The following is a 45,486-nucleotide window of genomic DNA, read 5'->3' as shown; positions in this document are numbered from 1 at the left end:
CAGATGGGGATCCCGGCCGCCGAGTGGAAGAAGGGCGGCTACCGGATCACCACGACGATCAACAAGAAGGCACAGGAGGCGGCCGAGGCCGCGGCACGCCGGGCGAGCAAGACCTCGCCGATGTCGAAGCTGCCCGCCCACTACCAGGCGGCGCTCGTGGCGGTCAACCCGAAGAACGGCCGCGTGATGGCCTACTACGGCGGCGACAACGGCACGGGCACGGACTTCGCCGGCATGAACGGTGACGGCACCGGGCCGCACGCGCCCGGCTCGACCTTCAAGATCTACACTCTGGCCGCGGCGATGCGAGCAGAGATCCAGATCGAGTCGTACTGGGACCTGACCAAGGACGACGACGGCGGCCGTAAGATCAACAACGCGGGTCGTACCAACATCCCCTGCGGCAAGTCCTGCACGCTGGAGCATTCGACGATCCAGTCGTACAACGTGCCGTTCTACTGGATCTCCAAGGAACTCGGCCCGGACAAGGTCGTGCAGGCGGCCCGCGACGCCGGTATCCAGACCATGAAGGACACCGAAACCGGCGAGGTGCACGACATCGCCAAGGCCGACCCGAAGTCCGTCGCGCCGAAGTACTTCGACAACGAGGTCGGCTTCGGCCAGTACCCGGTGACGGTGCTCGACCACGCGAACGGCGTGGCGACCCTTGCCAACCGCGGCCTCTACATCAAGGCGCACTTCATCGCGAAGGTCGAGCAGCGCAACCCGGCGACCGGCAAGTTCGACCGGGTGCCGGGCACCGGCGAGAAGGTCAAGTCGGTGCGGAAGTTCGACGAGGCCCAGATCGATAACATCAACTCGGTGCTGAAGCAGATCCCCGGCAACATCGGCAAGGGGCTCGTCGGTGGCCGGGAGGCGATCGGTAAGACCGGTACCTGGGAGCTCGGCCCGAGCGGCAACAAGGGCGACAGCGGTGACGCCTGGATGGTCGGCGCGACCCAGCAGATGGCCGCCGCGGTCTGGGTCGGCACCAAGGGTGCCCGCAAGGCCATCGAGGAGAGGAACGGTAACGCGATGGGCGGTGGCGGCACGCCTGCGGCCATCTGGGAACTGTTCATGGAGAAGGTGCACAAGGACCTGAACTACGACAGGGAGTCGTTCGCCGCGCGCAAGGACATCGGTGACCCCAACAGCCCGTACCCGAACGGCGTCAAGCCGCAGGAGCGGCCCACCGACCCGTGCGAGCTGCTCCCGCAGAGCGTCTGTCGTGGCGACGGCAACGACGATGATGACGACGACGACGATGACAACAACGGTCCGGCCATACCCACCCCGGGGTTCACCCTGCGTCCACGAGATTGACGTACGCTGATCGAATTGATAGCTTTCAATTCATGCAGCGGTCCCGTGTCCTCATGCCGGTCGCCCTCGGCGCGACGTTGGTCACGCTAGCCGCGTCGGCGACGACGCTTCTGGCCCCGCCGGTGAACGCCCAGTCATTGGCGTCGCTCGCGGCGGCGCCCGCCTTCCCCGGCGCGGTCGGCTTCGGCGCGGCCGTGACCGGAGGGCGGGGTGGCGCCGTCTACCACGTGACGAACCTGAACGACTCGGGCCCGGGCTCTTTCCGCGACGCGGTCAGCCAAGGGCCACGGATCGTGGTGTTCGATGTCGGCGGGTACATCAACCTGGCCTCGCCGCTGAGCATCAAGAGCAACATCACGGTCGCCGGTCAGACCGCCCCCGGCGACGGCGTCGCCACCCGCGGATACCAGGTCTCGCTCTCGAACGCGAACAACGTGATCGTCCGGTACATGCGCTTCCGGCACGGGCTGACGCCGAACCAGAACCGCGACGGAATCACCATCAACCAGGGCAGCAACCAGATCTTCGACCACGTCTCCGTCTCCTGGGGACGAGACGAGAACTTCTCCATCAACAGCAGCACCAACATCACGGTGCAGAACTCGATCATCTCCGAGGGTCTCGACCCGCACTCGTGCGGCGGCCTGATCCAGAGCGACGGCGTGACCCTGTTCCGCAACCTGTACGCGCACAACAAGACCCGCAACCCGAAGGTCAAGGGGCGCAACCAGTTCGTCAACAACGTGGTCTACAACTGGGGCTCCGACGCCTACATCGAGGGCGACTCGGCCGGACGCAGCGACGCCAACGTCGTCGGCAACTACTTCGTCAAAGGCCCGTCGACCGGCACCGCCGGCCCGTTCACGCGGGGCAACCTCAACTTCCACATCTACGCGTCCGGCAACTACTACGACGCCGACAAGGACGGCACGCTCGACGGCCGGCCGACGACAACGGCCGACCTGGGCAACGTCGTGGTCGAGCCGGCGCCGTTCCCGTTCCCGGCGATCACCGCCGTCTCGGCGGCGGCCGCGCACCAGGCGGTGGTCGACAAGGCCGGGGCGTCCCTGCGACGCGACTCAGTCGACCGCCGGCTCGTCGCCGACCTGACCCGCCAGACGGGTGCGATCATCACTGATCCGGCGGCCGTGGGCGGCTTCGGTGCGCTCGCGGGCGGTGCGGCACCAGCCGACGGCGACCGTGACGGCATGCCGGACGCGTGGGAGCGGGCCAACGGGCTGAACCCGGCGAGCGCCGCCGACGGCGACGACTACGGTGCCGACGGCTACACGAACGTCGAGCGGTACCTCAACAGCCTGGTGCCCTGACCCCCCGCCTACCCACAGTGACCTTGCGCGGCCGTGCTATCCGATCAAGGCCGGGACCTGACCGTGCACCGCTTAGCGGGGTGAGCCGACTGGGCGGATGGTGAGGGTGTTTACGTCCACGCCGGGCGGCTGGGTGATGGCCCAGACGATGGCCGCGGCGACCTGATCGGCGGGTAGGTATCCGCCGGGTCGTTCCATGAGCCCGCCGGCGGCGTCGAAAAAGCCGGTCTCGGTCGCGCCGGGGCTGACGAGGGTGACGCCGACGCCGTCGCCGGTGACCTGGAGCCGGGTGTTCTCGGCGAGGCCGGTGAGGGCCCATTTGGTCGCGCCGTAGAAGTTGCCCGGGGTGTGGATGTGTCCGGCGACGCTGCCGACGAGCACGATCCGGCCGCGGGTGGCGGTGAGCGCCGGCAGTGCCGCCTTGATCAGCAGTGCCGGGCCGAGGACGTTGGTCAGGACCATGTCCTTGAGGCGCTCCGGGTCCGCGTCGGCGAGGCTGTCGTGTACGGCGAAGCCGGCGTTCGCGACCGCGGTGTCCAGACGTCCGAACCGGGAGACCGTCGCCTCGACATGCCCGCGCACCGCGTCCCAGTCGGCGGCGTGGCCGGTGAGGGTGAGCAGGCCGTCCGGGGCGCCGAGGTCGGCGGCCAGCCGCTTCAGGTGCTCGCGGCCGCGTCCGGTCACCGCCACCCGGTGGCCTCGGTCCAGTAGCTGGCGGGCGACGGCGGCGCCGATGCCGCGGGAGCCGCCGGTGATCAGTGTGACGGGTGATTCGGCCATGTCCGGCAAGGTAGACCTTCGAGTTCGCTCGAAGTCAAATGGCCTGTCCCGACGAAGGATGTATCAAGGTCGGTCGCGGAGTGCTCAACGCATTTAGGGCACCAGACACCACCCGAGGAGCACGACATGACCACCACCTATCCCGTACCGCGCGGAGCGTTCTGGCAGCATGTGATCATTACGCGGGCGGCTCTGGCCCGAGACGACCTGAATGCGGCTCGCGAGTGTGGTCAGATCGACGGGGAGGCCGCCGAACGGATCGAGGAGCGGCTGCGCACGGCCGAGGACGCGGCGACGCCGCACGGCTGGCGGCTGCGGTCGTGGCTGACCGGCAGCGCCGTCAACCGGGCCTTCACCAACCTGCACGCGGGTCAGGTGCTGCTGGCCAGGTACGCGCGGGACGACGTCCTCGATGTGCGGCTGCTGTCGGCGATGACCCGGCTGCGCGCGACAATGCCGCCGACCGCGATGCGGCGGCAGGCCTTGGAGGAGCAGTACGGCCGGGCGAAGACGGCGGACGCGGACGCGGCCCAGGAGCAGGGCCGGGTGCGGCGCTGGATCCTCGAGAAGGCCATGGAGTGGAGCTTCGCGGCCACTGACGCCCAGTACGCGCGGCTCCGCAGCTTCCGCAACACGCTGGTAGCGGTCTCGGCGGCGGTGCTCGTGATCGTCGTCGGGCTGGCGGGCATGGGGTTCGGCTGGCCGGAGTCGATGACCCTGTGCTTCGCGGGGGCCGAGGGGCAGGTGTGCCCGACCGGCGCCACGGCGACCCGGCGCGACGCGTTGATCATCGCGGTGCTCGGCGCCACCGGCGGTGCCATGGCAGCCGTGCTCGCGGTGCGCGGGATCCAGGGCACCTCGACGCCGTACGGTGTGCCGCTGGCCCTGGCGATGCTGAAGCTGCCGTTCGGCGCGCTGTCGGCGCTGGTCGGGCTGATCCTCATTCACGGCCAGTTCGTTCCCGGCCTCACCGACCTGGACACGTCCGGCCAGATCCTCGCCTACGCCGTCATCCTCGGGGTGGCTCAGCACGCGCTGACCGCCATGATCGACCGCCGCGGCCAGGAACTGCTGAACCGGATACCGTCCAAGCGGGGGCAGGAGTTCGTCGACGCGCGGGAGGAGCCGCTCCCGCCGGCCGCCCTGCCGGGCAAGGTCAGCTGATTGGGCGGTCGCCGCCGGCACCTGCTGACTTACGCCACCGCGCTGGCCCGGCTGGCGGCGCGGGCCTGGGCCGCCTCGCGGCGGGCGGTGAAGCGCGACGCGTTCTGGTCGAGCTCGGACATGAATCCGGCGAGCTCCTCGCGGGCCGCCTCGCCGTCGCCGGAGAACTCGTCCCGCTCCAATGCTCGCACCTGACGCAGGATCGGCATGATCACCTCGTCGTGGTGGATACGCAGGTCGTAGATCCCGGCGAACGCGATCTGCACGGACTTGCGCCCGAAGTTCTCGATCCCGCGGCCGGGCATCTGGAAGGTCTTCGCCACCTCGCACACCGCGCGCATCGCCGTGTTGGGCGACAGGTCGAACGCCGCGTTCAACACGTTGCGGTAGAACAGCATGTGCAGGTTCTCGTCGGCGGCGACCTTCGCCAGCAACTGGTCGCAGATCGGGTCGCCGCTGATCCGGCCGGTGTTGCGGTGCGCCACGCGGGTCGCCAGCTCCTGGAACGACACGTACGCGATGGACTCGATGACGCCCTCGTAGGCGTTGTCGTAGCCGAGCGCCATGTGCGTCATGCGAGCCCGTTCGAGGGCGACCGGGTCGACCGCGCGAGTGGTCAGCAGATAGTCGCGGATCGCGATGCCGTGCCGGCCCTCCTCGGCGGTCCACCGGTGCACCCACGTGCCCCACGCGCCGTCGCGACCGAACAGGGTGGCGATCTCGCGGTGGTAGCTGGGCAGGTTGTCCTCGGTGAGCAGGTTGACGATCAGGGACGTGCGAGCCACGTCGGACAGCTTGGACTGACCGGGCTCCCACGCCTGGCCACCGAGCACGCCGTCGAAGTCGGTGCCCTGGCTCCACGGCACGTATTCGTGTGGGAACCATTCCTTGGCCGTGGCGAGGTGGCGGTTGACGTTGACCTCGACGACGGGCTCGAGCTCCCGCAGCAGCGCGTGCGTATCGGTGATCTCAGTGGGCACGGGTCCTCCCGGAAGTGCATCTACCTACGGTTCCGTAGGTTACGCTACCGTAGCTAGTCACCGCCAGCCGCGAGCGTCGGACCAGGCGCGGAACCGCCCAGATGGGCAGGCAACCACCAGCTGTCGTCCGGGCCGTCCGGCTTGTCCGGGTACTCGCGCTGCGCCCGGTCGACCAGCTCGGTGATCCGCGCTCGCAGTTCGGCGTTGATCTGCACGTGGTCGTCGCGGCGGCCCGGCCGCAACGCCTCGCCCACGAGGATCGTCACCGGCACGTGGCGCTTGGTCAGCGTGCGCTTGCGCCCCTTCGTCCACAGGCGCTGCGTGCCCCACACCGCCATCGGCACCAGCGGCACGCCCGCCGCGGCCGCCATCCGGACCGCCCCGTTCTTGAACTCCTTGGGCACGAACGACGTGCTGATCGTCGCCTCCGGGAACACGCCGACCACCTCGCCGGCCTTGAGCGCGGCCAGGGCCGCCTTGTACGACGCCAGGCCGGCGTCCCGGTCCACCGGGATGTGGTGCATCCCACGCATGAGCGGACCGCCGACCTTGTTCGCGAAGACCTCCTGCTTCGCCATGAAACGGACCAACCGCTTCGCTGGCTGGGCGGCGAACCCGCAGAAGATGAAGTCCAGGTAGCTGACGTGGTTGCTCGCCAGCACGGCACCCCCGGTCGACGGGATGTGCTCGCCACCTTCCAACGTGATCCGAAGGTCGAGCGCACGGAACGCCGCCTTCATGAAGGAGATGACCGGCGGATATACGAGGTCGCGCATGACCGAAACCGTAGCGTGTCCGCCCGCTGGCTTTACTCGAGACCTTCGCCGATCCGGTCCTGGCCGACCCGCTCGAGTCCTTCTACCGGGCGGACCCCGAGACCGCGTCCCTCCTGCGCGGATCCGTGCGCCTCTAGGTCCACCTCTTTGGTCGATGGGCATCGTTCGGTGCCTACGTGAAGAATCCTCGGCTATGGATTCGGTCTTGACCCAGGTGCTCCTGCCCGTCGCCCTCGGGATCGTCATGCTCGGGCTAGGGCTCGGCCTGGACGTGGCCGACTTCAAGCGGGTCGTGCAGTTTCCCAAGGCCGTGCTGATCGCGCTGACCTGCCAGGTGCTGCTGCTCCCGGCGGTGTGCTTCGCCCTGGTGCTGGCCTTGGACCTGCCGCCCGCGCTCGCGGTCGGCATGATGCTGCTGGCCGCCTCGCCCGGCGGCACCATGGCCAACGTCTACAGCCACCTCTTCGGCGGCAATGTGGCGCTCAACGTCTCCCTGACCGCCGTCAACTCGGTGCTCGCGGTCTTCACGCTGCCCATCGTGGTCAACCTCTCCCTGGAACACTTCCTGGGTGGAACGGGCCAGATCGGCCTGCAGTTCGACAAGGTGCTCCAGGTCTTCGCGATCGTGCTGGTGCCGGTCGCCTTGGGCATGCTGGTCCGGTATCGCTGGCGCGAGTTCGCCGAGCGCATGCACCGCCCGGTGCGGATCCTGTCCGTCGTGGTGCTGGTGTTGGTGATCGCGGGCGCGATCACCAACGAGAGGGAGAACATCGGCGAGTACTTCAAGGCGGCGGGAGCGGCGGTCCTGATCTTCAACCTGATCAGCCTCGCGGTCGGGTACCTCGCGCCACGGCTGGCCAGGGTCGGCCGCGCGGAGTCGGTGTCGGCGGCCATGGAGGTCGGCATCCACAATGGAACGTTGGCCATCGTCATCGCGACGACGCTGCTGGACAGCACGGAGATCGCCGTGCCGGCGGCCGTTTACAGCCTCGTCATGCTCTTCACGGCCGCCGGGTTCGGCTACGTCATCCGCCCCCGGACGGCGGCTACGCGGGCGGCACCGGACCCCGCTCACGGCCCGGCCGGGCGGCGTTAGAGGCGGTCGAGGGCCAGGGAGCGAACCGTATCTGATGTGATCTACAGGTGAGTCTTGATGGGGTGCGGGTCGTGGTCACCGGGGCGGGGCGCGACACGGGACGCGTACTGGCGACGGCCTTCGCCGAACTCGGCGCGCACGTGTTCGTGGCCGCCCGCCAGGCCACCGCGGCCGAACGCACGGTGGACCTGATCAGGCGGCGCGGGCACGGCGGCGCAGAGGCGTTCGACTGCGACCTGGCCAGTCCCGACTCGGTGCGGGCGTTCGCGGCGGCGCTCGCCGAGCGCACGGACCGCCTCGATGTCCTGGTCAACAACGGTGCGAGGTACCTGCACGGCGAGGACCTCGGCGACGTCGGGGACGACGACATCGTCGACGCGATCGCCGGTGCCGCGACCGGGACGGTGCTGCTGACCAAGCACCTGCTGCCGCTGCTGCGCGCCTCGGCGCGGCCCGACATCGTCAACCTGATCTCCAGCTGCGGGGAGGTGGGTCACCGCCGCTCCGGCGCGCACCCAGCGTTCTACGCCGCCAAGCACGCCCAGGCGGGGTTCGCCGAGATCCTGTCCCATCGGGTGCGTGCCGAGGGGATCCGGGTGATCTCGCTGTTTCCGCCGGACTTCGTGCAGGACGGGCCTCGCGAGTCGTCCGGCGAACTCACCGCGCGGGCCGTCGTCGACTGCGTGCTGTTCGCGGTGGGCCAGCCGAGGGACTGCTTCATCCGCGAGTTCCGCTTCGAACAGGTCGCCGCCGTCGGGCAGGATTGATCACATGGAGCTCGACGGCCGGAGCGTGACAGCGGAGGAGCTTGCCGCCCTGGCACTCTACAACTACGGCCACTTCACCACGATGCGCGTCGACGGCGGGCGGGTGCGTGGCCTGTCGCTGCACCTGCGCCGGCTGGTCAGTGACTGCCGCACCGTCTTCGACGCCGAGCTCGACCCGGTCACGGTCCGCCGGCTGGTCCGGCGCGCCTGCGGCGAACGCTCCACCATGGTCCGGGTGACGGTCTTCGCGCCGGACCTGGATCTGGCTCGTCCCGCGCGACCCGCCGAGCCACACCTGCTCGTCACCACCCGACCGGTACAGGATCACGAGCTGCCGCCGCTGCGGCTGCGGACCGCGCGCCACGAGCGGGACGAGCCCGGGGTGAAGCACGTCGGGCTGTTCGCGGCCGTCCGGCAGCGGCGGATCGCGCAGCGGAGCGGGTTCGACGACGTCCTGTTCGTCGACCGGCACGGCAACGTCTCCGAGGGCGCTACCTGGAACGTCGGCTTCTTCGACGGCGAACGGCTGGTGTGGCCCGCGGCCCAGCACCTGCCCGGGGTGACCATGGCGCTGCTGCGGTCGCTCGGTCGGGCCGAGTCGACGCGGGAGGTCGACCTCGCGTCGGCGGCGTCGATGCCGGCGGCGTTCGTGACCAACGCCGCGATCGGCGTCCGGCCGGTCGGCCAGATCGACCAGACCACCTACCTGGGAGAGGCGGAGATCGTCCAGGATCTGCGCGCGGCGTACCTGGCGATCCCGGGAGAGGAGTTATGAAAAGCGTCCGCCGTCACTGATCCGCGGCGGTCCGAGCGCTCATGGCCGCACTGCGCGCCGAGGCCATCGCGTCCTGATCGGGCCGCTCAGTCGAGCCACCAGGTCATCGCGTCGTGCCCCAACGGGGTGGACATCGCGATCGGCAACGCCACGGCGCTCACCGCCGCCACGAGCAGGGCCAGCCACGCGGTTCGCAGGCCGGCGGCGCGGGCCACGCGGCGCCCGGTGACCAGCAGCGGCACCGACACGGACAGCAGAGCGGGGCTCGCCAGGAACCCGAACAGGTACAGCAGCGCGAGCGTCGCGTACAGCCACATGAACGGGTTCATCGGGTGGTATCCGAACGGGATGAGGTCCATGGGACCGTTGGCGTCGAGCAGCCGCTGCCCGTGCGCCAGGAAGAGCGCGACGACGAGGCCCCAGGCGGCAGCGAACGCCAGGTGGACGCTGGTCAGCGACCAGAGCCCGTACCGCCAGAGGCGCTCGCGGGTCCCCGGTGACGGCGGGCCGGAGCGCGCCGGCAGCGCGAGGACCACGCTGGCCAGCGCCAGGCCGGCGACCGCGATCCCGGCCAGCGGCCCGGCCTCCGCGAACGCCGCCGCGGCGAACAGCGAGTCGTTGGGCGCCCAGCCGTCCTCGAGGCCCACCACCAGGCCTTCGTAGGCCCCGGCGAGGAGCGAGACGCCGACGCCGAGCAGGCCCGGCGCGGCGAACAGCACCGCGACCAGGCGCCCGCGCAGGCCGTGCAGCCAGAACCGGCGCAGCGTCCACACGGCCAGCAGCCAGCCGGCGGCGAGTCCGGCGCACCCCGCGCCGCCCACCAGAGGCGTCATCCAGCGGTCCGCCTGGCTGTACACCCAGACGGTGACAGGATCCACAGTGGAGAGTGCAAAGTATCCGCGGACGTGGACGACCTGGCCGCCATCGCTGGCCCAGAACTCGGCGACGTGGTGGCCGTGCTGCAGCGTGCGGACCTGCCAGCCGGCCGCCGCCATGCGGGCGTGCGCCTGCTCGACGACGGCCGTCACGGGCCGGTCGGCGGGGGCGACGTAGTTGTACTCGAGCCGCGCCGAGCCCTGCCGCAGCGCCCGCGGCCCGGTCTCCACCCCGTAGTTCAGTGCCAGCGGGTCGTCGTACCGGCCGGGTGGGCCGGACGCGGGCAGCGGCATCGCGGTGTCGGCGGCGGCCTGCGCCGCCACAGGCTGGGGTGCCGGTGCCGCCACCGGCCAGGCGAGTTGGCCGGCGATGGCCGCCGCGGCGAGGCCGGCGAAGGCGGCCACGGCGACCGCGTACACCAGGTGGGCCGGGTACGCCGGGCCGCGCGGGACCGCGAACCGGCGGCGCCCGCCGCGAAGGAGCAGGTCGAGCGCGTCCCGCGGGTCGGGCCGGCGCTGGCCCGGCCTGGCCGCGTCGAGCAGTGTGGTCAGCATCTCGGCGCCGCGCTCGCGCCGGTACCAGCGGGGGTAGGCGAGCAGCAGCCACCGGTACCAGCGGCGTAGACCGTCCATCGTGGTCACCCGACACCGCCGGCGGCCGGGCGCAAGCGGCCGGCCTTGCGCAGCCGGGCGGCGGCCAGGCTGGCGTTGGCGCGCAACCGCTCCACCTCCGCGTGCAGCTCCGCCGCGCCGTGGTCGGTGAGCCGGTAGTACCGGCGCAGCCGCCCGTCGACGGCCTCCTCCCGGTCGACGACGACCAGGCCGTCGTCGGTGAGCCGGTCGAGCGCCGCGTACAGCGTGCCGGCGCGCAACGTCAGCCGCCCGGCGGACAGCTCGCCCACGGCCTGCATGACGCCGTATCCGTGCAGCGGCCGTTCGGCCAACGCAGTGAGTATGAAGAAGGTCGGTTCCTGTACAGCCACCGCGTCAACGTACCGGCGATCTGTATATGCCGTCAATCGGTACGCTATGCGAGCCGCGCCGCGCCGTGCCATTGCTCGACCGGGGTCAGCGGCACTGGCGCTGGGCGCTCCGCGGTCGTGGTCAGCTCGACGCGGCGGCCCTCCGTCGCCGAGCGCAGGAGGGCGGTCATCGTCTCCAGTACGTGCAGGGCCACCTCGCCGTTGGCGCGCGGCGCCCGCTGCCCATCGGCGGCGACCTGGTCGAGCAGGCCAAGCCCCCGGCCGCCGCCGGCGTAGCCCGCGGACGGCTGGAGAGTGCGCCACTCGGTGTCACCTAGCGCGAACAGCCGGACCGCGCCGTCGAACTGGTTCGGGTCCGGCACGGAGAGGGTGCCGGTCTCACCGTGCACCTCGATCGGCGCCGCCGTCGTGGCGACACCGTCGAAACTGGTCGTGATGGTCGACAGGGCGCCGCTCACGTGTTCGAGCACGCCCGACACGTGGCTGTCGACCTCGACGGGAATGGTGGCGCCGACGCGCGGGCCCGAGCCGATGACCCGCTCGCGGCGCAGCCGGCTGGACGCGCCGGTCACCGCGCGGACCGGGCCCAGTAGCTGAACGAGCGCGGTGACGTAGTAAGGGCCCATGTCGAGCAGCGGGCCGCCGCCAGCGGTGTAGTAGAAGTCGGGGTTGGGGTGCCAGCGCTCGTGTCCCGGCGTGACCATGACGGCAGTCGCGCTCTGCGGCCGCCCGATCAGGCCGGTGTCGATCGCCGCGCGCGCCGTCTGCGTACCCGTGCCCAGGACCGTGTCCGGAGCGCAACCGATGACGACGCCGGCCGTGGCCGCGCGGTCGATGACCGCGCGGGCGTCCGGGAAGGTGACCGCGAGCGGCTTCTCGGCGTACACGTTCTTGCCGTGTTCGATCGCGGCGTGCGCGATCGCGGCGTGGGCGGCCGGGATCGTCAGGTTGACCACGGTCTGGACGTCGGGGCTGTCGAGCAGCCGCTCGACGCTCAGCGCGTCGGCACCGGGCAGCTCGGCGGCGACCGCCGCCGAGCGCGAGGAGTCGAGGTCGGCGACCGCGGCGACGCGCACCGAGGGATGGCCGGCGAGCGTGTCGAGGTACGCCCGCGAGATGAAGCCGAGACCTACGATGCCGATGCCGTGCGGGTCGCCCACAGAATGCCCCTTTCGATGACGGTGCGGACGTTGGGGTTCTCCAGCACGTCGAGACTGTGTCCGGCTGTCGTCACGACGATCCGCCCGGCGCCCCACCGCCGGGTCCAGATCAACGGCGAGGTGACCGGCCGGTGCCACGGGTGCCACGGCTGGGTCGGGTGGGTGGTAGTGGCGAGCACGTCGATGAGGTCGTCGTGCAGCACCCAGTACTGCTCGGTGCGCAGCGCGAAGTCGTCGATGCCGGCGGTGATCGGGTGGGTGCGGCCCAGGTCGGTGATGGTGACCGTGTACGGCAGGAAGTTGTCCTGTTCGCCGCCTTCGCGCTCGCACGGCTCCTTGCCCGGGTGGGTCGCGAACTGGCCGCCGACCAGGTGCAGGTAATCCGAGGACGCGCGAAACGAGTCGCAGATGCCGCCGTGCCAGCCGGTGAACCCGGTGCCGGCCTCGATCGCGGCGCGCAGGCCCGCCAGCTGGCCGCCGGTGATCTGCGACATCGTGACGCACTGGACGACGAGGTCGGTCGCGGCGAGCGCCTCCGCGTCGGCGTACACCTCGGTCGACTCCTCGACCCGCACGCTGTATCCACTGCGTTCGAGGAAGGGGATGAACAGCTCGGTGGCCCTGACCGGCTGGTGCCCCTCCCATCCGCCTCGCACCACCAGAGCCGTCCGTGTCTTCTCCACCACCCGAATTTACCGTGCGGGACCCCATCATGATCACGGCGCGTTCGTGGCTGGGAAACCATCATCCTAGGACGCCTTAGGGGGAGTGCTGCCGATCTCGTCGATGGCGTAGCCCGGGCCGCCTGCCCTTGACATCTCGTTTGGACCCGAACAGTATTGCCGTCACCGACGCCGGCGTCGGCCCGAGCGGGTGATGCCGGCTCCCGCATCGCGTCCTCGAGGAGTGGCGATGGCCCAGAACGGTTACGGGCGGCGGCGACTGTTGCAGGGCGTGGCGGCGGCCACGGGAGTGGCGGCGGGCCCGACGACATGTGCGCGCACTGCTGAAACCTCCGACGGACAAAGGGGAGTATCGACATGGGTAAGGAATGGGATCGCCGACAGGTGCTGCGCGCGGCGGCCGTGGCCGCCGCCGGAACGGCGGGCATCGGCGCCTTGCCGCCCGCGGCGTCCGCGCACGGCCGCGACGCCGACCTGGTCATCCACAATGGACAGATTCTGGTACTGGATCACGCGTTCCGCAGAGCCGAGGCGGTGGCCATCGGCGGCGGCCGAGTGCTCGCCGTCGGCCGGGCCAGGGATGTGCGCCGCCTCATCGGCCGCCGCACCCAGGTGCTCGACGCCGCCGGCGGCACCGTGCTGCCGGGCGTCAACGACTCGCACGTACACCTCAACGCGCTCGGCCTCAACTTCCCGCCGTTCTCGTACAACGTGGACACCGCGACGATCGACGAACTGGTGGCGGTGGTGCGGTCGGCCGTCGAGGCGGCGAGCACGCCCGACGGCTGGATCCGCGGCCAGGGCTGGAACGACAACCGGCTGCCGCGCCCGCCGCGCCGCACCGACCTCGACCCGGTCTCCGGCGACCACCCGGTCGTGCTGACCGACTTCTCGTTCCACGCGATGTCCGTCAACTCGGCGGCGCTGCGGCTGGCCGGCATCACCCGCGACACCGTCCCGCCGCCCGGCGGCGTGATCGAGAAGGACGCGGACGGCGAGCCGACCGGTGTCTTGCGCGAGACAGCACAAGGGCTGGTGCGCGCGGTGGTGCCGGCGTTCACCCCGGCGGAAGTGGCGCGCAGCATCGACGTGGGCGTGTCGCTGCTGCACGCCCAGGGCGTCACCAGCGTCACCGACCCCGGCATCGGTCTCGCCACCCTTGGCCTGTACGCCGACAAGGCGCGCGCCGGCGCGCTGGGCGTACGGGTCAACGCGCTACTGTCCGGCGGCACGGCGCCGCGGCACCTGCGGGAGATCCTGGCCGGGTACCACCCGCCGCACGGGATCGACCCGAAAGTGCTGCGGGTGGCCGGTGTGAAGCTGTTCGCCGACGGCATCCCGACCGCGGCCAAGACGGCGTGGCTGCACGAGCCCTACCTGGACGGCACCAACGGCAGCCTCGTCATCGACGGCGCCACGGTGGGTGAGCAGGTCGCCAACCTGCACGAGATGATCCGGATCGCGGTGCGCGCCGGGTTCCAGGTCGGCACGCACGCCACCGGCGACGCGACCATCGACGCGGTCGTCGCCGGCTACCTCAAGGCGATGGGGCGCGACTGGCGCCGCGCGGACCTGCGCCACTACGTCATCCACGCCGACCTCGCCTCACGCGCGACGCTACGCACGATGGCCCGCCACGACATCGGCGCGAACATGAACGCCACCATCAAGTACCTGCTGGGCCGCACGCTCGACCCGGTGCTCGGGCCGGCCCGCACCGATTACCAGTGGCCGTACCGCAGCGCACTCGACCTCGGCGTGCGGGTGACCAGTGCCTCCGACGCGCCGGTGACGCTCCCGAACTGGCTGCAGGGCGTCATGGCGGCGGTGCTGCGCGAGGGCATGTTCGGCGGCGTGGCCGGCGAGGCCGAGCGCATCACGCTGCCGCAGGCCCTCGCAACGTACACCCGGACGCCGGCCTGGCAGGACCACGCGGCCGGCTGGAAGGGCACCCTCGCACAGGGCATGGTCGGCGACGTCTGCGTGGTCGGCGGCGACGTGCTCGGCGTCGACCCGCACGACCTGGTCGACCTGCCGGTCACCGCGACGGTCGTGGGCGGCCGGGTCGTGTACGAGCGCACGCCGGCCACGACCGTCACGGCGTCTGCGGCCGCGCATGGCCACGAGCGAGGCCTGGCCTGCCTGCGCGAGGGCAAATGCTGCTGCCGCCTCGCGGAGGAGACCCGCTCGTAGGCCTACCAGGTGGTGGCTACGTAGGTCGTCTCCAGGTACTCGCCGATGCCCTCGTAGCCACCCTCCCGGCCGAGCCCGGCCTGCTTGACACCGCCGAACGGCGCCGCCGGGTCGGAGACCAGGCCGCGGTTGAGCCCGACCATGCCGAACTCCAGCCGCTCGGCCACCCGCAGGCCGCGCGCCAGGTCACCCGAGTACACGTACGCCGCCAGCCCCAGCTCGGTGTCGTTGGCCAGCGCCACGGCGTCACGCTCGTCCCGTACCCGGATGATCGGCGCCACCGGGCCGAAGATCTCGGTCGTCGCGGCGGGTGCGTCGCGCGGCACGTCGGTCAGGACCGTGGCGGGGTAGAAGAAGCCCGGGCCGTCGGCCCGGGTGCCGCCGGTCAGTGTCCGCGCACCGGCGGCGACCGTGCGCTCCACTGTGGAGGCTATACGGTCGGCGGCGCGGGCGTTGACCATCGGGCCGAGCTGGGTGCGCTCGTCGGTGCCGGGCCCCACCCGCAGCGCCGCCATCGCCGCCGCCAGCCGGGCGGCGAACTCGTCGGCCACGGAATCCTGTACCAGGAAGCGGTTGGCGGCCGTGCACGCCTGGCCGCCGTTTCGCATCTTCGCCAGCATCGCGCCATCGACAGCGGCGCCGAGGTCGGCGTCGTCGAGGACGATGAAGGGGTCGTTGCCGCCGAGCTCCATCGAGGCGTTGACGACCCGGTCGGCGGCCAGGCGCAGCAGGTCCCGCCCGACGCCGGTGGAGCCGGTGAACGACAGCTTGCGCACCCGCCGGTCGGCGAGCGCGGCGGCGACCAGCTCGGCGGGCCGGTCGGTGGCCAGCACGCCGACGGTGCCGTCGGGCGCCCCGGCCTCGGCGAGCAGGTCGGCGAGGAACAGTGCGGTCAGCGGGGTGTCCTCAGCCGGCTTGAGGATGACCGGGCAACCCGCGGCCAGCGCCGGTCCGATCTTGCGGGTGGCCATCGCGGCGGGGAAGTTCCACGGAGTGATCAGCAGGGCCACGCCGACCGGGCGGCGGAACGTGAGGATGCGGTTGGCGCCGGACGGCGCGGTGCGCAGGTGCCCGTCGACCCGCACGGCTTCCTCTGCGAACCAGCGGAAGAACTCGGCCGCGTAGGTCACCTCGGCGCGGGCGTCCGCGAGCGCCTTGCCCATCTCAAGGCTGATCAGGTGGGCGATCTCGTCGCGGCGGGAGATCATCAGCTCGAACGCACGCCGCAGCACCTCGCTCCGCTCGCGGGGCGCCGCGCCGTCCCACCCGGGCAGCGCCGCCTGCGCCGCCGCGACCGCCCGGTCCAGGTCGGCGAGGCCGGCGCGCGGTACGTCGGTGATGACCTCGCCGGTGGATGGGTTCAGGACCGGGAACGTGTCACCCATCGGCGAACGCTCCTTCCAGTACGTCCAGGGCCTCGCGGAGCAGATCGTCGCCGATGACGAGGGGCGGCAGGAACCGCAGGACGTTGCCGGAGGTGCCGGCGGTCAGCACCAGTACACCGGCCCGATGGCAGGCAGCGGCGATGCTGGCGGTGCGGGCCGGGTCCGGCGTGCGCGTTCCCGGTACGACGATCTCGATGGCGAGCATGGCGCCGCGTCCCCGGACCTCGCCCCCGTGCTTCGCGGCGAGCGCCGCGAGGCGCGGTCTCATGACGGACTCGATGCGGCGGGCGGCGGCGCGCAGGTCGAGTTCGTGCATGGTCTGGATGGTGGCGAGGGCGGCGGCGCAGGCGATGGGGTTGCCGCCGTAGGTGCCGCCGAGGCCGCCGGTGTGGACGGCGTCCATGAGGTCGGCGCGTCCGGTGACGGCGGCGAGTGGTAGGCCACCGGCGATGCCTTTGGCGGTGGTGATCAGGTCGGGGACGAGTGCCTCGTGTTCGCTGGCGAACCAGGTGCCGGTCCGGCAGAAGCCGGTCTGGATCTCGTCGGCGATGAGGACGGCTCCCGAACCGCGTGCCCACGCGGCCAGAGCCGGAACAAACCCCTCGGCGGGTACGACGAAGCCGCCCTCGCCCTGGATGGGCTCGATGATGACGGCGGCGACGTTGTCGGCGCCGACCTGCTTGTCGATCAGGTCGATGGCGCGCGCGGCGGCTTCGGCACCGGACAGGCCGTCGCGGTAGGGGTAGGAGGTCGGCACGCGGTACACCTCGGGAGCGAACGGGCCGAAGCGGTGCTTGTAGGGCATGTTCTTGGCGGTGAGCGCCATCGTGAGGTTGGTGCGGCCGTGGTAGGCGTGGTCGAAGGTGATGATGGCGGGTCGGCCGGTGGCGTGGCGGGCGATTTTGATGGCGTTTTCGACGGCTTCGGCGCCGGAGTTGAATAGGGCGGAGCGTTTTTCGTTGTCGCCTGGGGTGAGGGTGTTGAGGGTTTCGCAGACGGCGATGTAGGACTCGTATGGGGCGACCATGAAGCAGGTGTGGGTGAAGCGTTCTGCCTGTCGTTGGACGGCCTCGACGACGCGAGGTGCGGCGTTGCCGACCGACGTGACCGCGATACCCGACGCGAGGTCGATCAGGTGGTTGCCGTCGACGTCGACGACGACGCCCCCGCCGGCGGCCTCGACGTAGGCGGGCAGGACGCTGCCGACGCCCTGGGCCACCGCCCCGGTCCGGCGGGCGTGCAACTCGGCTGAGCGCGGCCCGGGAACGGCGGTGCGCACGGCGCGGCGCTGGCTGGGACTCGTGGCGCTGAGACTCATGCTGACGCATCGTACGGATCCAAACGACTATGGCCAAGCAGCCTCTTGACGCGCCGATGTGACCGCCGTTACGTTGGCCCACACCTAGGTCGTACGGATGCAAACGTTCTGAGTCGCACTCCACCCCCGAAGGATTGTCATGGCCAGTCATGAAGCCGCCCCCGCGGGCGCTGGTCTCAAACGCGACGCGATATCCGCGGCCGGCATCGTCTTCCTCGTCCTCGCCGCCGCCAGCCCGCTGATCGGGCTCACCGGAGCGGTACCCAGCGCCATGGTCGTCGGCAACGGGCTGGGCGCACCTCTGGCGTACGTCGTCGTCGGCCTGGTCCTGCTGCTGTTCTGCGTCGGCTACGTGGCCATGTCCCGGCAGGTCACCAACGCCGGGGCGCTGTACGCGTACGTCGGCCGCGGCCTCGGCCTGCGTACCGGACTCGGCGCCGCCGGCGTCGCCCTCTGGTCGTACACCGCCATCCAGGCTGCGGTGTACGGCTTCTTCGGCGTCGTCGGCAGCGCCACGCTCGAATCCTGGACCGGCGTGCACGTGCCCTGGTGGCTGCTGACCCTCGGTCTCGTCGCGCTCGTCCAGGTCTTCGGCTACCTGCACATCGAACTCGGCGCCCGCCTCCTCGCCGTACTGATGATCCTGGAGTGGGGCACCATGCTGCTGCTGGGCCTCGTCATCCTCGTCAAGGGCGGCGCCGGCGAAGGGCTCGGCGTCTCGCAGGTGTTCTCCGTCGACTCGCTGCTGAGCGGCGCGCCCGGCGTGGCACTGGTCTTCGCGTTCGCGTCGATGTTCGGCTTCGAGTCCAGCGCCATCTACGGTGAGGAGGCGCGCAGCCCCAAGAAGGCGGTCGCGCGGGCCACGTACCTGTCGGTCGTACTCATCACCGCGTTCTTCCTGTTCACCTCGTGGACGCTCGTCGTCGGCCACGGCCCGTCGGGCGCGGTCGGCGCGGCGGGCGCGGCGCTCGAATCCGGCGATCCGGCCGCGTACGTCTTCGGCGCCGGCGACACCTTCCTCGGCGCGTGGGCCCCGCACACCATGAGCGTCTTCGTCATCACGTCGATGTTCGCCGCGGCGCTCGCGTTCCACAATGGACTGTCCCGGTACCTGTACACGCTGGGCCGCGACGGCGTGCTCCCGCACCGGCTCTCCGCCGTGCACCACCGCACCCGCGCACCGCACGTGGCCTCACTGACCCAGACCGCGTCCATCCTCGCCATCATGGCGCCGTTCATGCTCGCCGGCGCCGACCCGGTGACCACCCTGTTTTTCTGGGGCTCCGGCGTCGCCGTGGTCGGCATCGTCGCGCTGTACGGGCTCAGCTCGGTGGCGGCATTCTGGTACTTCCGCGCCAACCCCGAGCGGGATGGGCGAGTCTGGCACACCCGCGTCGCGCCACTGGCGTCGGCGGTCGCGATGGCCGGCGCGCTGGTACTGGTGCTGGCCAACTTCGACACGCTCGTCGGTGGTACGGCCGGGCTGGCGGCGATACTCGCGCTGACGGTACCGGCGGCGTTCGCGGTGGGATTCGGCGCGTACAGCGCCATCCGCGCCCGCCTGACCCCCACCGCCGCGGTCGACCTGGCGGCCGAACTCACCTGACCCCTTCCCGCGCGCCGCTCCCGCGCGCCGCTCCCGCGCGCCGCTCCCGCGCGCCGCTCCCGCGCGCCGCTCCCGCGCCGCGCCCCGCCCCCCTCCCCGCCGATCAAGGGCGAACGCACGTGGTTCGATCTCTAAACCACGTGCGTTCGCCCTTGATCGATGCGATCTCCCTTGATCGGCGTCCCGCCGGGCGCCGACGGGGCCCGCGCGGGCCCCGTCGGGCGCTGTCACGGGCGGCGGGCGATGCCGGCCGTGGGACGCCGCAACACCGGGGGAAGCGCGGCCTTCGACCAGGCTGAGGCCATAGACACCGCTGTCGCCATCGCCGCGCCGCCGGCCGCCGTAGGGCGGCCGTGGCCCTGCGGCCGTGGCCCTGCGGCCGTGGCCCTGCGGCCGTGGCCCTGCGGCCGTGGCCCTGCGGCCGTGGCCCTGCGGCCGTGGCCCTGCGGCCGTGGCCCTGCGGCCGTGGCCCTGCGGCCCGGCCGCCCTGGCCCTGCCCGCGCCGATCAAGGAAAGTCCATGGATCAAGGGCAAATGCACGCGGTTTAGCGATCGAACCACGTGCGTTTGCCCTTGATCGACGGGGAGAGGGGCGGGGGCGCGCGGGAGCGGCGCGCGGCGCCGCCTCGGGGCCGTCGGGGCGGGGCGGGCCGTCCGGGACCGAGAAAGGGGCGGACGGTGGGGGTGGGTCAGAGGTGGGCGACGCGGCGCATGACGTCGCGACAGAAGGGAGCGACCGCGTCGGGGTCGTCGGTGAACTGCGAGGGCTTGATGCAGAAGGTGGTGAAGCCCTCCGCCTGCTGCGCCGGGATGGTGTCGAGGGCCTGGGCCAGGTCGGCGCAGGAGCTGGCGTCGGGGAAGATCGCGCGGGTGCCGCCGACCAGCTCCAGGTCGGCGATGTCGCGGCCGGCCTCGGCCATGCCCTTCGCGAGCCGGCGCAGGTCTTCGGGGCTCGGCCGGCCGAGCGGGTTGAAGCCCTGCCCGTAGCGTGCGAGCCGCGCCAGCAGCCTGTCGTGCATCGCGGCGCCGCCGAACCACAGTGGCGGCCCGCCGGCCCGGTACGGTTTTGGCTCGCAGTAGGCGCCGGCGAAACGGTAGTGGACGCCGTCGTAGGTCGCGGGGGAGTCGGCCCACGCCCGCTGCCAGATTTCCAGGTGCTCGTCCAGCAGTTGGCCGCGCCGTCCAAAGGGGACGCCGAGCGCGGCGTACTCGTCGCGGCTCCAGCTGACGCTGGGCAAGACCACCAGGCGGCCCTGTGCCAGCAGGTCGAGTGTGGCCAGATCCTTGGCCAGGTGCAGGGGGTGGCGCAGCGGGGCGAGCACCGCGCCGGCCACCAGGCGTATCCGCTCGGTGGCGGCGGCGATCGCGGACAGCAGCAGCAGGGAGCTGGGCCACGGCGTGCGCGGGTCCTGGTTGCCGGGTAGGGCGTACTCGCGGGGGTTCGGCATGAGGCCGTCGGCGCCCGCGTCGGGGCCGAGAACGATGTGCTCGCTGAGCATGACGGCGTCGAACCCGGCCTCTTCGGCCTCGCGGGCCCAGCGCACCAGCCGGGGCAGGTCGCGGCCGCCGGTCATCGTCCAGTTCTCGCTCAGGATCAGCAGCATCCGCGGAGTACTCATGCGAGCGTGACCTCCACCGGGAGCTCCTTGATGCCGTTGACGAAGTTGGACCGGACGCGGCGCACGTCGCCGACCAGCCGGATGTCGGCCAGGCGGGGGAGCAGCTCCTCGAACATGACGCGGATCTCCAGCCGGGCGAGGGTGTTGCCGAGGCAGAAGTGCGGGCTGCCCTTGCCGAAGGTGATGTGGTCGTTGGGGCTGCGGGCGACGTCGAAGCGGTACGGGTCGGCGAAGACGTCTTCGTCGCGGTTGCCGGAGGCGAACCACAACACGACCTTGTCGCCCTCCCGGACGAGCTTGCCGCCGAGCTCGACGTCGCGGGTCGCGGTGCGGCGGAAGTGGTAGACCGGTGAGGCCCAGCGCAGGAACTCCTCGACCGCGAGCGGCATCAGGCTGGGGTCGTCGCGCAGCCGGGCGAGCTGGTCGGGGTGGCGCAGCAGGGCCAGCATCGAGTGTGAGATGGCGTGGCGGGTGGTCTCGTTGCCGGCCACGACGAGCAGCAGGAAGTAGTTGTCGAAGTCGTTGCCGGACAACGCGATCCCGTCCGACGGGGTCTGGTTGACCAGCTTGCTCACCAGGTCGGTGCCGGCCCCGCCGCGGCGTTCGGCGGCCAGCTCGCGGCCGTACGCGAAGACCTCAAGCGCGGCTGGGCTGCGGAACGGCAGGTCCCGGTACCGGTCGCTCTCCTCGCTGTGTAGCAGCACGTCGGCGTAGTCGGGGTCGGTGTTGCCGATGATGCGGTTGCCCCACTCGATGAGCTTGCGGGTATCCCCGTCGGGGACGTCGAGCATGCGGGCGAGCACGTTGATGGGGAAGTCGGCGGCGACTTCGGAGACGAAGTCGAAGCGGCCCTTGGCGAGCGCCGCGTCGAGGGTGCGGGCGGTCAGTCCACGCAGGAACGTCTCGTACTGGGCGACGGCACGGTGCGAGAAGTCGCGCTGCAACAGGCGGCGCAGCGCATGGTGGCGGGCGCCGTCGGTCTCCAACATGGACCGCCGGATGGCCATAAGGTCGTCGTCGACCTCTTCCAGGTTGACGAACCGCCTGGACGTGAACGTTTCGGGGTCGCGGTCGACCCGCACGATGTCGGCGTGCCGGGTCACCGCCCAGAAGCCGCTGTTGGGGGCCGGCTCCGGCTGCCAGTGCACGGGGGCGTGACGGCGCAGCGCGTCGAACATGCGCCACGGCGTCTCGCCGTCGAGAAAGCGGTCGTTGTCGGCGAGGTCCACATCAGACAAGAGTGTCAAGCCAGTTCTCCTCACAGGTGCTGCGCGTACTCGCCGAACTCCCAGTCGGTGACGTACCGGCGGAACCGCTCGATCTCGTCGCGCTTGTAGCTGACGAACGCGGTGACGAAGTCCTTGCCGAGCGCCTCGGTCAGTGAGGTGTCGGCGACCAGCGCGTCGAGGGCGTCGGACAGGTTCATCGGCAGCATGGCGGCCCGGCTGCGGTCGTACCCGTACCCCTGCAAAGGGGACGGCGGCCGCGCCCGCGCGCGCAGCCCGAGCAGGACGGCGGCCACCACGCCGGCGACGGCGAGGTACGGGTTGGCGGACGCGTCGCCGAGGCGCAGCTCGAACCGGGCGCTGTCGCCCCGCTCGGGTGGTATGCGGAGCATGGCGCTGCGGTTGTCCAGTCCCCAGTCGACCAGCCAGGGCGCGAGGGTGTCGGGCCCGAACCGCTTGTAGGAGTTGATGGTCGGGTTGAGCAGGGCAGCAAGGGCGGGGGCGTGGGCGAGGACACCCGCGATGGCGTGCCCGGCGATCTCGGACAGGCCCTGGGGTCCGGACGGGTCGTCGAAGGCGTTGCGGCCGTCCGAGTCCACACAGGACACGTGCAAGTGGAACCCGGATCCGCCGCTGTCGTTGAATGGCTTGGCCATGAACGTGGCCAGCCGCCCCTCGGCGTGCGCCAGCTCCTTGACGGCGGCCTTGAAGCGCCAGGCGCGGTCGGCGGCGGACAGCGCCGTCGAGTGGGTCAGGTTGATCTCGAACTGGCCGCCGTCGAACTCCCGGTTGCCGGTGGTGATGCCGAGGCCGAGCGCGTCGAGGTGGCGCATCGTGCGGGGCAGGTGCCGGTCCGGGTCGCTCTTGCGGCCGACGGTATAGACGTGGCCGGCGGTGTCCGCGTAACGGCGCCAGCCGCCGGGCGCGGACTCGTCGCGATCGAGCAGGAAGTACTCCAGTTCGGGGCCGACGACGGCGGTCAGGCCGGTCGCGGCGAGGTCGGCGGTAACGCGGCGCAGCAGGTCGCGGGGGGACTCGGGGCACGGCTGGCCGGTGGTGGGGTCGACCGGGTCGCCGAGGCACCAGGCGACGCCGGGCTCCCACGGCAGGGGGACCAGAGTGCCGAGGTCGGGGCGGACGACGACGTCGGGCAGGCCGGCGTCCAGGCCGCCGGCCACGTCGACCACGTCGCCGCGGGGGGAGGTGTGGTAGACCGCGCGGCAGAACGCCAGGCCATGGGCGCTGGCGGCGGGCAGGTGATGCAGGAGGATGTCGCGGCCGCGGTCGACACCGATCAGGTCCGGGTACGACAGCCGCACGACGTCGATGCCCTGGTCGGCGAGGGCGGCGACCACGTCCTGCACGCTCACGGCACTCTCCGTTCGTCGGCTCGTTTGAGTGCAAACAATATGTCTTGCCCGGCGGCCGGGCAAGGGCCTACCGTATGGGTCCAAACGATAGGCGTGACGCGGTGCTGTAAGGAGAGCGTATGTCCAGCGTGCGGGGGTTTTTCCCACCCAAGACGGCCACCGGCCGGGCCGCGCTCGTCCCACCGCCGCCGTGGCACTACTCCGGCGACCTGCTGACCATCGAGTACCGGACCGATCCCGCCCGGGTGGCGGCGCTTCTACCTCCACCGCTGGAGCCGGCCGACACCGACCCGGGCGCGGTCGCGCTGATCTGGGCGGACTGGCAGTCCTGCTCCCAATCCCGGGAGGAACTGCTCGATCCGGTGCGCGCGCAGTACAAGGAGTGCTTCGCGGTGGTGCGGTGCGCGTACCGGGGCCGCACGTTCTCCCGCGGCGTCTACATCTGGGTCGACAAGGACTTCGCCATCGCCCGCGGCATCCATCAGGGGTACCCCAAGAAACTCGGCTCGATCCACCTGACCCGCCCGCACCCGTACGGCCCGGCGCCGCGGATCGAGGCCGGAGCGCGGTTCGGCGCCACCCTGGCGGCCGCCGACCGCCGGCTCGCCGAGGCGGTGGTGACACTGCGCGAGCCGGCCGGCAGCAACGGGTTCGTCAACGCCCACCCGATGGCGCATCACCGCTGGCTGCCGTCCATCGAGCCGGGCAAGGGTCTCGCCCTGGACGAGCTCGTCTCCTCCGGTGCCGCGTCCTTCGAAGGGGGCACGCCGTGGGCGGCCGACGCCGAGCTGCGGCTGCTGGACGCGCCGACCGAGGAACTGGCCGACCTGCGCGTCGACGAGCTGATCGGCGCGTACTACCGGCAGGTGGGCGTGTGCTGGAACGGCGGGGCCTTGCTGGAGAGCGGCACCTCGGGCGCGCAGTAGTTCGGAGTCAAACGGTACGCTTGTCCGGCTGGATCCGCTCGCCCGAGGGAGTGCCGTGACTGGACACCGTTCGATCACCGAGACCGAGAAGGCCGTCCAGGCCAAGCTCGGCGCGGTCCGGCTACACCGCGAGGCCATGGCGGCCGTCTCCAACATCTATCGGGCGGCCGCCGCCACCCGCCAGCACGTGGAGAACACGGTGCTACGCGAGGCCGAGCTGACCTGGACCGGATTTGTGGTGCTCTGGGTGGTCTGGATCTTCGACGAGATGGAGACCCGGCACGTCGCGGCCGAGGCCGGCATCTCCAAGGGCACGCTCACCGGGGTGGCCCGCACACTGGAGTCGCGGGGGCTCGTGGTCCGCTCCAGCCATCCATCGGACGGGCGGATGGTGTTGCTGTCTCTGACCGAGGCGGGCGAGGAGCTGATGAGCCGGCTGTTCCCGGCGTTCAACGCCGAGGAGGCGTTCGTGACCGCGCGGCTGGGCACCGACGAGTGCCTGCGCCTGGCCGACGGCCTGCGCCAGATCGTGGCCCAGCTGGAAGACAACGGCGAGCAGCGCCGCCTGGACCTGCTGGAGGGTGCGCCACCGACCCCTCGCCGCGGCGGCCGCCGCAAGGCCTAGCGCGCGGCGCCGGCCAGGGCGTCGAAGAGCCACTGGTCGGGTAGGTCCTCAGGGTGCCACTGCACGGCCATCAGCCAGCCGCCCGGAGCGGTGCGGTGTATTGCCTCGATCGTGCCGTCGGCCGCCCACGCCACCGGCACGAGGTCCTCACCGAGGCGGTCGACGCACTGGCGGTGGTAGCAGGACGCCTCGACCTTTCCCGTGCCGCGCGCCGCCGCCAGCGCCGACCCGGCTGCCAGCGCGACCGGATGTACCAGGTGCAGGTGGTCCTCGCCCAGCCAGCGCAGCGTCCCGCCGAGCACCACGTTGACGATCTGAAGGCCCCGGCAGATCGCGAGCGTGGGCATGCCGGTCGCGATCGCGTACCGGGCCGCCGCGATGTCGAACGCGTCCTGTTCGTCGTCCACGTCGTACAGGGGGTGGTCGCCGGCGGTGCCGCCGTACCGGTGAGGTGCCACATCGCCGCCGCCGGGCAGCAGCAGCGCGTCGGCCCGGGCGAGTCGACGCTCAGCCTCGTCGGTGTCGGGGTGCATGATCCACGGCTCGCCGCCGGCCCGGTACACGGCCTCGACGAGCGCGCGGGCGGCGACCTCCGCGCGGTACCGCAACACGTTGGTGCGCGCCGCGAAGCGAGCCGGAATCGCGACCAAAGGACGCGTCGCTGTATCCGCTCGCTCCCTCATAGCTGGATCCAGGTGGTCTTCAGGTCGGTGTACTTGTCGAGGGCGTGTGCCGACTTGTCCCGGCCGTGGCCGGACTGTTTGACGCCACCGAAGGGCACGCTGAGGTCGCCCTCCTCGTAGCAGTTGACCCACACGGTGCCGGCGCGCAGCGCGCGGGAGACCCGGTGGGCGGTGGACAGGTCGGCGGTCCAGACTGCGGCGGCCAGGCCGTACTCGGTGGCGTTGGCCAGGTGGATCGCCTCGTCCAGGGTGTCGAAGGCCAGCACTGACAGCACCGGCCCGAAGATCTCCTCGCGCGCCAGCCGCATCCCGGGGGAAACGCGGTCGAAGACGGTGGGCCGCAGGAAGCTGCCGCCCGCGCCCCACCGGTCGCCGCCGGTGCGCAGCCGCGCGCCCTCGGAGCGGCCGGCGGCGACGTGGTCGAGCACCCTCGCCAGGTGGGCCTCGCCGGCCAGTGCGCCCATCTCGGTGGCCGGGTCGAGAGGGTCGCCGATCCGCAGCGCCTCGGCCCGTGCCACGACGGCTTCGGTGACCCGGTCGGCGATCGAACGGTGCACGAGCAGCCGGGACGGGGCGGTACACATCTCGCCCTGGTTGAAGAAGATGCCCCACGCGGCCGTGGCGGCCGCCCGGTCGAGGTCGGGGGCGTCCGGCAGCACGATGTTGGGTGACTTGCCGCCCAGTTCGAGCCATACGCGCTTGAGGTTGGAGTCGGCCGCGTACCGCAGGAACTGCCGCCCGACCGCAGCCGAGCCGGTGAACGCGAGCACGTCCACGTCGGGGTGGAGCCCGAGGGCGCGTCCCGCGGTGGGGCCGTCGCCGGCTACCACGTTCCAGACGCCGGGCGGAAGGCCCGCCTCGGTCGCCAGCCGGGTCAGCCGGAGGGCGGACAGCGGCGACAGCTCGGACGGCTTCAGCACGACCGTGCAGCCGGCCGCCAGCGCGGGCGCGACCTTCCAGGACGCCAGGGTGAGCGGGAAGTTCCACGGCACCACGGCGGCCACCACGCCGGCCGGTTCGCGGGTGACCAGCGCGAGTGCGTCGGCCGCGGTGTGCGGTACCTCATCGGTCAGCTTGTCGGCGAGCTGGCCGTACCAGCGGAAGGTGTTGGCGACGGCGCGTAACTCGACGTCGTGGGCCTCGGAGATGGGCTTGCCCATCTCCAGGCTGATCGTCACCGCGAGCTCGGACCTGTCGCGCTCGACGAGGTCGGCGAATGTGGTCAGGACGCGTCCGCGTTCGGCGGGCGACAGGCGCGGCCAAGGGCCGGCGTCAAAGGCCCGGCGGGCCGCGGCGACCGCGAGGTCGACCTCCGCGACGCCCGCGTTTGAGACTTCCGCGACGACGCCGCCGTCGCGTGGGGACACGACCGCGAAGGCGCCATTGGTGCCGGCCTCGTCGGCGCCGTCGATGTAGTGGCTGGTCGGCGGCTTGACGGTACCGGCCAGCCGGAGCCAATCCTCGTGTGAGCCGACCATGACACCTCCTCGTTTGAGCCCAAACAGTAGCTTGACCGTGCCTCGTGGTCCACCTATGTTATTTGGAACCAAACGATATGGGAGTCCAGATGAGCGTGGCAGTCGACACCCGGCACTGGATCGGCGGTGAGCGGGTCGCGTCGGCGCGCACCTTCCCCGACCGGTCGCCGATCGACGGCAGCCTGCTCGCCGAGGTCGCACGCGGGGGAGCGGACGAGGCGAAAGCGGCCGTGGCGGCGGCAGGCGAGGCGTTTCCCGGCTGGGCCGCCACCAGCCGCGACGAGCGGGCCCGCCTCCTGCGTCGCATCGCGGACGGCGTCGAGCGACGCCTTTCGGAGCTGGCGATCGTCGAGACCACCGACAACGGCGCGCTGCTGCGCTCGCACCGCAACGGCGTGATGCCGCGGGTGGCGCACAACTTCCGGTTCTTCGCCGACTGGCTCACCGGCCTGGGCCACGACGACTTCGACACCCGTGGCCACACCAACCACGTCAGCTGGGACCCCGCCGGACCGTGCGTTCTCATCACACCGTGGAACGCGCCGCTGATGCTGGCCACCTGGAAGGTCGCCCCGGCGCTCGCCGCCGGCAACACGGTGATCCTCAAGCCCGCCGAGTGGTCGCCGCTGACCGCCTCGCTGCTGGCCGACATCGCCGCCGAGGCGGGGCTGCCGCCCGGCGTGCTCAACGTCGTCCAGGGGTACGGCGCGGAGGCCGGCGCGGCCCTGGTCGCCCACCCGGACGTGCGGCGGATCAGCTTCACCGGCTCGGTGCCGACCGCGCGGACCATCGCCGCCGCGGCCGCCGCCAACCTCGTACCCACCAGCTTCGAGCTGGGCGGCAAGTCACCACTGCTGGTGTTCGCCGACGCCGACCTCGACCTGGCCGTGGATCTGGCGGTCGAGCAGTTCGACAACGCCGGGCAGGTCTGCCTGGCCGGCACCAGGCTGCTGGTCGACGCCGCGATAGCGGACGAGTTCACCGCGCGGCTGGCCGCCCGCACCGCCGCCCTGCGCCAGGGCGACCCGCGCGACGAGGCCACCGACGTCGGCCCCAACATCCACCCCGACCACCTCGCGCGCGTCGACGGGTTCGTGCGCCGGGCGCTCGCCGCGGGCGGCCGCGTGGTCGCCGGCGGCGGCCCCAACACCGACCTCGGTGGCCTGTACTACCGGCCGACGCTCCTGGCCGACCTCCCATCCGGCGCCGAGGCTCTCACCGAGGAGATCTTCGGCCCGGTACTGACCCTTCAGACCTTCGACACCGAGGACGAGGCCGTGGCGCTGGCCAACGGCACCCGGTTCGGCCTGGCCGCCGTCGTAGTCACCGGCGATCCCACCCGCGCCGCCCGCGTCACCGCCCGGCTCGTCGCCGGCACCGTCTGGGTCAACTGCTTCTTCGTCCGCGACCTTCGGGCCCCGTTCGGCGGCGCGCGGCAGTCCGGCATCGGCCGCGAGGGCGGCACCTGGAGCTTCGACTTCTACTGCGACATCAAGAACACCGTCACCGCACCGAAAGGATGGCGCGACCATGGGTGAAGTCGTCGGCGCTGGCCTGCTCTCGCACGTACCCACGATCGTGCTGCCCGAGGCGGATCGGCGCGAGCTCAACGAAGGCAAGGAGATCAGCCTCGTACCGGGGCTCCGGCGCCTACGGACCGAGGTGTTCGAGACCCTCGACTACGACACGGTCGTGGTACTCGATTCGCACTGGGCCACCACCGTCGAGTTCGTCGTCACCGCGCACAGCCGCAGGGCCGGCCTGTTCACCTCCGAGGAGCTGCCGCGCGGCATGTGCCGGATGCCGTACGACTTTCCCGGCGATCCCGAGCTCGCCCACGCGATCGCGGCGCACGCCGACAAGCACGGCACCTGGATCACCCCGATCGACGACCCCTACCTGCCGATCTACTACGCCACCACGAACCTGTGGACATACCTGGGCGTGCCGGACAAGCGGTGGATGTCGATCGGGGTCTGCCAGACCGCCGACACCGAAGACAACCTGCGGCTCGGCCGGGCGCTCGCCGACGGCATCGCCGCCACCGACCGCAAGGTGCTGCTGGTCGCGTCCGGGGCGCTGTCGCACACGTTCTGGCCGCTGCGCCAGATCCGCGACCACGAGGCCAGCGACCCCCGGCACATCTTCACCGCCGCCGCGCGCGAGGCCGACTACGAGCGGATCGCCTGGTTCGAGCAGGGCCGGCACGATCTGGTACTGGACACGATGCCGGAGTTCCTGAAGGTCAAGCCGGAGGCCCGGTTCGGCCACTACCTGATGATGATCGGCGCGCTCGGCGAGCAGCGGTGCACCGCGCCCGGCCGCCTGTTCAGCGAGTACGAGAACGCCGTCGGCACCGGCCAGGTGCACATCTGGTTCGACCGACCCGCCAACGGCTGGAGCTGACGTGATCGAGTACCGCAGGATCGTGCTGGACGGCGCCACGGTCGAGGTGGTGCGTGACGGCGCGGAGCTGGTGGCCGGTGACGGCCGCCGAGTCAAGATCGAAGACGCTGTGCACCTGCCACCGGTCGCGCCCACCAAGATCGTGGCGGTGCATCTGAACCACCGCAGCCGGGTCGAGGAATTCCAGACCACGCTGCCATCCGCACCCACGTACTTCCACAAGCCCACCTCGTCGCTCAACGCCCACGGCGGCGCCATCGTGCGCCCCGAGGGCTGCCAGTACCTCAACTACGAGGGCGAGATCGCCATCGTCATCGGGCGTACCTGCCGCAACGTCGCGCCCGATGACGCCGCCGACTACATCGCCGGGTACACCATCGCCAACGACTACGGGCTGCACGACTTTCGCGACACCGACGCCGGCTCGATGCTGCGGGTCAAGGGCTCCGACACGCTCTGCCCGCTCGGGCCGGGCCTCGTCACCGGCTGGGACTTTCGGGGCAAGCGGCTGCGCACGTACGTCAACGGCACCGTCGTACAGGACGGATCCACCGACGAGATGACCTGGGACATGCACTACCTGGTCGCCGACATCGCCCGCACCATCACCCTGTACCCGGGCGACGTCCTGCTGTCCGGCACGCCCGCCAACTCCCGCCCGGTGCAACCCGGCGACACCGTCGAGGTCGAGGTCGAGGGCCTCGGCACCCTGACCAACCACATCGTCACCGGTCCCACGCCGGTCCGCGACGACTGCGGAGCCCAGCCGACCGCGTCCGAAGAGGTGCTCTCCACCGCGCTCGGCGGCGATTGGGAGTACCGCGGCATCCGCCCACCTCGTCGTCGTTCCTAGGGGAGCCCACATGAGAGTCGTCGTCGATCTGGCCAGATGCCAGGACCACGGCCAGTGCGTCTTCGCCGCCCCCGAGGTGTTCCACCTCGACGACGGCGGCAAGCTCGGCTTCGTCGCCGAGCCCGACGAGGCACTGCGGGACGCGGTGGAGGAGGCCGCCGACGTCTGCCCACTACAGGCGATCCGGATCGATGGCTGAGCGGATCGCGGTCGTCGGCGCCTCCCTGGGCGGACTGCGGGCGGCCGAGCAGCTGCGGGCGGCCGGCTGGACCGGCGAGATCACCGTCATCGGCGCTGAGCCGCACATGCCGTACAACCGGCCGCCACTGTCTAAAGAGGCCCTCGCCGGCACGGCGTCATTCGGGTCGCTCGCGTTCCGCCCGCGCGCCAGCGTCGCCGACGTCACCTGGCGGCTGGGCACGAGCGTATCCACCGTGGACCTCGGCGCGCGGGTGCTGGCGCTGACCGACGGCGAGCCGCTGGCTTTCGACGGGCTCGTGGCCGCGACCGGCCTGCGTCCTCGCCGCCTGCGCCGCCCAGGCACGGAGGTCGGACGGCACGTGCTGCGGACGCTCGACGACGCGCTGCGCCTGCGCCCCGCACTAGTACCGGGCGCGCGGCTCGTGGTCGTCGGCGCCGGGTTCATCGGCTGCGAGGTGGCCGCCACCGCCCGACGCGTCGGTGTCGAGGTGGCCGTGGTCGACCCGCTGGCGCTGCCGATGCTCGGCCCACTCGGCGAACCGCTGGCGGCCGCCCTGCTGCGCCGCCACCAGCGCCACGGGGTGCGGTTCCACCTCGGACGCACCGTCGACCGGTTCGAGACGGGGCGGGTCGTGCTCGACGACGGCACGGTGCTGCACGCCGACGCCGTGGTGGAGGCGGTCGGCTCGTTGCCCAACACCGGATGCTTCGACGGAAACGGCCTCGACCTGTCCGACGGGCTGCTCTGCGACGCTCACCTGCGCGTCGAGGGCCTGCCATACCTGGTCGCGGTCGGCGACGTGGCACGATTCCCCAACGCGCGCTTCGACGCCGTGCCTCGCCGCGTCGAGCACTGGAGCATCCCCGGCGACACCGCCAAGCGCGCCGCCCGCACCCTGGTCGCCGGGCTCACCGGCGCGCCGCTCGACAGCGCAGCCTTCGCGCCGTTGCCGACATTCTGGAGCGACCAGTACGGCGACCGGCTACAGGCGATCGGCGCCCCGGGCCTTGGCACCGCCGACATCCGCGTCCTCGACGGCGACCTGGACGGCGACCTGGACGGCGATGTGATCGTCGGCTACCACCGCGGCGGCGTCCTCGTGGGCGTGGTCGGCCTCGGCGGCAACGCCACTACAGCCGCGGTCGCCCGCTACCGCAGCGCTCTGCCCGCGGGCGCCGCTCTCCCCGCCGCGACGGTTGTCACATAGGCGGGCGATCCCGCCATCTCCGGCGCAATCTGGGCCGGCAGGAAGATCAAGAGCCGCGGCTCCCACGGCTCTTCGGCGTCACGCTCGCCCGACGGGGCCTGACAGCACCTGGCCGGATGCGGCGGGTCTGCGTTGTTGCGTTGCAGCACCAACGTGTTGCGTCGACTACAGTGTGGACCTGCCGGTGGTCACACCGTCCGGCTGCTCAGGGGAGGTGAAGCTCGGTGTCCAATGGCCCGGGCGGACGAGCCGGTCGGCTGCGCCCGCAGGACGTGCGTGACGCGACGTTCACCGCGGCGCCGCGCCGCCGTGGCGGCCTGGACCCGGAGCAGGTCTACACCTTCCTGCGCCACGTGGCCGACGAGATGAGCCGCCTGCACCACGAGCTCGACGCCGCGATGACCGACGCGGTGCGGGTCAAGAACGCCCTGCACCAGTGGCAGGTGCAGCACGCCGCGACGTGCGCGCAGCCGCCCGCGGCCCGGCCGGCGCAGCAGCAGGGCGGCGGCGGGTACGGCAACGGGCACCAGCAGCAGGGCTGGTAGGGCCCTGTCGTCTCGGCGGGTTCAGCCGATCGCCCCGGACGCGTTCAGCGGTGAGTTGGCTCACCAGAGGACGACAGGGTGGCGCGGGCGGGGTGTGAAAGGTAATCGTGGAGGCTTACGCGTTCGGGTGCCGCCCGGGTGCGGCTTTCCCCAGAGGAGATCCGATGACGGCGATCCGCGTCGGTGCGACCACCGGTATTCGACTGTGTGATCAATGTGGACGCCCCCTGCCCGCTTTGGAGAAGAACGAGTACACGCCGGCCCGCGCCAGGCTCGTCGGCGAGCAGGGCGTCTGCATGTGCCCCCATGGTGTGGACGACGACGTCGAGCTGCCAGAACGCGGGCCGTCCCTGCTGTGACCTGCCGCGTCGCCGCGCGGTGATGTCAGGAGACGACGGCGAACCCGCCGGTCCAGGAGATCTTCTCGGTCACGGCCAGCGCGAGCTGCAGAAAACCGACCGCCTCCAGCTCGCGGGCGCGCGTGAGGCCGCCGGCGTCGATGGCGCGCAGGCCGGCCGCGCTGACCACACCCGACAGCAGCGCCTTGGCCTCGGCGTCGTCACCGGCGACCAGCACCGTGGTCGGCTGGCCGTCGACGGTGCCGGAGACCAGGCTGCCGGCGAAGTTGGTGTTGAAAGCCTTCAGCACCCGCGACGCGGGTAGCGCGGCGGCGATCTCGGCCGCGGCGGAGCTGTCGGCGGGGACGACCAGCTCGTCGAACGTCTCGAAGTTCAGCGGGTTGGTGAGGTCGACGACGATCTTGCCGGCGAGCTGCTCGCCCCGCTCGGCGATCACGTCGGAGACGGCCGGGTAGGGGACGGCCAGGACGACGATGTCGCCGGTGACGCGCTTGCCGGCGTCGGAGCTGTTGAACAGCTCGACGGTGTTGCCGCCCTTGGTGACGAGGCCGGCGACGGCCTCGCCCATGTTGCCGGTGCCGATGATGCTGACGTGTGCCATGGTGTCCTCCTGGTTTGTTGTCGCTACAACTAGTTCTACGCCGTGTTAGTTGTAGCGACAACTTTTTCGGCTATGATGTGACCATGGACACGCGGTGGCTCGATCGGGAGCAGCTGGCAGCATGGGTCCGGCTCGTGACGGTGCTGGAGCTGCTGCCCGGCGTCCTCGACAGCCAGCTGCGGCGCGACGCGCAGCTGACCCACTTCGACTACTACGTGCTCGCCATGCTGTCGGAGTCTCCGGAGCGCACCCTGCGCATGACGACCCTCGCGCGGCAGACCGGCGCCACGCTGGCCCGCCTGTCGCACGTGGTGCAGCGGCTGGAGGCGCGCGGGCTGCTGGAGCGTTTCTCGTGCCCCGACGACCGGCGCGCCACCAACGCCCGGCTCACCGACGCCGGCTTGCAGAAGGTGCGCGACAGCGCGCCCGGTCACGTGGCGACCGTGCGGCAGCACGTCATCGACGCCCTCACGCCGCAGCAGGTCTCCCAGCTCAAGGACATCACCGACGCCATCCTGAGCCGGCTCGACCCCGAGGGTGCCCGGGCGGCGCTGTACACGCGGTACGACGCGGGATGACAACCGGCGGTCGAGTTCAGGACGGGAGTGCACCGCTGCCGCGGTGCGCGAAGGGCGGGTCGGCGACAGAGCCGCGCAGGAGGGCCTCGATCCGGTCGACGTCGCCGCGCTCCGCCGGGGGAAGGGGCGTGCCCGCCGACTCGCGATGGGCGGTCGCCGTCGCGAGCAGGCGCGACGCCTCCTCGTACCGGCCGGCGAGCGCGTGCGCACCGGCCAACCCCTCCTGGGCGAGGGCGATTGCCCGCGGGTCGTCCGTCGCGCGCGCGGCGGCGTAGCCCTCCAGGTGCGTGGCCAGCGCGGCCTCGGCGTCGCCGCGCTGTTCGGCGATGAAGCCAAGCTCGGCGAGGATCAGTGCCGCGCCCATGTCCCCGTCGATCTGGCGGCACCACTCCAGCCACCTGCGCAGGTGGGTCTCGGCGTCGTCGAGCCGGCCCTGCCGGCGTGCGGAGAGCCCCAGCCCCACCTCGGCGAACTGCTCGCCCCGCCTGTGCGAATGCCGTGCGGCTAACCGCATCGCCCGCCCGTGCAGCTCGTCGGCCCGTGCGTGGTCGCCGGTCAACAACGCGATCCTGCCCAGCCCGGACAGTACGTACGAGACCTCGATCCACAGTCCGAGTTCTTCGGCCATCCGCAGCCCATCCCGGCGCAGTCGGGCCGCCTCGGCGTAGTCGCCCGCGACCTCGGCCAGCGCGCTCAGCACGCCGGTGGCCTTCAGCAGGCCCCAACGGCCACCCAGTTCGCGAAAGAGCGCGGCGCTGCGCGCGCCGGCACGGTCGCCGAGGCGGTCGCGGCCAGCGACGTGGTGATCATGTGCCTGCTCGACCACGCATCGGTCGACGGTGGCCTGGGGCAACGGATCACCTGAGCCCAGGCTCGCACGGTCTTGTGGAGAGCGGCGACCACGGTTACTCTCAGTCTGAGTAGTTCTCAACCTGAGAGGAACCGTGGTTGTGACCGAGGAGCAGTACCTGGCGGCGTACGACCCGCGCGCCTACCCGGCGGTGGCGGTCACCGTCGACGTGGTCGCGCTGACCATCCGCGAGGGCGTCCTGCACCTGCTGCTCGTGCGCCGCGCCGAGCAGCCGTTCATGGACTACTGGGCCCTGCCCGGCGGGTTCGTGCGACCGGGGGAGGACCTGCCGGCCGCGGCGGGGCGCGAGCTCGCCGAGGAGACCGGCCTGGGCGGCGAGGAGCTGCACCGCGTACACCTCGAACAGCTCGCCAGCTACGGCGCGCCCGACCGCGACCCGCGCATGCGGGTCGTCTCCGTCGCCTACCTGGCGTTCGCGCCCGACCTGCCCGAGCCGTCCGCCGGCACCGACGCGGGAGACGCCGAGTGGCTCCCGGTCGCGGCGCTGGCCAGCCGCCGGCTGGCGTTCGACCACGAGCGGATCGTGGCCGACGGCCTGGAGCGCGCGCGGGCGAAGCTGGAGTACACCCCCCTCGCCACCCGGTTCCTCGGCGAGGAGTTCACCGTCGCCGAGCTGCGGGCGGTCTACGAGACCGTCTGGGGCCACCCGCTGCACGCCGGCAACTTCCACCGCAAGGTGCTCTCCGTGCCCGGCCTGGTCGAGAGCACCGGCGCCACCACCGAGCACGGCGGCCCACGCGGCGGCCCCCGCGCCCGGCTGTACCGGGCCGGCGACGCCCGCCTGCTGCACCCCGCGCTGCTGCGGCCGGCCACCGAAGAAACCACGCGATAACAGGGAGGTACACCATGGGCAGTGGGATCTGGTCCACCGATGTCTACGAGGCAGCCGACCGGTACCGGCGGGCGACGGGCAGGAGCGCGTTCGCCTACAGCGACGGCGGGGCGCGCACGGTCCACCCCAAACTCGACCCGCGCGACGCGTTCCGGGAGAGCCGCGACTCGGCCGAGCACCCCGACTCGCTGGCGATCGCGGTGCTGTTCGACGTCACCGGGTCGATGCGGCGAGTGCCGCGCATCCTGCAGAGCCGGCTGCCGAACCTGCTCGGGCTGCTGCAGCGCAAGGGGTACGCGCGCGACCCGCAGATCATGTTCGGCGCGATCGGCGACGCCACGTGCGACCGCGTGCCGCTCCAGATCGGACAGTTCGAATCGGACAACCGGATGGACGACGACCTCGGCCGCATCGTCCTCGAAGGCGGAGGCGGCGGGCAGCAGACCGAGTCGTACGAGCTGGCGCTCTACTTCATGGCCCGGCACACGTCGATCGACTGCTACGAACGGCGCGGCCGCCGCGGCTACCTGTTCATCATCGGCGACGAGATGGCCTACGACCGGGTCAAGGCCCGCGAGGTGCGCCGCGTCATCGGCGACGACCCAGGCGAAGACGTGGCGCTGGAGCGGATCGTCGCCGAGGTGCGGCAGAAGTTCCAGACGTACTACCTGCTGCCGGCTGGCTCCAGCTACGCGGGCAACCTGACCATACTCAGCTTCTGGCGCGACCTGCTCGGCCAGAACGCCGTCGAGCTGGACAACCTCGACGCGGTCTGCGAGATGATCGCGCTCACGGTCGGGCTCGGCGAGGGCACCGTCGACCTCGACGGCGGCCTCACCGACCTGGCCGAGCTGGGCTCGGACGCCAGCCCGGCCGTCTCTCGGGCGCTGTCGGGGATGCGCTGGGTATGAGGCACGTGGTGGTGGCCGACCTCGGGTACGGCGACGCGGGCAAGGGAACGGTCGTCGACTGGCTGTGCGCTCAGGGCATCGACGGGCGGCCGGTCTCGGCGGTGGTGCGCTATAACGGGGGCGGGCAGGCGGCGCACACCGTCGTGCTGCCCGACGGGCGCCACCACACGTTCGCCCAGTTCGGTGCCGGGTCATTCCGGCCTGGCGTGCGCACCCACCTGTCCCGGTTCATGGTGGTCGACCCGCTCGCGCTGGCGACGGAGGCCGACCACCTCGCGGCGGTGGGCGTCGCCGACGCCTTCGACCGGCTCACCATCGACGGCGCGGCGCTCATGGCCACGCCGTACCACCGGGCCGCCAACCGGGCCAGGGAGATCGCCCGCGGGGCCGACCGGCACGGCTCCTGCGGCAAGGGGGTGGGCGAGGCGATGGCCTATTACCTCGCCCACCCCGACGACGCGCCGCGCGTGGCCGACTGCCGCGACCCGGGCACCCTGGGCGCGAAGCTCGCCGTGCTACGCGACCGGCTCACCGCCGAGCTGGGCCCGCTCGACGCCCCACCGGTCGGCGCCGCCGTCGACGCCTACCGGGGGTTCGCCGCGGTCGTCTCCATCGTGGACGGTGGGTACCTGCACGACCTGCTCGCCGCCGGCCCGGTGGTGTTCGAGGGGGCACAGGGCGTGCTGCTGGACGAGTGGCACGGGTTCCACCCGTACACGACCTGGAGCACCACGACCTTCGCCAACGCCGACAAGCTGCTCGCCGAGGCCGGCTGGGCCGGCGCCGCCACCCGCCTCGGCGTGCTGCGCACCGTCACCACCCGGCACGGCCCGGGACCGCTGGTCACCGAGGACGCCGCGCTGCCGCTCGCCGACCCGCACAACCCGACGAACGCGTGGCAGGGGCGGTTCCGCTTCGGGCACTTCGACGCGGTCGCACACCGGTACGCGCTCGACGTGGCCGGCGGTGTGGACGGGATCGCGCTCACCCACCTGGACGCGGTGAGCCCGGCGCTGCGGATGTGCGTCGCCTACGACTGGACCGCACGCCTCGAACCCGGCCAGCCCGGCGACCTCGACCGCCAGGCGGCCCTCACCCGCCGCCTGACCACAACCCTTCCCCTGTACACGGAGATCCCACCGGACGACTGGCCCGCCGCCGTCGCCGACACCCTTGGTGTGCCGGTGGTCCTGACCTCCCACGGCCCGACCGCGTCCGACAAGCGCGTGCGCCCCCCGCACTCCCTCCCTCCCTCCCTTCCCTCCCTGTCCCTCCCTCCCGCCGATCAAGGGCAAACGCACATGCTTTGATCTCTGATCCGCGTGCGTTTGCCCTTGATCGGCGCGATGTCCCCTGATCGGCTGGCAGGCGCTAGCGGGGTACGACGGGGTCGATGACCTGCGTGGGGTTGTTGTCGGCGCGGAAGGTGCGACGGTAGGCGTCCGGAGGTACACCGACGGTGCGGCTGAAGTGCCGGCGCAGCGTCGTGGCGGTCCCCATGCCAGCCGCCTGCGCGACGGCGTCCATGCTGTTGTCGGTGTTCTCCAGCAGCTCCTGGGCCCGGCGGATCCGCTGCGTCGAGAGCCACTGCAGCGGGGTGGTGCCTGTTGCCGACTTGAAGTGGCGGGCCAGGTTGCGCGAGCTCATGTTCGCCTGGCGAGCCAGGTCCTCCACGGTCAGCGGACGGTTCAGCCGTTCCATCGCCCAGGGGAACAGGTTGGCAAGGGGATGGTCGTCGCGGGCGGGCACCGGGGCGGTGACGAACTGGGCCTGGCCACCGGCGCGATGCGGCGGCACGACCAGGCGGCGGGCGACGGCGTTGGCGACCGTCGAGCCGTGGTCGCGGCGGATCAGGTGCAGGCACAGGTCGATCGCGGCGGCCTTGCCGGCGGAGGCGAGCACGTTGCCGTTGTCGACGTAGAGCACGTCCGGGTCGACCTCCACCCGGGGATAGCGGGCGGCGAGCGCCTCGGTGTGGGCCCAGTGCGTGGTCGCGCGGAGCCCGTCCAGCACCCCGGCGGCGGCCAGCACGAACGCACCGGTGCACAGCGAGACCATCCGAGCGCCCGCCTCGTGGGCCGCGCGGACGGCGTCGAGTAGGTCGGGTGGCATGTCCGCGTCCGTGTCCTCCACGGCAGGGATGATCACGGTGTCGGCGCTGGCGAGCCGCTCCAACCCGTCGTCAGGCTCCAGGTGGAATCTGCCGATCCGGACTGGGCCCGGGCCGCAGACCACGAGGTCGTACCACGGGTCTGCCAGGCCGGAGGGGTCGCGAACGAAGACCTCGCACGCCGTGGCGAGCTCGAAGTGCAGCATTCCGTCGGTGGCGGCGAGCGCGATCGTGGCCATGTCCGAAACTGTACGGGGCATGGCGTTCCAGACACTGGTCGGGGCCGGACCGCCGCTGCGATGATCTCTTCAGTCGATCTTTTGAGAGCATGGAGGAACCGCGATGGTGTCAGGTCCGACGGTGGCGGTGTTCGGCGCATACGGACACACCGGGCGGTTCGTGGTGACGGAGTTGCGTGCCCGCGGGTTCGTCCCGCTTCTGCTCGGCCGCGACGAGAGCAAGCTCCAGACGCTGGCGGCGTCGCATCCGGGGCTCGAATACCGGGCGGCGTCGGTCGACGATCCGGCCTCGCTCGACCAGGCGCTGAAGGGCGCGGCCGCGGTCATCAACTGCGCCGGCCCGTTCGCCTCGACCGCGGCGCCCGTCATCGAGGCCGCCTTGCGCACCGGGATCCCGTACGTGGATGTGGCGGCCGAGATCGAGGCCAACGTCGACACGTTCGCACACTTCACCGACCGCGCGCGGGCCGCGGGCGTCGCGGTGGTGCCGGCGATGGCCTTCTTCGGCGGACTCGGCGATCTGCTGGTCACCACGGCCATGGGTGACTGGGCGGCGGCCGACGAGGCGCACGTCGCGTATGGACTGAGCAGCTGGCACCCCACGGCCGGAACCCTCGCCTCCGGCACCGTCTCCCGGGAGCGGCGCGACGGCCAACGCGTCCGCTACACCGGTGGCCAGCTGGAGTACTACGTCGACGAGCGCGACCTGCCGACCGTGGAGTGGGAGTTCCCCGCACCGATGGGCGCCCGGACCGTCCTTCGCGGGTTCACGATGGCCGACGTCGTCACCGTCCCCAGCCACCTGTCCATCCCCGAGGTGCACACGTACATGACCATCGACGCGGCCGAGGACCTGGCCGCGCCAGACGCGCCCGCACCGACGGCGGTCGACGAGGGCGGCCGGTCCGCGCAGACGTTCACCGTCGACGTGATCGTGCGCTCCGGCTTCACGCAACGACGCGTCGTCGCCAGCGGCCAGGACATCTACGCCATCAGCGCACCACTGGCGGTCGAAGCCGTCCATCGCATCCTCGGCGGTCAGACGAGGACGAGCGGCGTCGCCTCCGCCGGCGAGATCTTCGACGCGCCTGACTTCCTCCGCGCGCTGTCGGCGCACATCTCGGTCGAACCGCGCCGGGAGTCTCGCGCCGCCGCGGGATGGCGGTAGGCCATCCGCAGACGTTCGTGAAGCGCGACCGTCGATCACGCGGTCGTTGAACCGGTGCGTGGCAGCCGGCGGGCGGCCAGGATCAGAAGCGCCGCGGCATACGCGCAGAGCACGGCGAAACCGGCCCACCAGGCCAGCGGGAAGTAGCCGGCCGACGGGGCGTAGTGGGCGAGGACCTGCGGGTACTCGTGGAGGGTCTGCTTGACGGCGAAGCCGGCCGCGGGCGTGACGCGCAGCAGCCACCTCGACACCTCGTCCGGCAGCAGAGGCAGGGTCGCCATCAGGTACGGCAGGACCAGTGCCGCGATCACGACCAGGATCGCCGCCCGGGCCCGCCGCAGCAGTACGCGGAGGGCGAGACCGCCGGCGGCGGCGAGGCCCAGCAGCGCGCCGACGGCGACGGCGACCCGCACCCCGGTGAGTGGCGACACGGGGATGACGCTGATGTGGTCGGCGCGCAGGATGGCGGTGCCGAGGGGCATGACGACCGCGGCGGAGACGAGTCCGGCGAGGAAGGCCGCTGAGCCCGCGACGACGGCCTTCGCGGCCAGTACCCGGCCGGTGAGGGGAGCGCCACCAGCGGTGGTGAACCGCACGGCCACCACGAGCACGATGATCAGGCTGATGACGAGGCTGAACAAGTGGCTCTCCAGCGAGTGGCCTTCCTCACCGGCCGGCCCGATGTCGCCGGAGCCGGTGACGGTGAAGGCGCCGTTCGACTCGACGAGGCCGGCCGCACGGTGGTACTTCTCCCAGTCGGTGTGGCCCATCTCGCCGACGGCGTCGCGGCTCCAGCCGCCGCCCGAAGAGCCCGCCGCACCCGCCACGCTGATGCTGTCGAAGGTGGCGCTGGCCTGGGTGAAGCGGGACTCGGGGATCCGCGCGCCGAGGGCGACCTTCCGGAGCGTCAGATCTCCCGGGGAGGTGACGAACAGCCCCACCTGTACGGTCTCGGGGAGCCCGGCGAGACGGGCGGTGCCGACCTCCGTCCACCGCGTACCGTCTGCCGACTCGTGGCCGGTGATGGTGTCGCCGGAGCGGGTCAGCCGCAGCCAGCGCGGTGAGCCCTCCGAGACACCGCCAGGGCTACCGGCCGTGTCGTGGACGTAGTCGTGCTGCATCCGTACGCCGTGCGCGCCGGTGACCATCAGCGCCGCGTACGAGGAACCCTGCCTGAGGCCGTCCTTGACGATGATGCCGGCCTTCGCCCACGGCACCAGGCCGGGGACGATCTCGTCGTGGTCTGGCGGTGGGTAGGTGATGATGCCGGTCATGGAGGTCATGCGGACGGTGATGCTGCCGCCGGGCCCCAACGGCTGGTGTACGAGGGCCGCGCAGGTCATGGCGACGATTCGGCCCCGGGTGCGGAACGCTGCCCATTCCCGCCGCACGAGGGCGGAGAACGGCGCGGTGGTGGCTTCTACGGGAGTGCGCATGGTCAGGGTTTCTACGGATCCGGACATAACACCGCCCGAACCGCCGCTGTCATGTCGTTGTTAGGTCAGGCACGGCATCCTGTGAGCCATGGGTAAACGCACGGTACGGCAGCGGTTCACCGTGCTGTACGCCGTCCTGTTCCTGCTGTCCGGCCTGGCGCTGCTGGTCCTCACCAACCTGCTCACCGGCTTGAGCTCGACCGAGGTCGCCGCGCCCGCGAACCCACCCGCCGAGCAGTCCGTGGCGGCGGCGCAGGCGCGCGTGCACGAACTACAGGCGCGCCTGTCGGACCTGCGGGCCACGCAGTCCCGCCAGCTCATGATCGGCTCGGTGATCGCGCTGGTGGTGATGGCCGCGGTCTCGATCCTGGTGGGCAAGGTCGTCGCCGACCGCGTGCTGCGTCCGCTACGGACTATCACCGCGGCGACCCAACGGATCTCCGCTGACAACCTGCACGAGCGGCTGGGCGTGCCGGGCCCCGCCGACGAGGTCAAGGATCTCGCCGACACCATCGATGGCCTGCTGGAGCGGCTGGAGGCGTCGTTTGTCGCGCAGCGGCGGTTCGTCGCCAACGCCTCCCACGAACTGCGCACCCCGCTGACGACCCTGCGAGCGTCGCTGGACGTGGCCCTGGCCAAACCGGAGCCGGCGCCCCCACAGACGGTGGCGCTGGCCGGCCGCGTCCGCGCCGAGCTCGATCGGGTCGACAGCCTCCTGGAAGGCTTCCTCGACCTCGCCCGCGCCCAGCACGGCGTGCTGCCCGACCGCGCTCCGGTCTCGCTCAGCACCGTGGCGTCCAAGGCGTTGGCCGCCCGTGCGGCGGACATCGGGGAGCGAAACGTGACCGTCGAGGCCGACGTCCGGGACGCCGCGTGGACCGAGGGTAGCCTGACGCTGCTGTCCCGGATGGCGAACAACCTGATCGACAACGCCGTCATCCACAACCAGCGCGGCGGCTGGATCCGGGTCGCCGCCGGCGCCAGGAACGGCTCGGCGGAGCTGGTCGTGCAGACGAGTGGGCCGGTGCTGGATCCGGAGCAGGTCGCCGGCTCGCCGAGCCCTTCAAGCGGCTCGCCGCCGACCGCACCGGCTCCGACGCCGGCTCCGGTCTCGGCCTGTCGATCGTCGCCGCCATCGTCACCGCGCACGGCGGCCACCTGGACCTGCGACCCCGGCCCGAAGGTGGCCTGCGCGTCACCGTCCACCTGCCGGCGGGCCGGCGTGGGGGAGGCGGCGCCCGGTGAGGGTACTGGTGGTCGAGGACGCGCGCCCGCTCGCCGACGTCGTGGCCGAGGGCCTGCGCGATCAGGGCATGGCCGTCGACGTCGCCCACGACGGCCTGACCGCCGCCACGAAGCTCGACGCCAACGCGTACGACGTGGTCGTCCTCGACCGTGACCTGCCCGCGGTCCACGGCGACACCCTCTGTCAGATGATCACCGAGTCCGTGGAGCGCCCGATGGTGCTCATGCTGACGGCGGCCGGCGCCCCCGCGGACCGGGTCAGCGGCCTCATACTCGGGGCCGACGACTACCTGGCCAAGCCATTCCACTTTCCGGAGCTCGTGCTGCGCGTGCACGCCCTCGCCCGGCGGCGCCCCTCCGCCCGCCCGCGTACCCTGCGGGCGGCCGGCATCGAGCTCGACCCCGCACGCCGCACCGCCACCCGCGAGGGCCGCCAGCTCGACCTGTCGGTCAGGGAGTTCGCCCTCCTCGAAGCCCTGCTCCGCGCCAGCCCCGCCTTCCTCAGCACCGAGGACCTGCTCGAACAGGTCTGGGACGAGAACGCCGACCCCTTCACCAACACCGTGACCGTGACCATCGGCAGGCTGCGTCGCAAACTGGGCGCCCCGCCGATCATCACGACCACGCCGGGAGTCGGCTACCGCATCGCGTAGGGCGCTCGCGTCCAGCCGAGCGCCGGGACCGTGCATCGCGCGCTGGCGCGGCCGCACCGGCGGATCCGCGCCGCCTCCGCTGCCGAGGCGGCGCCGCTGGCCGAGACGTCCGTCGCGCTGCTGGCACTGGTCAGCGCCGACATCGCGGAGACCTGGTCGGCGGTACCGGTCGGAGTCTTACGCCGTTGACGAGCGCGTTCCATCGACCATACGTTATGGGCAATCTCCGGAAGATTTTCGGAAGCTCGGGCACTAGGAGTCTCATGAAGGTCAAGAAGGCGGTCGCCTGCGTGGCCGCCACCTGCGCCGTACTGTCCGTTGCCGCAACCCCCGCGAACGCGACCGGCCCCACCGACACCGGCAACGCGATCAGCTTCCGGCAGCGGCTTCAGCCCATCGACGGGCTCGGCCTCGCCGCGGCGTTCCAGCGCGCGACCATCCTGCGCGGCGACCGTGGCCTCTCGCCGGAGAGCACCCGGGCCGTCCTCGACCTGCTGTTCGACCGCGAGACCGGTGCCGGCGCCTCGATCGTCCGCACCGGCATCGGGTCGTCGACCGACGACGTCTACGACCACATGAAGACGATCGAGCCCACCGACCCGGGCGGGCCGGGCGCCAAGCCGACCTACGTATGGGACGGCGACGACGGCGCCCAGGTGTGGTTCGTCAAGGAGGCGCAGAAGTACGGGGTGAAGCGGATCTTCGCCGACGCGTGGAGCGCGCCCGGGTTCATGAAGACCAACGGCACCGACAGCCAGGGCGGTGAGCTGTGCGGGGTGCCGGGCACCGCCTGCGCCAGTGGCGACTGGCGCCAGGCGTACGCCAACTACCTCGTGCAGTACCTGCGCTTCTACCGGCAGGAAGGCATCAAGATCACAGACATCGGCTTCACCAACGAGCCGGACTGGACCGCCTCCTACGCCTCCATGCGCTTCACCCCCGAGCAGGCTGTCGACTTCGTGAAGGTGCTCGGGCCGACCCTGCGCCGCAGCGGGCTGGGCACCGAGCTGGTCTGCTGCGACTCCTTCGGCTGGCACCACCAGGCGCCGTACACCGCGGCCATCGAGGCCGACCCGGCGGCGAGCCGGTACGTCTCCACGCACACCGGCCACATGTACGCCAGCCGGCCCGACACGCCGCTGCCCACCGACAAGCCGACCTGGATGACCGAGTGGAGCCCGAGCGGCAGCACGTGGAACGAGGCGTGGGACGACGGCAGCGGCTGGGCCGGCATCGCCATCGCCGAGAGCATCCACCAGTCGTTCGCCGAGGCGCAGGCGTCCGCGTACGTGTACTGGGTCGGGATGTCGCTGGGCACCACCCGGGCGTTCATCCAGCTGCCGAACTCCGGTGACGGCTACCGGGTGTCGAAGCGGCTGTGGGCGTTCGCGGCGTACTCGCGGTTCATCCGGCCCGGCGCCGTGCGGACCGAGGCGCAGGCCGCGGACCCGAACGTGAAGGTGACCGCGTTCCGCAACCGCGACGGCTCGATGGTCGTCGAGCTGCTCAACACCGGTACGGCGCAGGTCGACACGGCGTTCCGCACGGACACGCGGGTCCACCGCGCGACCACGTACCTGACCGACGAGGCCCACTCCCTGGAACAGGTGTCCAACACCCGCACACGCGGCGGCACCCGAACCCTCCCGGTGAACCTCCCGCCACGTTCCCTGACCACCCTCGTCCTCCGCTAAGCCGCCAGTTCCGGCCGCGCCGCGCCCACCCGTTCCGCGCCCGCGCCCGGCGCGCACCTCTTCCCGCCGATCAAGGGCAAACGCACGCGTTCGATCTCTTTTTCACGTGCGGTTGCCCTTGATCAACGAGGATGTCCTTGATCGACGCTCTTGAACTGCGCGACCACGACCACGACCGTGCCGCGCCAGATCTCGGTGCGGGGCCGTCGCCATGGCCACGGCCTGCCGACGCCGGCCAACCACGATCTGGGCGCCGCGCCGGCCGCCGTCCCGGTCGGGGGCGGCCGGACCAGCGATCAAGGGCATTCGCATCGATCAAGGGCAAACGCACGTGAAAAAGAGATCGAACCGCGTGCGTTTGCCCTTGATCGGCGGGGAGAGGGGCGGGGGCGCGCCGCGTGGGAGCGGTGCGGGCCCGCCGGGGCGCGGGCCCGCCGGGGTGCGGGCCCGCCGGGGG

The 45,486-nt window shown here is 71.6% G+C and carries 44 protein-coding genes; 26 read left to right on the top strand and 18 right to left on the bottom strand.

What is annotated here, in order from left to right; all coding sequences use genetic code 11:
* The coding region (locus V6V89_RS31160; RefSeq protein WP_334623096.1) for a penicillin-binding transpeptidase domain-containing protein at nt 1–1,323 on the top strand (1,323 nt) is incomplete at its 5' end.
* Nucleotides 1,324–1,355: 32 nt separating this feature from the next.
* Nucleotides 1,356–2,651 (top strand): pectate lyase family protein, encoded by a 1,296-nt coding sequence (locus V6V89_RS31155; RefSeq protein WP_334623095.1) that lies wholly within the window; start codon nt 1,356–1,358, stop codon nt 2,649–2,651.
* Between the two features lie 72 nt (nt 2,652–2,723).
* Here the strand turns inward: V6V89_RS31155 and V6V89_RS31150 are convergent, their stop codons facing one another.
* Complete coding sequence (locus V6V89_RS31150; RefSeq protein ID WP_334623094.1) at nt 2,724–3,431, bottom strand: SDR family oxidoreductase; 708 nt, start codon at nt 3,429–3,431, stop codon at nt 2,724–2,726.
* Nucleotides 3,432–3,557: 126 nt separating this feature from the next.
* Between V6V89_RS31150 and V6V89_RS31145 the strand changes: the two genes are divergently transcribed.
* On the top strand, nt 3,558–4,595 hold the full coding sequence (locus V6V89_RS31145; protein ID WP_334623093.1) for a hypothetical protein: 1,038 nt from the start codon (nt 3,558–3,560) through the stop codon (nt 4,593–4,595).
* 29 nt (nt 4,596–4,624) lie between these two features.
* Here V6V89_RS31145 and V6V89_RS31140 read toward each other — a convergent pair whose 3' ends face one another.
* The gene (locus V6V89_RS31140) at nt 4,625–5,575 is read right to left on the bottom strand and encodes an acyl-ACP desaturase (RefSeq protein ID WP_334623092.1); all 951 of its coding nucleotides are present in this window, start codon (nt 5,573–5,575) and stop codon (nt 4,625–4,627) included.
* 53 nt (nt 5,576–5,628) lie between these two features.
* Nucleotides 5,629–6,351 carry a lysophospholipid acyltransferase family protein gene (locus V6V89_RS31135; RefSeq protein WP_334623091.1) on the bottom strand — a complete coding sequence of 241 codons (723 nt, stop codon included), beginning with the start codon at nt 6,349–6,351 and terminating at the stop codon, nt 5,629–5,631.
* A gap of 193 nt (nt 6,352–6,544) precedes the next feature.
* Here V6V89_RS31135 and V6V89_RS31130 point away from each other — a divergent pair, with 193 nt between their 5' ends.
* The 3 genes from V6V89_RS31130 to V6V89_RS31120 are packed head-to-tail and all read left to right on the top strand — an operon-like array spanning nt 6,545 to nt 8,989.
* Nucleotides 6,545–7,447: a bile acid:sodium symporter family protein gene (locus V6V89_RS31130; protein ID WP_334623090.1), complete on the top strand. Its 903-nt coding sequence runs from the start codon at nt 6,545–6,547 to the stop codon at nt 7,445–7,447.
* 47 nt (nt 7,448–7,494) lie between these two features.
* Nucleotides 7,495–8,214, top strand: coding sequence for an SDR family NAD(P)-dependent oxidoreductase (locus V6V89_RS31125; RefSeq protein WP_334623089.1), 720 nt, complete (start codon nt 7,495–7,497; stop codon nt 8,212–8,214).
* 4 nt (nt 8,215–8,218) lie between these two features.
* Complete coding sequence (locus V6V89_RS31120; RefSeq protein WP_334623088.1) at nt 8,219–8,989, top strand: aminotransferase class IV family protein; 771 nt, start codon at nt 8,219–8,221, stop codon at nt 8,987–8,989.
* A gap of 86 nt (nt 8,990–9,075) precedes the next feature.
* Here V6V89_RS31120 and V6V89_RS31115 read toward each other — a convergent pair whose 3' ends face one another.
* Genes V6V89_RS31115 through V6V89_RS31100 form a run of 4 tightly spaced genes read right to left on the bottom strand, consistent with a single transcriptional unit; the run spans nt 9,076 to nt 12,690 of the window.
* Entirely contained in the window at nt 9,076–10,497 is a 1,422-nt protein-coding gene (locus V6V89_RS31115; protein WP_334623087.1) for a hypothetical protein, read from the bottom strand.
* A 5-nt stretch (nt 10,498–10,502) separates the two neighbouring features.
* Nucleotides 10,503–10,847, bottom strand: a complete 345-nt coding sequence (locus V6V89_RS31110) for a PadR family transcriptional regulator (protein ID WP_334623086.1) — start codon at nt 10,845–10,847, stop codon at nt 10,503–10,505.
* Nucleotides 10,848–10,891: 44 nt separating this feature from the next.
* Nucleotides 10,892–12,007, bottom strand: coding sequence for a Gfo/Idh/MocA family protein (locus V6V89_RS31105; RefSeq protein ID WP_334623084.1), 1,116 nt, complete (start codon nt 12,005–12,007; stop codon nt 10,892–10,894).
* Entirely contained in the window at nt 11,977–12,690 is a 714-nt protein-coding gene (locus V6V89_RS31100; protein ID WP_334623083.1) for a ThuA domain-containing protein, read from the bottom strand. Before V6V89_RS31100 ends, V6V89_RS31105 begins: the two co-directional genes overlap by 31 nt.
* Nucleotides 12,691–13,047: 357 nt before the next feature.
* Between V6V89_RS31100 and V6V89_RS31095 the strand changes: the two genes are divergently transcribed.
* On the top strand, nt 13,048–14,883 hold the full coding sequence (locus V6V89_RS31095) for an amidohydrolase (RefSeq protein WP_334623082.1): 1,836 nt from the start codon (nt 13,048–13,050) through the stop codon (nt 14,881–14,883).
* Between the two features lie 2 nt (nt 14,884–14,885).
* Here the strand turns inward: V6V89_RS31095 and V6V89_RS31090 are convergent, their stop codons facing one another.
* Together V6V89_RS31090 and gabT are read right to left on the bottom strand one after the other, a co-directional pair.
* Nucleotides 14,886–16,268, bottom strand: coding sequence for an NAD-dependent succinate-semialdehyde dehydrogenase (locus V6V89_RS31090; RefSeq protein WP_334623081.1), 1,383 nt, complete (start codon nt 16,266–16,268; stop codon nt 14,886–14,888).
* Entirely contained in the window at nt 16,261–17,586 is a 1,326-nt protein-coding gene (gene gabT / locus V6V89_RS31085) for a 4-aminobutyrate--2-oxoglutarate transaminase (RefSeq protein ID WP_334623080.1), read from the bottom strand. Before gabT ends, V6V89_RS31090 begins: the two co-directional genes overlap by 8 nt.
* A gap of 139 nt (nt 17,587–17,725) precedes the next feature.
* Here gabT and V6V89_RS31080 point away from each other — a divergent pair, with 139 nt between their 5' ends.
* Nucleotides 17,726–19,192 carry an APC family permease gene (locus tag V6V89_RS31080; protein ID WP_334623079.1) on the top strand — a complete coding sequence of 489 codons (1,467 nt, stop codon included), beginning with the start codon at nt 17,726–17,728 and terminating at the stop codon, nt 19,190–19,192.
* 689 nt (nt 19,193–19,881) lie between these two features.
* Here V6V89_RS31080 and V6V89_RS31075 read toward each other — a convergent pair.
* Genes V6V89_RS31075 through V6V89_RS31065 form a run of 3 tightly spaced genes read right to left on the bottom strand, consistent with a single transcriptional unit; the run spans nt 19,882 to nt 23,407 of the window.
* Nucleotides 19,882–20,811 carry a TIGR03619 family F420-dependent LLM class oxidoreductase gene (locus V6V89_RS31075; RefSeq protein WP_334623078.1) on the bottom strand — a complete coding sequence of 310 codons (930 nt, stop codon included), beginning with the start codon at nt 20,809–20,811 and terminating at the stop codon, nt 19,882–19,884.
* Nucleotides 20,808–22,058 carry a cytochrome P450 gene (locus tag V6V89_RS31070; RefSeq protein ID WP_334623077.1) on the bottom strand — a complete coding sequence of 417 codons (1,251 nt, stop codon included), beginning with the start codon at nt 22,056–22,058 and terminating at the stop codon, nt 20,808–20,810. Before V6V89_RS31070 ends, V6V89_RS31075 begins: the two co-directional genes overlap by 4 nt.
* Nucleotides 22,059–22,069: 11 nt before the next feature.
* Complete coding sequence (locus tag V6V89_RS31065) at nt 22,070–23,407, bottom strand: glutamine synthetase family protein (RefSeq protein ID WP_334623076.1); 1,338 nt, start codon at nt 23,405–23,407, stop codon at nt 22,070–22,072.
* 119 nt (nt 23,408–23,526) lie between these two features.
* On the opposite strand from V6V89_RS31065, the gene V6V89_RS31060 reads away from it, so the two are divergent.
* Nucleotides 23,527–24,333 carry an acetoacetate decarboxylase family protein gene (locus V6V89_RS31060; RefSeq protein ID WP_334623074.1) on the top strand — a complete coding sequence of 269 codons (807 nt, stop codon included), beginning with the start codon at nt 23,527–23,529 and terminating at the stop codon, nt 24,331–24,333.
* A 55-nt stretch (nt 24,334–24,388) separates the two neighbouring features.
* Nucleotides 24,389–24,958 (top strand): MarR family winged helix-turn-helix transcriptional regulator, encoded by a 570-nt coding sequence (locus V6V89_RS31055; RefSeq protein WP_334623073.1) that lies wholly within the window; start codon nt 24,389–24,391, stop codon nt 24,956–24,958.
* Here the strand turns inward: V6V89_RS31055 and V6V89_RS31050 are convergent.
* The gene (locus V6V89_RS31050; protein WP_334623072.1) at nt 24,955–25,641 is read right to left on the bottom strand and encodes a gamma-glutamyl-gamma-aminobutyrate hydrolase family protein; all 687 of its coding nucleotides are present in this window, start codon (nt 25,639–25,641) and stop codon (nt 24,955–24,957) included. The two genes, V6V89_RS31055 and V6V89_RS31050, sit on opposite strands and share 4 nt — an antisense overlap.
* Nucleotides 25,638–27,119 (bottom strand): aldehyde dehydrogenase, encoded by a 1,482-nt coding sequence (locus V6V89_RS31045; protein ID WP_334623071.1) that lies wholly within the window; start codon nt 27,117–27,119, stop codon nt 25,638–25,640. Before V6V89_RS31045 ends, V6V89_RS31050 begins: the two co-directional genes overlap by 4 nt.
* Nucleotides 27,120–27,208: 89 nt before the next feature.
* Between V6V89_RS31045 and V6V89_RS31040 the strand changes: the two genes are divergently transcribed.
* The 7 genes from V6V89_RS31040 (at nt 27,209) to V6V89_RS31010 (ending at nt 32,691) form a co-directional block, all read left to right on the top strand.
* Entirely contained in the window at nt 27,209–28,657 is a 1,449-nt protein-coding gene (locus V6V89_RS31040; RefSeq protein WP_334623070.1) for an aldehyde dehydrogenase, read from the top strand.
* Nucleotides 28,650–29,525 (top strand): 3,4-dihydroxyphenylacetate 2,3-dioxygenase, encoded by an 876-nt coding sequence (locus V6V89_RS31035; RefSeq protein WP_334623069.1) that lies wholly within the window; start codon nt 28,650–28,652, stop codon nt 29,523–29,525. The genes V6V89_RS31040 and V6V89_RS31035 overlap by 8 nt, the downstream gene beginning before the upstream one ends.
* A gap of 1 nt (nt 29,526) precedes the next feature.
* A complete protein-coding gene (locus tag V6V89_RS31030) occupies nt 29,527–30,378 on the top strand; it encodes a fumarylacetoacetate hydrolase family protein (RefSeq protein WP_334623068.1) in 852 nt (283 codons plus the stop codon).
* A gap of 10 nt (nt 30,379–30,388) precedes the next feature.
* Complete coding sequence (locus V6V89_RS31025; protein WP_334623067.1) at nt 30,389–30,577, top strand: ferredoxin; 189 nt, start codon at nt 30,389–30,391, stop codon at nt 30,575–30,577.
* Complete coding sequence (locus tag V6V89_RS31020; RefSeq protein ID WP_334623066.1) at nt 30,570–31,787, top strand: NAD(P)/FAD-dependent oxidoreductase; 1,218 nt, start codon at nt 30,570–30,572, stop codon at nt 31,785–31,787. Before V6V89_RS31025 ends, V6V89_RS31020 begins: the two co-directional genes overlap by 8 nt.
* Nucleotides 31,788–32,011: 224 nt before the next feature.
* On the top strand, nt 32,012–32,332 hold the full coding sequence (locus tag V6V89_RS31015) for a DivIVA domain-containing protein (protein WP_334623065.1): 321 nt from the start codon (nt 32,012–32,014) through the stop codon (nt 32,330–32,332).
* Nucleotides 32,333–32,496: 164 nt separating this feature from the next.
* Nucleotides 32,497–32,691, top strand: coding sequence for a hypothetical protein (locus V6V89_RS31010; RefSeq protein ID WP_334623064.1), 195 nt, complete (start codon nt 32,497–32,499; stop codon nt 32,689–32,691).
* Nucleotides 32,692–32,716: 25 nt separating this feature from the next.
* Here V6V89_RS31010 and V6V89_RS31005 read toward each other — a convergent pair whose 3' ends face one another.
* Nucleotides 32,717–33,292 carry an NADPH-dependent F420 reductase gene (locus tag V6V89_RS31005; RefSeq protein WP_334623063.1) on the bottom strand — a complete coding sequence of 192 codons (576 nt, stop codon included), beginning with the start codon at nt 33,290–33,292 and terminating at the stop codon, nt 32,717–32,719.
* Nucleotides 33,293–33,375: 83 nt separating this feature from the next.
* Here V6V89_RS31005 and V6V89_RS31000 point away from each other — a divergent pair, with 83 nt between their 5' ends.
* Entirely contained in the window at nt 33,376–33,870 is a 495-nt protein-coding gene (locus V6V89_RS31000) for a MarR family winged helix-turn-helix transcriptional regulator (protein WP_334623062.1), read from the top strand.
* Nucleotides 33,871–33,886: 16 nt separating this feature from the next.
* Here the strand turns inward: V6V89_RS31000 and V6V89_RS30995 are convergent, their stop codons facing one another.
* Nucleotides 33,887–34,723, bottom strand: coding sequence for a tetratricopeptide repeat protein (locus V6V89_RS30995; RefSeq protein ID WP_334623061.1), 837 nt, complete (start codon nt 34,721–34,723; stop codon nt 33,887–33,889).
* Between the two features lie 97 nt (nt 34,724–34,820).
* Here V6V89_RS30995 and V6V89_RS30990 point away from each other — a divergent pair, with 97 nt between their 5' ends.
* The 3 genes from V6V89_RS30990 to V6V89_RS30980 are packed head-to-tail and all read left to right on the top strand — an operon-like array spanning nt 34,821 to nt 37,794.
* Nucleotides 34,821–35,573 carry an NUDIX hydrolase gene (locus V6V89_RS30990; protein ID WP_442935252.1) on the top strand — a complete coding sequence of 251 codons (753 nt, stop codon included), beginning with the start codon at nt 34,821–34,823 and terminating at the stop codon, nt 35,571–35,573.
* Nucleotides 35,574–35,587: 14 nt separating this feature from the next.
* Entirely contained in the window at nt 35,588–36,484 is an 897-nt protein-coding gene (locus V6V89_RS30985) for a hypothetical protein (protein WP_334623057.1), read from the top strand.
* Nucleotides 36,481–37,794 carry an adenylosuccinate synthetase gene (locus tag V6V89_RS30980; RefSeq protein WP_334623056.1) on the top strand — a complete coding sequence of 438 codons (1,314 nt, stop codon included), beginning with the start codon at nt 36,481–36,483 and terminating at the stop codon, nt 37,792–37,794. Before V6V89_RS30985 ends, V6V89_RS30980 begins: the two co-directional genes overlap by 4 nt.
* 61 nt (nt 37,795–37,855) lie before the next feature.
* Here the strand turns inward: V6V89_RS30980 and V6V89_RS30975 are convergent, their stop codons facing one another.
* Entirely contained in the window at nt 37,856–38,833 is a 978-nt protein-coding gene (locus tag V6V89_RS30975; RefSeq protein ID WP_334623055.1) for a helix-turn-helix domain-containing protein, read from the bottom strand.
* A 103-nt stretch (nt 38,834–38,936) separates the two neighbouring features.
* On the opposite strand from V6V89_RS30975, the gene V6V89_RS30970 reads away from it, so the two are divergent.
* A complete protein-coding gene (locus tag V6V89_RS30970) occupies nt 38,937–40,001 on the top strand; it encodes a saccharopine dehydrogenase family protein (protein WP_334623054.1) in 1,065 nt (354 codons plus the stop codon).
* A 35-nt stretch (nt 40,002–40,036) separates the two neighbouring features.
* On the opposite strand, the gene V6V89_RS30965 is transcribed toward V6V89_RS30970, so the two are convergent.
* The gene (locus V6V89_RS30965; protein ID WP_334623053.1) at nt 40,037–41,437 is read right to left on the bottom strand and encodes a hypothetical protein; all 1,401 of its coding nucleotides are present in this window, start codon (nt 41,435–41,437) and stop codon (nt 40,037–40,039) included.
* A gap of 88 nt (nt 41,438–41,525) precedes the next feature.
* On the opposite strand from V6V89_RS30965, the gene V6V89_RS41890 reads away from it, so the two are divergent.
* From V6V89_RS41890 to V6V89_RS30940, 4 genes are all read left to right on the top strand, one after another.
* A complete protein-coding gene (locus V6V89_RS41890; protein WP_442935251.1) occupies nt 41,526–42,836 on the top strand; it encodes a sensor histidine kinase in 1,311 nt (436 codons plus the stop codon).
* Entirely contained in the window at nt 42,724–43,335 is a 612-nt protein-coding gene (locus V6V89_RS30950) for a response regulator transcription factor (protein WP_442935253.1), read from the top strand. Before V6V89_RS41890 ends, V6V89_RS30950 begins: the two co-directional genes overlap by 113 nt.
* A 30-nt stretch (nt 43,336–43,365) precedes the next feature.
* Nucleotides 43,366–43,524, top strand: a complete 159-nt coding sequence (locus V6V89_RS30945) for a hypothetical protein (protein WP_334623051.1) — start codon at nt 43,366–43,368, stop codon at nt 43,522–43,524.
* 74 nt (nt 43,525–43,598) lie between these two features.
* Complete coding sequence (locus V6V89_RS30940) at nt 43,599–45,029, top strand: glycoside hydrolase family 30 protein (RefSeq protein WP_334623050.1); 1,431 nt, start codon at nt 43,599–43,601, stop codon at nt 45,027–45,029.
* Nucleotides 45,030–45,486 lie beyond the last annotated feature (457 nt).

It is taken from the genome of Micromonospora sp. CPCC 206061 (genome assembly GCF_036906915.1).
GTDB lineage: Bacteria > Actinomycetota > Actinomycetes > Mycobacteriales > Micromonosporaceae > Phytohabitans.
The sequence above is the reverse complement of the archived record's forward strand: the minus strand, read 5'-3'. Positions and strand labels throughout refer to the sequence as shown.

Coding starts and splice junctions, on each gene's coding strand:
- V6V89_RS31155 (WP_334623095.1), top strand. CDS start 1,356: ATGCAGCGGTCCCGTGTCCTCATGCCGGTCGCCCTCGGCGCGACGTTG.
- V6V89_RS31150 (WP_334623094.1), bottom strand. CDS start 3,431: ATGGCCGAATCACCCGTCACACTGATCACCGGCGGCTCCCGCGGCATC.
- V6V89_RS31145 (WP_334623093.1), top strand. CDS start 3,558: ATGACCACCACCTATCCCGTACCGCGCGGAGCGTTCTGGCAGCATGTG.
- V6V89_RS31135 (WP_334623091.1), bottom strand. CDS start 6,351: ATGCGCGACCTCGTATATCCGCCGGTCATCTCCTTCATGAAGGCGGCG.
- V6V89_RS31130 (WP_334623090.1), top strand. CDS start 6,545: ATGGATTCGGTCTTGACCCAGGTGCTCCTGCCCGTCGCCCTCGGGATC.
- V6V89_RS31120 (WP_334623088.1), top strand. CDS start 8,219: ATGGAGCTCGACGGCCGGAGCGTGACAGCGGAGGAGCTTGCCGCCCTG.
- V6V89_RS31115 (WP_334623087.1), bottom strand. CDS start 10,497: ATGGACGGTCTACGCCGCTGGTACCGGTGGCTGCTGCTCGCCTACCCC.
- V6V89_RS31095 (WP_334623082.1), top strand. CDS start 13,048: ATGGGTAAGGAATGGGATCGCCGACAGGTGCTGCGCGCGGCGGCCGTG.
- V6V89_RS31090 (WP_334623081.1), bottom strand. CDS start 16,268: ATGGGTGACACGTTCCCGGTCCTGAACCCATCCACCGGCGAGGTCATC.
- gabT (WP_334623080.1), bottom strand. CDS start 17,586: ATGAGTCTCAGCGCCACGAGTCCCAGCCAGCGCCGCGCCGTGCGCACC.
- V6V89_RS31080 (WP_334623079.1), top strand. CDS start 17,726: ATGGCCAGTCATGAAGCCGCCCCCGCGGGCGCTGGTCTCAAACGCGAC.
- V6V89_RS31075 (WP_334623078.1), bottom strand. CDS start 20,811: ATGAGTACTCCGCGGATGCTGCTGATCCTGAGCGAGAACTGGACGATG.
- V6V89_RS31060 (WP_334623074.1), top strand. CDS start 23,527: ATGTCCAGCGTGCGGGGGTTTTTCCCACCCAAGACGGCCACCGGCCGG.
- V6V89_RS31050 (WP_334623072.1), bottom strand. CDS start 25,641: ATGAGGGAGCGAGCGGATACAGCGACGCGTCCTTTGGTCGCGATTCCG.
- V6V89_RS31045 (WP_334623071.1), bottom strand. CDS start 27,119: ATGGTCGGCTCACACGAGGATTGGCTCCGGCTGGCCGGTACCGTCAAG.
- V6V89_RS31040 (WP_334623070.1), top strand. CDS start 27,209: ATGAGCGTGGCAGTCGACACCCGGCACTGGATCGGCGGTGAGCGGGTC.
- V6V89_RS31035 (WP_334623069.1), top strand. CDS start 28,650: ATGGGTGAAGTCGTCGGCGCTGGCCTGCTCTCGCACGTACCCACGATC.
- V6V89_RS31025 (WP_334623067.1), top strand. CDS start 30,389: ATGAGAGTCGTCGTCGATCTGGCCAGATGCCAGGACCACGGCCAGTGC.
- V6V89_RS31020 (WP_334623066.1), top strand. CDS start 30,570: ATGGCTGAGCGGATCGCGGTCGTCGGCGCCTCCCTGGGCGGACTGCGG.
- V6V89_RS31010 (WP_334623064.1), top strand. CDS start 32,497: ATGACGGCGATCCGCGTCGGTGCGACCACCGGTATTCGACTGTGTGAT.
- V6V89_RS31005 (WP_334623063.1), bottom strand. CDS start 33,292: ATGGCACACGTCAGCATCATCGGCACCGGCAACATGGGCGAGGCCGTC.
- V6V89_RS31000 (WP_334623062.1), top strand. CDS start 33,376: ATGGACACGCGGTGGCTCGATCGGGAGCAGCTGGCAGCATGGGTCCGG.
- V6V89_RS30985 (WP_334623057.1), top strand. CDS start 35,588: ATGGGCAGTGGGATCTGGTCCACCGATGTCTACGAGGCAGCCGACCGG.
- V6V89_RS30980 (WP_334623056.1), top strand. CDS start 36,481: ATGAGGCACGTGGTGGTGGCCGACCTCGGGTACGGCGACGCGGGCAAG.
- V6V89_RS30975 (WP_334623055.1), bottom strand. CDS start 38,833: ATGGCCACGATCGCGCTCGCCGCCACCGACGGAATGCTGCACTTCGAG.
- V6V89_RS30970 (WP_334623054.1), top strand. CDS start 38,937: ATGGTGTCAGGTCCGACGGTGGCGGTGTTCGGCGCATACGGACACACC.
- V6V89_RS30965 (WP_334623053.1), bottom strand. CDS start 41,437: ATGCGCACTCCCGTAGAAGCCACCACCGCGCCGTTCTCCGCCCTCGTG.
- V6V89_RS41890 (WP_442935251.1), top strand. CDS start 41,526: ATGGGTAAACGCACGGTACGGCAGCGGTTCACCGTGCTGTACGCCGTC.
- V6V89_RS30940 (WP_334623050.1), top strand. CDS start 43,599: ATGAAGGTCAAGAAGGCGGTCGCCTGCGTGGCCGCCACCTGCGCCGTA.